This is a genomic window from Nonomuraea mangrovi, from assembly GCF_042681425.1.
Taxonomy (GTDB): Bacteria; Actinomycetota; Actinomycetes; order Streptosporangiales; family Streptosporangiaceae; genus Nonomuraea; species Nonomuraea mangrovi.
The window spans coordinates 1-48,167 of the sequence record NZ_JBHUFV010000011.1 but is presented as its reverse complement, the minus strand read 5'-3'; the positions used below and the strand labels follow the sequence as shown (position 1 = coordinate 48,167).

Here is a 48,167-nt window from a genome sequence, read left to right as displayed (position 1 = left end):
CCTCGACCTCCTCCGCCGACGAGTCCTGATCATCTGAAACGCAACAAGATCAGCGCCAGAGCCAGACACTGACAGTGGTCGGCGACAAGTTCTGTCAGTAGCTCACCCTGTGTTTTCCTGCTTCCGGTACTCCGGGGACCCCGTGATGATCGTCTCGTGGTGAGGGCCGCCGTCGAGGTTGTGGCTCTGGCCGCGACGAGAAACCAGGGCCCACGTCTATCCACGATCAGATCAACATCTGATGCGCCGGTAATGGACACGGTCGTGGAACGTGATCGACTGACTGCCGCGAAGGACCGAGAACACGTGCAGCCTCGTCTGAGTGCGGTAAAGCTGGCTACCGCCCGAGCACTTCCAGCGCACGTCTTGCTTGATGGTGAAGGCCGGCGTCGCGTTGCTGTCCTTGGCGGATCTGGTGGCCTTGGTTCGCCAGTAGCCAAAGCCCCGGTACTGCTGCAGCGTGGTCGTGATCGACATGTGCCGGCCCCAGCCGCCCCTGTTGCAGTGCAGTTGCCTGCTGGATTTGATGTACCGGCCGCTCCTGTAGGGCGGTATGTGGCGCTCCCAGCCACGACATTGGGGGTGGTAGGCGGTGGCGAACTTGTCCTTCCGCGTCCAACGCTGCACAGTCGACTGAGCGCTCACCGCGCTGGTGGCGCGGGGTCCGGCAGTGCGCTCCTCCGGAGCAGCGTTCGCCGACGCGGTCGCGAGTAGGACGCCCGCTAGTCCGGCTGCGGTGGTGAGTCTGATTACCTTGTTGATCATGACATCGCGGCGGACCTGCTTTGTCTGATTGCGTAGCCCGGTCCGGTGTTCCGCGGTTTGGGCGTTCGCCTTGACTCCAGCCTGTGGGTGTCTCTGCTGGCGGTCTGTGAAGAAGTGCGCAGAACACTCCACGGGTTTCGAGAGCACGCCCTGCACGATCAGAGTGTTGTCCGGTGGGTGGGGTGGTGTCTCGGCGATGAGCAGTACCTCCAGGAGCTGCTGTATGGCAGCGACGTGTTGAGCGCGGAGAAGATGTCAGTGGATCGCGCGGACCAAATGTCAGTGCTCGAAGATGTTGAGCGCCGGGGTGGATCTAGGTGGATGCGCGGATCCCACAGGTCAGCGTGACCATGCCAGTGCCGCCTCGGTTGTCGGCGCGAGGCTGTCGAGGGTGGTCACCGCCTGTTCCTGTGATGGGCTGTTGATCTCGACGAGTACGCCGTGCCGAACGCCGAACAAGACGACACCGCCCAGCCTGTGGACGCGGATCCACTGCTCCCCGGTCAGCTACCGGCAGGCGTAGGGCTGCTCGCCTGGATACGGCTTCTCGCATGCCGCCTGCGGGCTGCCCAACGAAACCGGGTGGAGGGTGACTGCGCTGGAGTTGAAGTCGAGAAAGACGAAGGTGTCGTTGGGGTCGTGCTCGATCTCGACCCACACGGGCGCCTGGCCGGGGAGGCCGAGCAGCGGGATGTCGACGGCTGCGAGAGCGCGCTCCTCATGCCAGTTGACAATCCACGTGCGGCTCTGCAGCACCATCGCGATGACCAGGTGGTACCGCATCCGCGGTGCCACCCGGTCGCCGCAGGGGCCGGGGGCGAGCCAAGGGACCATGCGCCACGGTGTTGCGCCATGGCCCGCCCCCCCGCCGTCGGGTCAGGCGTTGATGGCCTTGCTCTGGCCGCGGCTGATCTCCACCTTGCGTGGCTTGGCCTTCTCCACCACCGGGATGCGCACGGTCAGCACCCCGTTGGTGTAGTCGGCGTCGATCCTGTCGCTGTCGAGGTGCTCCGACAGGTAGACGCGGCGGGTGAAGGCTCCCATCACCCGCTCGCGGACGAAGACGCGCTCGTCCTGTCCGAACTCCTCCTCGCGGCGCGCGCTCACCGACAGCACCCCGCGGTCGACGGTGACCTCGATGGAGTCGGGGGCGATACCGGGCAGGTCGAATCGCAGCACCACGTCATCGGCGCGGCGGATTCCGTCCATCGGCATCACCGCGCCGACGCCCTCGGCGGCGGCCTGGCGGGTGAGCCGGTCGAACTGACGCTCGAACTCCTGCACGAACGGGTCGATCGACGTCAGCAGCATCTTGCTTCACCTCCGAAGACCCCCGGGGCGGCCTGGGCACCCCGGGATACCTGTTCTGCCACAAGAGGAAAACCTCTAGTCCACATTGTAGATAAGCTTGCGGTCGAATTGTCAACTAACTTCCGGGCGACCCTCTGCCGGATCGGCTGCCACGGCCTCGGACGCGGCGGCCTCGAGGCCACGCGCCAGATCCTGGAGTCGGCCGATGTGGGCGCGGGCGACTGCCAGTTCGTCCTCCAGCGACAGGATCCGCATCGTGGAGGCCAGGGAGTGGCCCTGGTCGAACAGTTCCCTGATGCGCGTCACAAAGAGAAGCTGTCGACGGCTGTAGCGGCGATGCCCGCCGGTCGATCGGCCCGGCCGTACGGCCCCGGCGGCGTCCAGGCCGCGCAGGAACGCCTGCTGCACGCCGAGCACCTGGGCGGCCTGACCGGTGGTGTAGGCGGGATAGTCCGGGTCGTCGAGCCGTTCGATCAACGTGATCACTTCCAGTCGTGGCCTGCCGCCAAGTCCACCGAGGAGGGGGTTGACAGATTCTTGCAGTAGTGGCTATAGAATAAGTGTATCGGTCGATGACCTGGCGGCGCTATCAATGGTTTCCGGGGAGAGATCGAGATGCGGGACCTGGATACGCGGCGCGTGGACGGTAAGTTCGCAGAGCTGATCTGTGCCGACGATCAGTGGTTGCGCGAGACGTTCGACGCCCTGATCGCGGCGAGCTATGGGCCTGTACCGCTTCAAAATCCATCGCGTAGGGCTTGAGCTGGGCGTTCTCCGGAGCGGCTACGGGGCTCGGTGGTACTCGTTGATCAGCCCGCCAAGCACCTTCCGGCGTTCGATCCGCCCTTCCAGCGGCCCGGTGACGGCGACGCTTACATCGACCCCGCCCACTTCCACCGCCTGTGCGCCCAGGATCTGCCGCACAGCACCACCGGCGTCATGGCCGCGACCCAGCGTCCCGGCGCCCTTGCCGCGCTCGTCACCCCGTCCGGGCCTCCGGCCTGGAAGACGGTGCCAAGCTGGTTCCTCGTTGCCAAGCAGGACCGCATCATCCCCCCGCAGGCCGAACGCGCCATGGCCAAGCGGGCCAAGGCCACCACCGTCGAGATCGACAGCTCGCACGTCGCGATGCTGAGCCACCCCGACGCGGTCACGCGGCTGATCCTGAAGGCCGCCCGCTAAGGGCTTGTGATCTACAGTTGGATCTTGTTGTGGCGGAGCCAACGTTTCCAGTAGTGGCTGCTGCGGGCGCGGGCCTGGTGAGCGCGTCGATGGTGTGACCAGGCCAGGGCGCGTTGCAGGATTTGGTCGATGGGGCGGGTGGCGGCGCTGGTCAGGTGTGCCAGGAGACGGCGGATCTCGGCGGCCACCAGAATGTACTGACGCTGCCCGTTCAGAGTGACGGTCTCGATGAAATCGCAAGCCAGCAGCGCGTCGGCTTGCGAGCGCAGGAAGTCCGCCCACGTGAGCGACGCTCGTTCAGGGGACGGGTCTATGCCTTCCTGCTTGAGGATCTCCCAGACGGTGGACGGCGCGATTTTGATGCCGAGGGTGGCGAGTTCGCCGTGCACTCGCCGGTAACCCCACGAGGGGTTCTCTCGGACCAGCCGTAGAACGAGCACGCGGATGGATCGCACGGTGGGCGGACGCCCCGGCCGCTTCCTCTGACAAGTGCGAGCGTGGCTCTGCTTGAGCAGATCGCGGTGCCAGCGCAGGACGGTATCCGGACGCACGAGGAGCCGCAGTCGGCGTAGGACCTCGCGCGGTAACGATGACAGGAGCGCGGCCAGGAAGGCTCGGTCCTCGGGAGCGAACGTCACCTTGGTGTCGGCGCCGAGCTGCCGTTCAAGAATGGTGATCTGGTGGCGCAAGGCGAGGATCTCGACGTCCTTGTCTCGATCTCCCAGCGGTAGCAATCGCAGCGCGGCAAAGGCGTTCGTGACGGTCAGGTAGGCCAGGCTAAGAAGCACAAGTGATCATCTTGCCGAGGCTCTGTCCCTTCCGAGAGCCAGAGCCGGCGCACGTCGGGATCAGTCAGGCAAGCCGGATGGCCTGCACGGATGACATTATCGGCAGTGACACATGCGCGGCCCCATCTACGACGCGAGCGTCGGCGGCCTGACCGCCTGGACGCTCGGTTCGTCCCTCGCGCTGATCGGCGGGCTGATCAGCATCCTGCTGATGATCAGGCACACCAGGGTCGAGGAAGAGACCGGCCGGCGCGAGCTGCTGGCCTCGGGTGTCGTCAGCCGCCACGCCCCGCTGGCCGCCGCGCTCGCGGTCGTGCTGGCCGCCAACCTGCTGCTGGGCCTGCTGTCGGTGCCCGCTCTGGTCGCGGACGGCCTGCCCGCGGGTTCCTCACTGCTGTTCGGGCTGTCCATCGCCGCGGGCGGCTGGGCGTTCGCGGCCGTGGCCGCCCTCACCGCGCAGCTCACCGCGTCATCCGGTACGGGACGCGGCTTCGCGATCGCCGTCGGCGGCCTGCTGTTCGCGCTGCGCTCGCTGGCCGACGTCGGCGGCATCGGCTGGCTCGCCTGGCTGTCACCGTTCAGCTGGGTCCGGCTGACCAAACCTTACGCCGGCGACCAGTGGTGGGTGCTGGGGCTGGTCGCGGTGTTCGTCACCGCCGTGGCGGCGGCCGCGTTCGAGCTGTCCACGCGGCGTGACGTGGCCGGCGGTCTGGTTGCCGCCCGTCCCGGACCCGCCACCGGGGCGCTGTCGGGCACGTTCGGCCTGGCCGCTCGCCTGCACCGGGGCACGCTCGCAGGCTTCGCGATCGGCTTCGGCCTGCTGGGCGCCCTGCTCGGCGTGTCAGCGCGGGGGCTGGACGCCCAGTTGGACACGCCGCAGCTCCAGGAGCTCGCCGCGACCGTCGGCGGCGCCGACGCCCGCGTCTCGGATGTGTTCTTCACGTTCGTGATGTACGTGCTCAGCCAGCTCGTCACGGGAGCGGCGCTGGTGTCGGCACTGCGCGCCCGTGGCGAGGAGGCGGCGGGCCGGGCCGAGCTGCTGCTGTCCACCCCTGTCGGCCGGCTGCGCTGGGCGCTGAGCCACCTGGTGTTCGCCATTGTGGGCCCGGTGCTGCTGCTGGCCGCGCTGGGCGCGGCGGCGGGGCTCGCCTACGACGGCGATGTGGCCCGCGTCGCCGGGGCCACGCTGGCCTACCTGCCCGCGGTCTGGACCGTGGTCGGTATCGCGACGCTGCTGTTCGGCATGCTGCCACGGCTGGCGGCGGCCGCGAGCTGGACCGTGCTCGGCCTCTTCCTGGTCGTGGATCTGCTGGCGGAGTTCAAGCTCGCCACCGGGATCGTCCTCAACCTGTCGCCGTTCGTGCACGTGCCGGCGATGTTGCTGGACGGCGTCTCATCACCGGTGGCACCGCTGCTGGGGCTGACTGTTGTGGCCGTCACCCTGGCCACGGCGGGGCTGGCGTTCCTGCGCCGCCGCGACCTGATGCCCTCTGTCTGAACGCTCCCGTAGAGGCGCTGCTGGCCGACATCGACAAGGACCACGATGCCGAGTTCACCGCCACGCTGACCGCCGCAGTGACGCTGTGGCGGTCGGGCTCAGGGGTGCACGGCACGCCGCCCGACCGCGCTGCTCGGCTAGCTTGGCGTGAACCGGGCAGGCCAGCTCTCCAGGGAGGCATTCCAGGCAGGTCAACCAGCATGCCGTACAAGTTCGTCTGATCGCACGGTTGCCCGTCTTCGATCTCGTCGATCCACTCCTCATCGGCGCCGCCGCGGATCAGCTCGCAGACGCTACCGAAGCGGGTCGTTCGACGGCGGGCTGGTCACCGCAGGCGCTGACGAGCATGAGCGCGATCAGACCTGCCGCGGTGACGCCTGGGCGCGGGAGCATATCGTTAATCATCTTGGGCGTCGGCATCCGGGTCAATGCCGTCCGCGAACCGGGAGGAAGGGCCGGCGCAGTCCACTGCGTGGCGGCGCCCGCCATCCCTGCAGGGCGAGCCTAGGGACTGGTGCCCCAGGCTTCGAACTCGTAGATGCGGGTCCGAAGGTGACGTGATGGAGCAGGATGCGCTGCTGGCCGCTGATCATCAGCACCTGCGCGGCGTAGAGGCGTCGCGGATCCTCAAACACTGCTTTGCCGCGGCGACAGGCACCCAGGACAATCCACGGCGGCGAAGAGTAGCTGATCGCTGTCGTGGTACCGTCGCCGCGGAAGCCCGTACGTGCTTGCCCCGGACGAGATGTGCGCCGTACCCGGCCCGCTAAGACGACGCACTCGAAGGAGACGTCATGGATGCGGGCATTCCCCTGGTCGATTTCACTGGAGTGACTCCCCAGCCTCGTGCGCTGGATGTCCGGTGGATTCACGGCTCACCGTCGGCCAAGCACAACACCGATCCGGACATCCAGGTCCATGCGTACGACGAGCACACGTTCATCCTGCGGCAGAACATGGCGATCGACTACGAGGCGCCGTTCTTGTTCCTGCTGTTCGGAAACGCGCGGGCGGTGTTGATCGACACCGGTGCCACGGCATCCGCCCAGTTCTTTCCCTTGCTCCAGGTGGTCGATGAGCTCGTCGCCGGCTGGCTCGCCCGCCACCCCCGGGAGGAGTACCACCTGCTGGTGCTGCACACCCACCCGCATGGCGACCACGTCGCGGGCGACGATCAGTTCACCGACCGCCCCGACACCACGGTGGTCGGCGCGGACCTGGTCACCGCCTGGGAGTACTTCGGGTTCGGCAAGGATCCCGACGCCGTGGCGCAGGTCGACCTGGGCGACCGCGTGTTGGAGTGCCTGGCCGCCCCGGGCCACCACGAGGCGGCGGTCACGTTCTACGACCGGTGGACCGGGTTCCTGCTCACTGGCGACACGGTCTACCCGGGTCGTCTCTACATCCAGGACTGGTCGGCCTTCGCCCAGACCATCGACCGCCTGATCGACTTTTCTGACCGCCGACCCGTCACCCACGTCCTCGGCTGCCACATCGAGATGACCAGGCAGCCAGGCGTGGACTACCCGATCCGCACCACCTACCAGCCCGACGAGCCCCCACTGCAGATGACCACCGGGCACCTGCACGAGATCCGTGCGGCGATCAAGGAGATCGGCGACCGGCCCAGCCGGCGTGCCTACCCCCTCTTCATCCTCTGGCCGAACGCATGAGCCGCAGGAACGCATCGGACCCCCTGCCCGATGCCACCTCGTCCCCGGCCGCGATGCCTGTGGGCCGGCCGGTGACGCTGCCGCACCGGACCTCCGTCGTGTTCGGCTCGGCCTTCGTCGACATCCGCGATCCGCACAGCGGGCTTGGCAACCCCTTCGCCGTCGTCATGGGCGCCGACGTCGGGACCTGGGACGTGGGACAGCGCCAGGCGCTGGCCCGCCGCACCGGTACTCCCGAAACCGTGTTCATCGACGCCGTCCGCGAACCGCGCGCGCCAGACGGCCCCTACGGGTACGAGCTCCACCTCACTGTCCTGACCCCGACCGGCAGAGCACTCGGCGCGTGCGCCCACGGCTTCATCGGCGCCGCACACACGCTCGCCGAGACCGGGCTCACCAAGCCAGGCCACGACCTCCTGATCACCACGTCGACCGGAGGCTCCGCACGCGCCTCGCTTCCCCGTGCCCGAAAGGTCATGCTGCACTTCGTCTCCCAGGAGCCCCGGATTGCGCACGGCCACGAACAGGCACTGGAGAAGATCTTCCACCTGCCACTGCCATCTCTGGCCGACGGCCTGCCGATCCTGTCCGTCGGATCACCCAAACTGACCATCGAAGTGACACCCGCCACCTTCGCGCGACTGCGCGGGAAACTGAACAGTGTGAACTACGACCGGTTGATGGCCCTGCAGCGCGAACTGGACATCAACGGAATCCACATGTTCTGCCGCAACAGCACCACATCGTTGCCCGAACACGTGATCCAGGTGAACGCGTACCTCGGCCGGAACCTCGTCGTGGACCGGGCCACCGGTGTCTCGAGCGCGGCCCAGGTCAGCGCCGACCCGCACGTCAGCGACGGCCAGGAGCTGCAGATCGCCCAGTACACCCGGGCCGGCCGCTCGGCGGTCCTCACCTTGACCAAAGGGAAGAGCCGCAACGTCTGCGTGGGTGGCGCCGCATTCCTAGTCGACCACCACACGCCGCAGTGAGGCATCCAGAACTTCCGCATGTGCGACCGCGGCGGCGCCGAGTTGCCGCCAATCCACGTCGGTACCTATCAGGCGGCCGCGGGCGAACTCGCGGGCAAAGGCGTCCGCCCCTATGGCGCGCTGGACGGCGGCCGCGATTCGGTCGACGTCACCCCGCTCGCCCGCTGGCAACGGAGCCCTCACTGAGTCACGGGCTGCTGAGCCGGCACCCAGGAGGCGGGCCGCCGTCCGGTGGTCGCCCTCGCCCACGTATGCTCCTGCCAGCCCTTCCAAGGCGAGCGCCACGGCGCGCTGGTCTCCAGTGGTTAGGGCGGCTTCCAGCCCTTCCCGGTGCAGGTCGAAGGCCATGCCGGGGTCTCCGCGGAGCTCGGCGACGAAGCCCAGTTCGGCCAGGATGAGCGCGGTGCCTGGATCGCCTCGCCACTGGCGGCACCAGTCCAGCCAGGCACGCAGATGCCGCTCTGCGGTGTCGAGGTCACCGCGTCGCCTGGCGGCGAGGCCCAAGCCCACCTCTGCGAACTGCTCCGTGCGGGTGTTCAGTTGGTCGGCGGCCAGCCGCCTGGCCCGCTCGTGGTACTGGTCGGCCTCGGCGTACGAGCCAGTGAGCAAGGCGATCCGGCCCAGCATGGCGAGGCTGTCGGCGACCTGGGGCCAGAGCCGGAGGTCTTCGGCGACGTCCAGGGCATCGCGGTGCAGGGCGCGGGCGCGCTCGTAGTCGCCGCTGATCTGGGCGAGGAAGCCGAGGAGGTGCGTGGCCTGCAGCAATCCCCAGCGGTCGCCTTGCTCGCGGAAGAGCGCCAGGCTCTGCTCGGCGTCGCGGCCGGCCGCGTCCAGGTCGTGCACAGCGGTATGGGAGGCGTGGACGCTCAGCGCCGCAGCAATTCCCCACTTGTCGTCCAGCGCGCGGAACGTCGTGAGCGCCCGGCTCGCCAGGCCCAGGCTGACGGACGGGTCGTCGAAGCCGGAGTGGGCCAGGCTGAGGAGCCATTGCGCCTCGGCACGGGCCCGCGGGTCGGCGATCCGAGCGCAGAGCTCGTCGAGGTGCCCCGGCGAGACCGCCGCGGGCTGATCGCGGATCAGCAGGCTCACGCCGGCGTGCCAAGCGGCGGCCACGGCCCGCGCTTCCTGGTCGCCGCCGAGCGTCAGCGCCAGCTCCAGTGAGCGGCGGGCCTCGCCGAGGCGGCCGCGCAGGAACCAGTACCAGGACAGCGCGGTCACGAGCCGAAGCGCCCGGTCCGCGGCGCGCCGCCGTACCGCATCGTCCAGCGCCGAGCGCAGGTTGGCGGCCTCGGCATCGAGGAGGCGCAGCCAGTGCCCCTGGTCGGGGCCGTGAAGGAACGGCCGGGCGCATACGGCCAGCGCGGTGTAGTACGCCCCGTGCCGCTCCCGCACGGCCTCCGGCTCTCCAGCCTCGTCGAGGCGCTCCAGGCAGTAGGCCTGTACGGACTCCAGCAGCCGGTACCGGCCGTGGCTCACGACCACCAGGGATCGGTCCACCAGCCGCGCCAGCAGGCCGAGCACCTCCCAGGAGCGGACGCCGTCTCCCGCGCAGACCGTCTCGGCCGCCTCCAGCGTGCAACCGTCGGCGTGGACGGCGAGCCGACGCAGGACGGCACGTTCGGAGCCGGTGAGCGGCTCCCAACTCCAGTCGATCATGGCGCGGAGCGTTTGTTGCCGCAGCGGGGCGCCGCGCCGGCCCGCGTCCAGCAGGTGGAAGCGGTCGTCGAGCCGGGCCGCCAGCTCGCGGGCGCTGAGCACGCGGGCCCGGATCGCGGCCAGCTCCAGCGCGAGCGGCAGGCCGTCCAGCCGCTTGGCGATGGCCTCCACGGCGGGCTCGTCCATGGCGAAACCCGGCGCCGCGGCGGCGGCACGCGCGGCGAACAGCCGGACGGCGCTGCCCATGTCCAGCGGCGGCACGGCGTGCACATGCTCGCCGGGAATGTCCAAAGGGACCCGGCTGGTCGCGAGAACCCGAAGCCCCGGCGCGCTCGTCAACAGCCGCTCGGCGAGCTCAGCGACCGCGCCCACCACGTGCTCACAGTTGTCGAGCAGCAGGAGCAGATGCTTGCTCCGCACGGCCGCGGCCAGGCGGTCCACCACGTCGTGGCTGACGCCCAGGGCGGCTGCCACCGCCTCGGCCACCCTGTCCATGCCACTGTGCCGGTCGAGCGCGCTCAGGTCGGCCAGCCACACGCCGTCGTCGTAGGCGGGGGCCAGCCGGGCGCCGGCCTCCAGCGCCAGCCTGGTCTTACCGACACCGCCTGGGCCGGTGAGGGTGACCATGCGGGCAGCGGCGAGCAGCTCGCGTACCTCCTCGACGGCCTTCTCCCTACCGACCAGCTCGGTGAGCGGGGCAGGCAGGTTGGTGCGGCGAGGACCGAGCGCGGGGTCCCGGCGCAGGATCGACTGGTGCAGCGCGCGGAGCTCCGGGCCCGGGTCCACACCCAGCTCCTCGGCCAGCCGGGTGCGGATCTCCTGGTAACCGTTCAGCGCCTCGCCCTGCCGACCGTCGTGGTAGAGGGCCCGCAGGTGAACAGCGCGCAGGCGTTCCCTGAGCGGGTGGCGGGCGACCAGGTCGGCCAGCTCGGCCGACAGCCCCCGCTCGCCGAGCGCCAGCCGGGCCTCCGCCTGCTCCTCGATCACGGCGAGCCGCTGCTCCTCCAGCCGGAGGGCGGCCGCGCGGGCGAACTCCTCGTCCGCGTACTCCACGAACGCGGGTCCGCGCCACAGCGCCAGCGCGTCACCGAGAAGGGTGGTCTTCTCCGCGGGATCCTCGGCCGCCCGGGCGCGCACGACCAGCGACCCGAAGCGGCCCGCGTCCACGTCCCCGGAGTCCAGGAGGTAGCCGGGAGCGCGCCAGACCACGAGCGCCGGATCGCCAAGGGCCTTGCGCAGCCTGGACACCTTCGCCCGCAACGCGGCCACAGGATGCTTCGGCAGCCGCTCGCCCCACAGGACGTCGATCAGCAGGTCGGCGGGCACCACGCGCCCGTGGTCGGCCAGCAGGACGGCAAGCACGGTGCGGACCTTCGCCTCGGGGATATCGACCTCGCCGTCTTCCCCCCGCACGGAAAGCGGGCCCAGCACCCCGAAACGCATGAGACCACGGTACGGCGGCATCCGACCGGCATCGAACCGGAACCCCCGCCCGGCAAGCTCGGTGCCATGAACACTCCTGTAACAGTCATCGGCCTGGGACTCATGGGCAAGGCCCTGGCCGCCGCGCTGGCTCACAACGGATATCCGACGACCGCCTGGAACAGATCGGACACTGCGGTCCCCGAGGCCGTGACCCAGCTGGCCTCGGCGGCCGAGTCAAGCCCGACGATGATCGTCTGCCTGTCAACATACGAGGTCATGTACGAAGTGCTGTCGACCGCCGACCTGCACGGCCGTACCGTGATCAACCTGACGTCCGGCACCCCGGCCGAGGCCAGGAAGGCGGCCGCGTGGGCGGCCGAGCGGGGCGCCGCCTACCTCGACGGGGCGATCATGGCCGTTCCGCAGATGATCGGCCTGCCCCAGGCACAGCTCTTCTACGGAGGGCCGAAGGATCTCTTCGAGTCCTGCGCGCCCATGCTGCGGGTCTTCGGCGGCGGCACCGTCCATCTGGCCGAGGATCCCGGCGTCCCGCTCCTGTACGACCTCGCGCTGCTGGCCATCCTGTACGCGGCGGGCCAGGGTCTGGCGCACGCGCAAGCGCTGGTCAGCACCGCCGGCGTCAGCGCGACAGAGTTCCAGCCGTACGCGAACGCGTGGCTCACCCACGTGATCGGGCCGATGGCCAGCCTCGAGAACGCGCGGGCCATCGACGAGGGCGAGCACGCCACGGACGTGTCCAACATCAACACCAACGCGCTCGCGATCGGCCACGTCGTACGGGCGAGCCGGGACGCGGCCCTGCCCGTCGACTGGCTCGTCGCCCAGCAGGCGCAGCTGGAGCAGGCTGTCGCCGACGGGTACGGCAGCGAGAGTGCGACGCGGTTGCTCGACTACCTCAGAAAGGAGATGCGATGAGCAGGTACGCAGGCAAGAAGGCAGTCGTGGTCGGCGGCACCCACGGCATCGGCCGAGCCGTGGTGGAAGCGCTGGCGGAGGCGGGCGCCGAGGTGCTGGCCACCGGGCGCAACGTGGCCGCGCTCCAGGAGATGTCGCCAGCCGTGCACGCGGTGCGCTCGGACGTCACGGACATGGCGGACATTGAGCGGCTGGGCCGGGCTGCGGCCGAGCGGCTGGGCCAGGTGGACTTCGTGTTCGTCAACGTCGGGACCGCGACGATCGAGCCGTTCGAGGCGGTGACGCAGGAGTCATACGACCGGGCTTTCTCCGTCAACGCCAAGGGACCGTTCTTCGTCGTGCAGCGTCTTGCCTGGCTGATCGCGGACGGCGGCTCGATCGTCTTCACGACCTCCGTGGCCGAGACGGGAGGCGGATCGGTCTTTACCGCGTACTCGGGCGCGAAGGCCGCCATCGGTGCCATGGCGAGGTGCGTCGCTGCGGCGCTCCTGCCGAGGGGGATCCGGGTCAACATGGTGAGCCCGGGCTTCGTCAAGACCCCCACTATGGGCATCGTGGCGTCGGACGAGGATCGTGCGGCCTTCGAGAAGCTGGGCGATGAGCTCACGCCGATGAAGCGGCATGGGCAGGTGGAGGAGGTTGCGGCCGCGGTCCTCTTCCTCGCCTTCGAAGCCACCTTCACCACCGGGGCCACGCTCACGGTGGACGGCGGCGCGCGATACCTGGGGGCGTCCTGACCGCTATGATCACGCCTTCCCGCATTCGCCCGGGAAGAAGATCATGCCCCATGGAGGGCTTGGCCGAGGGGGCGGTCGGTGAAGATGAAGCTCGGCGGCAGGCCTGTGTCCTCCTCCGGCTGAGTTGGGTGGGCATAGCCGAGCAGCACCAACCAGCCGAACACCCTGACCACCAGCAGATACAGAAGTCGAAACAGCACGAGAGCCGAGCCTAGAAGACCAGCTCAGACCCTCATTGCCAGTTTCTGGCACCGGACAGGGTTCCATGCCTTCAATGCGGTAAGGCTGAACTCCTCCTTCGCCCACCATAGGGTCGACGTCCGACTAGAGCTTTGGAACTCAAGCCCTCCAGATCCGACGTTCACCGGAGAGGCGCTCGCCAGCGAAACGTGGGTCGGAAATCTTCGGTCCACCTCTGGCACGGTCCGCGCAATCGAGATGATGGATGCTAGCGATCAGCACGCTGTCCTCGACCTTGGTCAGAAGGGTCAGGTGTGGCAACTACGCATCATCTTGCGCCAGCTGAACGAAGATCCAGACGAAGCGGACGTCTCGGATGAGGACTTGTTTATAGACGACAATCCTGGCCCTTACGAAGGACTCGAGGAGGCAGTGCTTCAGTTCTGGCCTCAGAGCTGAACGGCAAGCGCCATGCGGCCGCGCGGCCGGACGGCACCGCCCCACGTGTGCGGTCGGAACACGGGTCAGGACTGGCCGCGCTTCGGCTCATGGTGGCTCAGGAGCGGGGCTGGGGGTCGTGGCGAGGCCGGGTACCTGCATGTCGGTGAGGGTGTAGGACTCAAGTTGATGTGGGCTGCGTCGGTCAGGTCGGTGTGGCCCTGCCGGTCGAGTTGTTCGATCAGGGGAGACTTGCCGAGTTGTTCGATCAGGAGCGAGATGTCCATGGCCGTGGCGTCCGGTCTGAGCACTCCGGCAGTGTGCGCGGGCCACCAGGTCCCGCATCAGCTCGTCGGATCTGGTGAACTTGGCCGCCATCTCGTCGGTGACGGCGATCGTGCCGGCCAGCGGCCCGAGGGAGCCGCCGCTGAACTCGATGCAGGCGCTGATGTAGTGAGCGAGCCCTTCCCACGGGTCGTCGTGGTGCAGGCCGCGTTCAGCGGCCTGAATCCACTGGTCGAGTGAGCGCGCACAGATGCTGGAAGAGCTCGTCCTTGGAGCGGTAGCGGCGGTAGAGGCTGGCGATGCCGACTCCGGCGCGTGCGGCGATCGTCGCCACCGATGCATGTGCTCCGTCCACGGCCAGGACCTTCTTGGCGGCCTCCAGGAGGGCCTGGTCGTTGCGTTCGGCTTCTGCGTGCCGGGGAGCTCTGCGGGCCATGCGCACACTGTAGCCGCTTTGCGAAGCGATTCACTCCGTTATAGATTCCATCAAACGAAGCGAATCTATCCGTTTGGGGAAGTGTCATGCGGGCCGTGGTGATGGAAGAGTTCGGAGGGCCGGAGGTCCTGCGGATACGACAGGTCGACGATCCCGTGCCGGGGCCGGGGCAGGTGCTCGTCGCGGTGGCGTACGCGAGTATCACGTTCGTCGAGACGCAGGTGCGCTCGGGCGACGGGCCGTTCGGCAGGCCCGCGCTACCCCGCATTCCCGGCAATGGCGTGGGCGGTCGCATCGTCGCCGTCGGAGCAGACGTGGACCCGGCCCTGATGGGAACAGTTGTGGTCACCACCACCGGCGGCGAGGGCGGTTACGCGGAGCTGGCGCTGGCTCGGGCGCGCGACGCGGTTCCGGTTCCCGCGGGTCTGGAGCTCAAGGACGCGGTCGCGCTCCTGGCCGATGGGCGTACGGCTCTGCTGCTGTACCGGCAGGCGGAGATCAAGCCGTCGCAGCGGGTTCTCGTAGAGGCTGCGGGAGGGGGCGTCGGCAGCCTGCTAGTGCAACTCGCCGCCGCCGCAGATGCCCACGTGATCGGCGCCGCCCGAGGCGCCGGCAAGGCCGGGCTGGTCACCTCGCTGGGCGCGGCCGCCTATGTCGACTACTCCCGGCCTGACTGGCTGGATCGGGTAGCGGAGGCGACCGGCGGCGCCGGACTCGATCTCGTCTTCGACGGGGTCGGCGGCCGGATCGGCACCGAGGCGATCGGCGCGCTACGCGAAGGCGGACGCGTGAGCATCTACGGAATGGCCAGCGGCGCCGACGCCGAACTCGATGAAGGCGAACTCCGGGCACGCTCCATCGGCGTCATCGGCCTCACCGCCGCACCGAACCCCGCCCAGACCCGCGCTCTCATCGTCGACGCGCTGAACCTCGCGGCCGACGGGAAGCTGCGGCCGGTCATCGGCCAGACCTTCCCGCTCGAGGCGGCAGCCGCCGCGCACCGAGCGATCGAGTCCCGGACCACCACCGGCAAGACCCTGCTCATCCCCGACGGCCATGTCCATGGCTGAGAACAGAGCCAACAAGGCCCACGAACCCCCCGCCAGAGCCGGAATCCGGGAGTGGACCGCCCTGGCGGTCCTGGGCATGCCCGCCGTCCTGGTCATGATGAACATGTCGGTGCTCTATCTGGCACTACCGAGCCTGAGCGCCGGTCTGCAGCCCGACGGCTCCCAGCTGCTGTGGATCACCGACATCTACGGCTTCATGGTCGCCGGGTCACTGGTCACGATGGGCATGCTCGGCGACCGTTTCGGGCACCGCCGAATCCTGCTGCTCGGCGCCGTCGCGTTCACCTGCGCATCCGTTGTCGCCGCATACGCGCCCGACGCCGGCCTGCTCATCGCGGCACGGGCGGTCCAGGGAGTCGCCGCCGCCGCCCTGGCGCCGTCCTCGCTGGCGCTGATCCGCGCCCTGTTCGCCGACGTCCGGCAGCGCACCCTGGCCATCACGATCTGGATGATGGCCTTCATGGGCGGCGGTGCGCTCGGCCCGCTGGTCGGCGGTGTGCTGCTGCAGTACTTCTGGTGGGGGGCGGTGTTCCTGCTCGCCGTTCCGACCATGGCTCTGCTGCTGGTCACCGGCCCTTTCCTGGTCCCTGAATCCCGCGCTTCGGCTTCGGGGCGGCTGGATGCGGTCAGTGTGGTCTTGTCGCTGCTGACTCCTCTGACGATCGTGTTCGGCATCAAGGATCTCGCCGTCCACGGCTTCGCGCTGCCGTCCGTCGGTGTCCTGGTCGCGGGCCTGGTGATCGGCGTGGTATTCGTACGCCGCCAGCGGCGGCTGTCCAACCCGCTCCTGGACCTGGGATTGTTCCGTATCCCCGCCTTCGCCGTCTCCGTCACAGGCATGGTGCTGGTCGGGATCGTGTTGTTCGGGACCAGCCTGCTCACCTCGCAATATCTGCAACTGGTGCTCGGTTTCTCTCCGTTGGAGGCCGGCCTGTGGCAGCTGCCCACCGCGGTCACCGGGACCGTCGTGGCTCTGGTGGTCTCCAGCCTCACCGGCCGAATCCGCCCAGTCGTCCTCATGAGTGCCGGAGCCGCGTTCGCCGTCATCGGTCCCATCCTGCTCACACAGGTGGACCGAAACCCCGTCACCCTGGTGTCCGGCTCCGTTCTTCTCTTCGCCGGGCTGACCCCGTTCATGGCACTGGGAACCAACCTGGTCGTCGGCGCGGCACCACCCGAACGCGCCGGGGCCGCCTCAGCGATCTCCGAGACCGGCGCCGAACTCGGCGGCGCGCTCGGCATCGCCGTGCTCGGCAGCATCGCCACCGGTGTCTACGGCAGCTACATGATCGGCCATACACCCGACGGAGTCCCTGCCACGGTCGCCGAGGCGGCCAGCGAGACGTTGCCCGCCGCACTCCAGGCAGCCCAGCGACTCCCCGACAGTCTCGGCATCCCGTTTGCCCAGACCGCCCGGGACGCGTTCGCCCACAGCCTTCACGTGCACGCGCTCATTACGATCCCCCTGCTCATCGCGCTCGCCCTGCTGACCCTGACCCTGCGGCGCGCAACCCCGCCACAACCACCGAGCCAGCCTGAGCAGGCCACGACGCCCACCCCGGCGTTCGACTGAAAGGACCGAACGATCATGCAAGTCGAGGCCTACTTCGACGTACTGTGCCCCTGGTGCTACATCGGCAAGAGACGACTGGCCACCGCCCTGAAAGGCCGAAACGATGTGCACGTCGTCTGGCGCAGTTTCGAACTCGATCCGGACGGAAGCCCCATCCCCGGCCTGACGGCGGCGCAGGTGATCGCCACCTACCAAAACGACCCGGCCCGAGCGAGCGCCCGGGTGGCCCACATCCAAGCGCTTGGCGCAGCCGAGGGACTGGAACTCAACCTGCACCAGGCCCGGCCCGTCAACTCCTTCGACGCTCACCGCCTGATCCACCTGGCCGCCACCTGCGGCCTGGCCGACGCCGTTATGGAACGTCTCCTTCACGGCTACCACACCCAAGGCCGCAACATCGCCGACCCGGAGGTTCTCCAAGCGCTCAGCGTCGAGGCCGGACTTGATCGCGCCCAGGTAGGAGAACTCTTGACCGGCGACGCGTTCACCGCTGACGTCCGAGCCGATGAACGCCGCGCCACCCAGAGGGGAATCCGAGGCGTGCCTGCACTCGTCATCGACGGAGCCCCGCCGGTCTCGGCCGTTCAGGAACCTGCCGCTCTGGCACGCCTCCTCGACCGCGCGACCCGCTTCTGAGCCATCACCGCCTGCCGCCTTCGCCACTTCGACCTGGCCACCCTCAGACCATCGAGATCCGCATCTGGGTCATGGAGGGCCGCGACGACGCCTCTCCCGCGCCAAGCGCGTCGCCCGATAAAGCTTTCGAAGCGACACTCGATGCCGACGGTCCCGCCAATGTCGACCTCGACAGCCCCGCGAGCAGCAGTCGGCCAACATCCGCCGTATCCACGGCTCGGGAAAGGAGACCCTCGGCGTGCTGGCAATCGAGATCGAACTCACCGAACCTGCCAACCCGTGATGCACGAGCGCGCCGCACCACGACGATGGCCCGCGCACCGCGCAGGCCATCGCCACCTTCTGTGCCAAGACCGCTCAGGGCGTCAGCCCCAGCTCACTCAGCTGCGCGGCCCGCAACAGCCGCCATCCCCCGGTGTCAAGCTTGGCCATTCCGCTTCCACATCGACATTGATGACGCCCAAGAAGTTGATGTTGTTGCTGTGGCCGGGCGAGATGTGGATCGCCGCCCTCATCATCGCCGCGATCTCCGTCAAGGAGGGCCGCGACGCCTGGCAGGCCAAGGGTTGCTGCGCCACCCCGGCCGCCGCAGCGGGCCCCTCCGCCGACACCGAGGCAGACACCTGCGACTGTCGCCCCGGATGCGACTGCTGCAACTGACCCTCCGCGCCCGGAGCCAGGAAGATTCCACCAGCCGGGATGCTCGTCATGCCCCGACAGTATGAATTGGTCTTGTCCGTTACGGAAGACTTCCGGACACAAAGATCACCATCACCCGGCGTCACCCACCAGGCGATCCGCCCCGAAACCAAGATCCGAGACGAGCTGTATCGGACCGGAACGTACGCCAGTGACCCCGCGCCGACCCGTTCGTCACCCGTGCTGGCCTGCGGGAACTTACCGTACGAAACGGCTTCATTGCAGGTCCACCCCCGAAACGTCCGGCCTTCTGTCACCACCCGGGAGCCCGTCGCCGAGTTCGAGAGCCCCGGCTCCTTGCCTGAGATCAGGCGCAGCTCTTCTGCTCGACCGCGCAGACCTTGACCTCTGGATAGCTCGCCGAGGCTTGGTCGAGCAGGGGCTGTGGTGTGCCGCGAAGGTGCAGGTCGAGGAAGGCTGCCACATACGCGCGGGTGATCTCCATCGACCTGGCGGCGGGCAGCGTGGCGCCGGTATCCAAACCGGCCTGCTCGCCGAGCAGTGCGGTATCGGTGAAGGAGGCATGTTCGGTGCCGACGACCACAAGCCAGCGCTTCCACCCAGTCAGGTGCTGCCAGGCCGTCTCCCACGAAGCGGCCTCCTGGCTGCCCGGGGTGCGGGTGGCCTGCGCGCCGAGGAAGAGGAAGGGCTTACCCAGCCCGCTCGTCGGCACGGGCACGATGGCCAGGCCGTCGATGTTCATGCCGGCCTTGATTCTGGGATCCTTCAGCAGGGCCGCCACCGAGCTGGCGCCGCCCGCCGAGTGACCGACCATGGCGATCTTGGCCGGGTCGATAAGCCGGGACCCCTCCCATCTGGGGCGTGGGCCCGTCAGCTCGTCGAGGACGAAGGAGACGTCGTCGGCCCGGGTGGCGCCGACCTTGTCCCAGAAGCTCTGGTCGTGTGGCTCGACCTGGCAGGCCGTACAGGTGGCCACGCGGCCGTCGGGGAAGACGGTGGCGAGGTTTTCGTGCGTGTGGCTGATGGCGGCCACGACGTAGCCTCTGCTCGCCAGGTCCTCGGCGAGGCCGGTGAGCGAGCTGAGCGTCTTTTCGAAGCCGGGGGAAAGGACGACCAGGGGCAGCTCGCGCGCCTTGCCCGCCGGCGGGGCGTCACTGACGGCGTGGGTGCTCGTGCGGGCGAGCAGATCGGACGGGACGCCGGTGACGCCGGCGCCCTTCAAGGTGAGCTCCGACTCTTTGATGCTCATGTACGGCTCCGGCCGGCCGCTCGTCTTCGTGGCGGGGTACCACAGCGAGACCATGAGGTCCCTGGCCCTTGCCCCGGGATCCCAGGGATCGGGGCGGGCGGTGTCGGTGAGGTGCAGCGAGGTGATGCCGACGGGCTGGGAGCCGGACGGCTTCGGGAGCGAAAGCGCGACGGTACGCGCCGTCTTAGGCGGCTCCGCGGGGGCGTTCGGGGAGGGATTGCGGGACGGGCGGTCCACCGAGACGCTCCCCGTCTCCGGAGCGGACACCGACGCGCACGAGGTGGTGCTCGCCATGAGCAGCAAGCCGGTCGCGAAGGCCAGATGACGCATGAATTCGCCTTTCGAAGATGTACGGCGACGACGCTAGGCGCGGGCTGTGCCGTACCGCGTCGGCCGTCGTGCCGATATCTCGGGCCAGGTCATCCTTGCGATGTAGGCATGCCGACCGACGCGCCGCTTATCGGAGACAAGGTGGTTCTACGCGGCCTCGGCCAGGTCGGTGAAGTCGCCAAGCCGGAAGCTTCCGGCGGGCACGCCAGTCCAGGGTCCGCCTGCCGCCGTGTCAAGAATGGATCAAGCCTCTCGCCGTACAGAAGCCGCCGTTTCACGGATCTCGCCGCCTGCTCTGCTGATTCGAGCGAGCCTGCTCGTGCCGCCTTCGCCCCCTCGCCTGGCTGGGCGTTTCGGACGGCGGCTGGGGTCCACCGATCAAGCCAGACCTTCAAGACCAAGCGGGAAGACACGGCGGGCACTCCGGTCCGGGGTGCGCTTCTCGCCTGGCCAAGTGTTGATCAAGCCGCCTACCGCGCGGGTACCGCTGTTGCACAGTGGCTGCCGTTCTGACCTCCTCTACGGAACGGATCTGCGCATGATCGCTCGATTCACCCTTCTGGGCAGCACCGTCCTGGCCCTACTCGCCTGTACCGCGTCAAAACTCGCGCGTAGGGACTGAGCTGGTGTTTCTCCAGCCGACTATGCGGCTCGGCGGTACTCGTTGATCGCTCCTCCGAGGACCTTGTGGCGTTCGATCCGGCCTACCATTGGCACCATCACCGGTTCGTCGTGATCGGGTGGTCGTTGCCCACGAGCCTGATGCGGGCGATGCCCGTTGTAGTGATCGAGATATTCGTTCAGGACGGCGCGAGCGCAGAATGCGCCGCACGGTCACGTCGCTAACCTCGTAGCCGAGCCGCACCAACTCACCATGCACCCGTCGAAAGCCCCACGCGGGGTTCTCCATCGCCAGGCGAACGATCAGATTCCGGATCTCCCGACTCGTCCTTGGACGTCCGGGCCGATGCGGGTAGGTCCAGGCCCGTCGCAGCAGACGACGATGCAACGCCGGCAACGTCGCCGGGGTGACCAGCCGATGAGCGCGCAGCACCGCCGGCAACCACCGGGCCAGCGCCGCGAGCATCATCAAGCCCGCGACGTCCTCGGGGCTTGCTTGAGCCGTGGTGCGGGGAAAGCCCGCTCGCCCGGTTCTGAGGGGGCCCCGGCGCAGCAATGCGCCGGGGCTACCCGACGGCCGTGCTTCTCCTGGTCAGGGCGCGGCCGGAATGCGCCCGGAAAGGTGCCGCGGTCGCAGGGGTTCCGGCTCGAACATGCAGGGATAAGTCCGGCACGATAACGATCAATGCCGTGTTTCCCCAGGTCGCGGTGCTTGATATGTCTCTTTATGTCAACCCACACCCAGCCTGTCGGTTCCACTCAAGATCGTGAATATGGGTTCTGGGCTTATGTGGACTGACCCTCTTCTACGGACGTGTCGACTGACGGCACCGCCGTGGGAACACAGGTCACGGCCGCCATTCCGGCCGGGAAACTGGACGACGGCCGTGGACGGTGGTGACGCGGTGGTGTGAAAGCATCCGCACCGGCAGGCCGCGCTATCCGGTGGGCGGGTTCCCGGTTACCGGGCGGGCGGTGACCAGGCCTGATTCGTAGGCCGCGATGACCGCTTGGGCGCGGTCGCGCACGGAGAGCTTGTCGAAGATGCTGGTGATGTAGTTCTTGACGGTAGAGAGGCTGAGGCCGAGGGTGCGGGAGATCTCGGTGTTGTCGAGACCCGTGGCCATCAGCCGCCATACCTCGACCTCGCGGGGTGTGAGTTCGTCCAGGCCCGTGGGTGTCGGCCGGGTGCCGTGAGGCGCCCGTACGTAGGTGGAGATCAGCCGGGTGAGCAGGCGTGGCGCGACGGCGGCGTCGCCGGCGTGGACGGTGCGGATCGCGGCGCTCAGGTCCTCAGGTGAGCTGTCCTTGGGCAGAAACCCGTAGGCTCCGGCGCGCAGGGCGCCCACGAGGTACTCGTCCATGTCGAAGGTGCTGAGGGCCAGGACCCGGCTGCCGGGCACGGTGGAGGCGAGTTCCCTGGTCGCGCCGACTCCGTCGAGGACGGGCATCCTGATGTCCATCACCACGACGTCGGGGCGTAGTTGGCGGGCAAGGGTGACTGCCTGCGCGCCGTTCTCGGCTTCTCCCACGACCTCGAAGGACGGGTCGGGGGAAAGGATCAGCGACAGGCCGCGCCGTACCAGCAACTGATCGTCCACGATCAGCACACTGATCGGCGGCGCGGTCATCGGTGCGCCCCTTCGTGCTGGACGGCCTCGTCCGTGGTCAGCGGCAGGTCGGCCACCACGGCGAACCCCCCGTCGGCCTGCGGGCCCGCGGTGAGGGTGCCGCCGTGCAGGGCGACGCGTTCGCGCATGCCGATCAGGCCGTATCCGCCGGCGCGCGCCCCCTCCTGTGGCGGGCCGTCCCCGCCGTCGTCGCGTACTTCGACGATGACTCGATCCTGACGGTAGATCAGCTCCACGGACGCGCGGGCGGCCCCCGCGTGCTTGCGGGTGTTGGTGAGGGCCTCCTGAGCGATCCTGAACACCGTGAGGCCGACGGTCGGCGGCAACGGGCGCCGCTGCCCGTGGACGCTGAACTCGGTCGGCACTCCGGCGAAGCGGGATTCGGCCACCAGGCGGCCGAGGTCGTCGATACCAGGCTGGGGCTGGGACGGCGCGACCTCGGGTTCGTCGCTGTCCCGCAGTACGTCCAGGAGCTGGCGCATCTCGCGCAACGCGAGCCGCCCGGAGGACTCCAGGGTGACCAGGGCTTCCTTGACCACCTCCGGTTCTGCGAAGTTGGCCCGCGCTCCGCCGGCCATCAGCTGCATGGTGGTGATGTGGTGGGCCACGATGTCGTGCAACTCCCGTGCGATGCGGCGGCGTTCGTCGGCCACCGCACGGTCGGCGAGGAGCCTGCGGTTGGCGTTCACCTCCCGCTGCCAGCGGTTCATCGCCATGGCGGCGCCGACGACGATCAGGGTGGTGAGCGGCGGGGTGATCGCGTCCTGCCAGGGCGGAATGCGGCCGTTGCTCTGGCTCAGCAGCGTCACCGCTACCGTGACGACGGCCGCGAGCGCCGCCACGCGGCCGGGGCAGGCCCTGGCCGCCGAGTACAGAGCGACCACCAGCACGGCGCCGAAGTGCCGGGGCAGCGGCACGGTCAGGGTGGCCGTCGCGTCGAGTGCCAGGACGGCGGCGAGCGCCGCCACCGGGTGGCGGCGCCGGGCCAGCAGCGGCAGCGCTGTCAGCGCGACGAAGAGGAACCCGGTCACGCTCACGGTGTGCACGCCGTCGGAGGCGTTGAAGAACACGTAGCTGAGCAGGTTCATCACGCAGGCGCCGCCCGTCACGAGGGCGTCGTTACGGCTCCACGGCAGCTCCCGGGCATCGCCGGACCCGACGTATCGGCTCCTGGACATGTCTGACTTCCCCCTGTATCAGGCCTCTTGGCCCCCGAACCAGGGTTGCACAGCAGTCGCGATGCTCTCACCGCGCGGACCTGGACTAGGACCAGGGTCCTGGTCGCGGCCTTGGGGAAGGCCTCAGGGCCCCGGTCAGGATCATCCGCTGCCAGGAGGTTTGCCGCTCTTCTGACTGATGGTCTGGATACCGGCCGGGAACCCCCGGCACCAGATGCATCTGCCAGGAGGCAAAAATGAGTGTTGGCCAGCGTCGATTCCATGCGGTCGTGGCGACAGCGGCCGTGGCCGTGTCGGCCGGTGTGCTGGCGGTGAGCCCGGCGCACGCGTCTTCCCCCGGTTACGACCGGGCGGCCCTGCAAGCGGACCTGGACGCGATCCGCGACGCCGGCACGCTGGGCGTGCAGGCTCGGGTGCGCTCGCCCCGCGCCGATCTGGCCGCATCCAGTGGTACGGCGGTGCTGGGCCGTCAGGTGCCGGTCCCGAGTGGCGGGCATTTCCGGATGGGCAGCAACACCAAGACCTTTGTCGCCGCCGTGATCCTGCAGCTCGAAGCGGAAGGGCGGCTCTCGGTCAACGACAGCGTCGAGCGGTGGCTTCCCGGGCTGGTGCGCGGCAACGGCAACGACGGGCGCGCGATCACCGTCAAGCACCTGCTCCAGCACACCAGCGGCCTGCACGACTCCGTGGGCGACATCGAGAAGAAGATGCACACGGAGCGGGGTTACCGCACCTACCGGTTCCTGCGCATGAGCCCGCGGCGGCTGGTGGCGCTCAGCGTCGGCCATCGACCGCTGTTCGCCCCCGGCTCCCGCTGGAGCTATTCCAACATCAACTACACCTTGGCCGGGATGATCATCGAGAGGGCCGCCAGGAACTCCTGGCGCGAGGAGGTGACGCGCCGGATCATCAAGCCGCTGAAGCTGCGGAACACGACCCTGCCCGGCGACTCCCCGCTCCTGCCCAAGCCGCACGTGCAGTCCTACACCGAGGACGCCAAAACCGCGCGCCCGTTCCGCTCCACCTTGCTCAGCCTCGGCTGGGCCGGCGCGGCGGGCGAGGCCGTCACCACCACAGAAGACCTGGTCAGGTTCTGGCGTGCACTGCTGGGCGGGCAGGTGCTGTCGCAGCAACAGCTGAAGAAGATGATGACCACGGTCCCCGTCGGCGTGCCCGGCAGGGAGTTCGGGCTGGGTATGGCCAAGCAGCGACTGAGCTGCGGAGTCACGGCCTGGACGCACCCCGGCGGCACCCCCGGGTTCATCACCGACAACGCCGTCACCCAGGACGGCCGTACCAGCGTGATCGTCTCCCGGACCACCTACCCCGGCACGCGAGAGCAGGGCCAGGCCACGGCCCGCCTGATCGACAACGCACTCTGCGCCGCTTCCGTCCGCCGGAGCACGTCGTGATCCGCGCCTTGACCGGATACTCCACCAGACACCCATGGAAGGTCATCGCCCTCTGGGCGGTGCTGGGCGTCGCGTTGAGCGCCCTGATCCCGACCCTGTTCGACCGGGTCACCCAGAACCAGACCGGGGACTTCCTGCCCCGTAGCTACGACTCGGCCGCCGCCCTGAACATCGCCGAGGAGCGGTTCGGGGTGAATCCCGACGCGACCACGGTGACGGTGCTGGTCGCCCGCTCCGACGGCAAGGCCCTCAGCGCCGCTGACCAGGAGCGGATCGAGGCCGAGGCGGCGAAGCTGGCCAAGCGCCGGGTGATCATGCCGAGGGAGGACGACGGCCCGCAGCAGTACCTGGTCCCCGACCGCTCCCAGACCCCCACGATCGCCCCGGCGATGACGGCGCCCGACCGGAGTTTCGAGCTGCTCTCCGTCGAGCTGATCGGCAATCGTGCAGATAGGGGCGTCCAGGGCGTCTACCGGACCTTCAGGGACGCCGCCCGGACGCAGTTCTCAGAGGCGGGGATGCGTACCGGTTTCACCGGGCCTCTCGCCGACGCCGTCGACACCGTCGATTCCCGCAAGATCACCACGACGGTCGGGGGCGGGCTCATCATGGGGCTCATCATCCTGCTCAACGTGCTGGTGTTTCGCAGCGTGCTGGCGGCCCTGCTGCCGTTGCTCGCGGTCGCCCTGATCGGCTTCGTGGCCGCGGGTGCCGTCGCGGGCGCCGCGATGATCACCGGGCTCAAGCTCGACGCGAGCACCCCCGGACTGATCAACGTGGTCTTGTTCGGCATTGGCATCGACTACCTGTTGTTCCTGCTGTTCCGCTTCCGCGAGGCACTGCGGGCCAGGCCCGAGCAGTCAGCCCGTGAGGTGGCCGGGCAGGTCTCCGGCCGGGTGGGCACCGCGATCACCTCGGCGGCGCTGACCATCGTGGCCGCCTTCGCCACGCTGGGACTGGCGACCTTCGGGCAGTTTCGCTCGATGGGCCCCGCGATCGCCGTCGCGATCCTGGTGATGCTGCTCGGCAGCCTCACCCTGCTGCCGGCGCTGCTCGCGGCCACCGGCCGCAAGATGTTCTGGCCCTCCAGCACGGCCTTGCACCGCGAGACGCGCGAGGGCCGTGCCGCCCGCTTGGGTGAGCTGGTCACGCGACGCCCGCTGATGATGCTGACCGCCTCTGTCGCCCTGCTCGCCGCACTGGCCGCCGGGCTGATCGGCATCCGCATGGACTACGGCCAGGGCAGCCCCGGCACCCAGACCCCCGCCGCAGCCACCGCGGCCGAGATCTCCCGTACGCTGCCGGCCGGCGTGTCGGACCCGACGAGCGTCTTTGTCACCTCCAAGGACGACGGCGCCCTCACCGCAGACCGGCTGGACGGTCTATCGCGAGCGCTCACCCGGGTTAAGGGTGTGGGCCAGGTCGCGAAGACCGTCCTGAACAAGGACCACCGCGCCGCCAGGATCGACCTCTATCCGACCGCGGACCCGCAGAGCCAGCAGGCCCGCGACCTGGCCTCCGGACCGATCAGGGCCGCGGTCGCCCAGCACACGCCCGCCGGGACGACGGCACACGTGGGCGGGACCCCGGCGATCATCGCCGACATCTCGACGGCCGTCGAGCACGACCTCACGATCGTGTTCCCGGTCGCGGCCGCGCTGATCGCGCTGATCCTCCTGCTGCTCCTGCGCAGCCTGCTCGCGCCGGTGATCCTGATGCTCTCCGTCGGGCTCGGCTTCGCCGCCACCCTCGGCGCCGCCACCCTGTTGTTCCAGCACATACTCGGCAAGCCGGGCGTCAGCTTCACCCTCCCGCTCGTGTTGTTCCTGTTCGTCGTCGCCCTGGGCACCGACTACAACATCCTGATCACCGACCGGATCCGGGAGGAGATGCGGCGACCAGGTCCGGCCCGCGCCGCCGTGGCCCGTGCCGTACGGCACACGACACCGGCCATCACGACGGCCGGCGTGGTGCTAGCCGCTTCCTTCGCCAGCCTCGCCACATCCTCAGGCAACGAACAGATCGCCTTCGCGATGACGCTGGGCATCATGGTTTCCGCGCTTGTGGTGTCGCTGGTGCTGGTCCCCGCACTCGCCGCACTGCTCGGTCGGGCCGTCTGGTGGCCGGTACGCCCTCGACCTACCACGAACCCGCAGGACCGTGCGCCCGAACCCGCCCCGGCACCCGACCGGGCCCCAGCCTCTTGGGGCTCGCCATAGCCGCCTGTACCGCGTCAAAACCCATCGCATAGGGCTTGAACTGCGCGTTCCCCGAAACGGCTACGCTGCTCGGTGATACTCGTTGATCAGCCCACCGAGCACCTTCCGGCGCTTGATCCGGCCTGCCAACGGCACGATGGTCCGCTCGCCATGATCGGGCGGGTGCTGTCGGCGGGACTGGTGTGGCCGATGACCGTTGTAATGATCGGCATACTCACCCAGCACCAACCGTAAGTGCCGTTCGTCGTAGATCAGGCCCGTACCGTACGCACCCACCGCTCGGCATAGCAGTTCGCCTGCGGCGTTCGCGGTGGCTTCTTCACCACCCTCATGTCCTCACCTGCGAAGACCTCATCGAATGCCGTAGTGAACTTGGCGTCCCGGTCGCGGATGAGGAAGCGGAATGACGCCGCTCGCTCATTGAGATCGATCAGGAGGTTGCGGACCTGCTGAGCGGTCCAGGCGCCGGTGGGGTGGGAGGTCACGCCCGAGATGTGCACGCGCCGCGTGTTGATTTCCATCACGCACAACACGTACAGGCGCTTCAGAAAGATCGTGTCAACATAGAAGAAATCGCAGGCCAGAAGCCCTTCGGCCTGCGCCCGCAGGAAGCTTCGCCAGGAGGTATCGAGATGTCGGGGTGCCGGGCGGAAGCGGCGCGAGCGCAGGATGCGCCGCACGGTCGCCTCGCTGACCTGGTAGCCGAGCCGCACCAGCTCACCGTGCACCCGTCGATGGCCCCATGCCGGGTTCTCCCGCGCCAGGCGGACGATCACGGCCCGGACCTCCTGGCTCGTGCTCGGCCGTCCGCCACGATGCGGGTAGATCCATGCCCGTCGGCGCAGGCGACGATGCCACGCCGGCAACGTCGCCGGAGTGACCAGCCGATGAGCGCGCAGCCCCGCCGGCAGCGACCGGGCCAACGCCGCGAGAACGGCCCGATCGGCCCAGTCCGGCTTCGGGCGCCCAACCTGACGCCGCAACACCGCCGCCTCATGCCGCAACACCATGATCTCCACGTCTTTCGACGCCTGGCGACGGCCCAGCAACATCAGCCAGCCGAACACCCGGACCGCGATCAGATAGAGCAGGCGAGGAGGCACACGACGTGATCTTGTCGGCGTGGGTAGCCTCGGTCAAACCGCAGCTCGATGCGGTAGCGACGGTGTTTTGACGCGGTACAGGCGCAGCGGGTCGCCGGCGCCGTCGAAGAAGGTGAACGTCTCGCGATAGGTGCGCTCGTCGCCGACGCCGGCGAAGGGATCGCGATCGAGGATCGCCGCCAGTTGGTCGATAGGACGCACGCACGCGGCGTCGTCGTAGCCACTGACCGTCAGCAGGCGCGGCGCCGCCCGATGCACAACCTCGCGGGGCGCGGCGTCGCCGGCCTCGATCAGGACCGTCCCGTTCGTTTGGAACGACCGTGCCGACGACGCCCCCGCCTGACGCAGCGCGCTCTCGAGCATCGCCCGGGTAGGGCTGTTCAGATGGCCCAGGTTCATGTTCCGGTAGAAGATGACGAACGCTGTCGACATGCGCAAACTGCTCCAGATCTTGTGGTGACCAACGGTACGCCGCCGATGCGAGCGCTCCCCCGTGGCGTCATCGGCGGCCGGCGAAGAACGTGCGAATGTCGTCGGCGAGGAGGTGCGGTTCCTCCTGCGCGGCATGGTGTCCGCCTGTGCCGTACTCGTTCCAGTGCACGATGGCGCCGTGGTCGCGTTCGGCGAGCGGGCGGATGGAGGGGAAGAAGTCGTCGGCGAAGCAGGCCAGGCCCAAGGGGAAGGATGACGGCTCGGTTGGCGGCCGGTTGCCGTGATAGCCGATCAGGGCTGAGCTGCCGGCGGTGTCGGTCAGCCAGTAGATGGCGGCGTTGGTGAGGATGTAGTCGTCGCTCACCGAATCGCCGAAAAGCTGCAGGTTCCAGGCCAGCTGCCCGGCAGGGGAGTCGGCGAGCGCGTGCGCCAGGGTCTGCGGCTGGGTGGACTGGAGGGCGAGGTAGGCGCTCCTGTCGGTCATGAAGCGTTCCAGCGCGGCCAGTTGCGCCAGGTCATCCGGTCCCAGCCTGGCCCGCTCCGCCGGATCGCCGGAGGGCAGCGAGAAGATCTGCGTGACGTGCACCCCGACGATGCGGTGCGGATCCAGGCGTCCGAGCTCGATGGAGATCAGAGAGCCGACGTCGTTGCCGTGGGCGCCGTAGCGCTCATAGCCGAGCCGCCGCATCAGCTCCGCCCACGCTGCGGCGACGCGGCGGCGGTTCCAGCCCGGCTCGCGCGGCACGGCGGAGAACCCGAAGCCGGGCACCGAGGGGATGACGAGGTGGAAGGCGTCGCTCAGTCGCTCGATCAGCGGCAGATACTCCACGACCGACATGGGCCAGCCGTGTGTGAGGATGAGCGGCAAGGCGTCCGGCCGGGTCGAACGGATGTGGAGGAAGTGCACGTCGAGTCCGTCGATCTTGTCCGTGAACTGCGGATGGGCGTTGATCCGCCGCTCCCAGGCGCGCCAGTCGTATCCGTCGCGCCAGTACTGCACCAGCTGCCGTACCCGGTCGACGGGCACGCCGAGCCCGCGGCCGGGCAGCGGGCGGGTGAAGCGGGTCGCGGCCAGCCGGGCTGTCAGGTCGTCCAGGCTCTCCTGCGGAATCTCCACGCGGTACGGCCGCATCATGACCGGGCCACCTCATCCAGCACCCGGGCCAGCTCTACCGGTTCGGTGATCATCGACCAGTGTCCGGCATCCAACGTGATCACGTTGAGGCCCGGCAGGCGCGGTGGGCCGCCGGGGTCGCCCGCGCAGGCGATGTAGGTGCGTGGCAGTCTCTGCACGGCGCCGAGGTCGGCCGGTGCCGGATCCTGGTAGGTGCCGATCGGCTGGCCGACGCCACGCGCTCGCAGCCATGCCCGGTCCTGAGGGGTGAGTCCATGCGCGCCGAAGTTGGCGTCGATGATCTCGTCGCTCATCACGGGGATCCGCCCGTCCTGGACGGTTTCCATGATCGCTTCGACGACGGGCGCGGGAGTGATGTCGAACAGGCTCTTGCCCGGCTCGGGCAGGAGCGCGGCGAGGTAGACCACCTCGGCGATCCGTTCGGGAATCGTGTTGGCGGCGATCGTGGCCGGGGCTCCACCGTAGGAGTGCGCCACGAGCACCACCTCGCTCAGTCCGGCGTACTCGATCGCGGCCGTGATGTCACGGGCATGCGTGGTGAGCGTCGTGGCCGGCGAGCCCAGATGCGCGCGATCACCGAAACCGGTGAGCGTCAGCGGATGCACCTGGTGGCCGTACGCGGTCAGCAGCGGCGTGACCCGCTCCCATGCCCACGCGCCAAGAAACGAACCGCCGACAAGAACAATGGCCGACACCAGCCGACTCCTTCCGATCGATGTGCTGCGGCGCCAGGCTAGGGAGGATTGTGGACGCTTTTCGCCCTCATTAGAATCGCGATCGTGTCCCGTCCGGCAACCCGCGTCCTGGCGCTGTTGGAGATCCTCCAAGACCGCGGCCTGGTGCCCGCCGACGAACTGGCCCGGCGGCTGGACGTCGACGCCCGCGCCGTGCGCCGCTACATCACCGCCCTGCGCGACATGGACATCCCCGTCGAGTCCGTCCGCGGACGCTACGGCGGCTACCGGCTCGCCCTCGGCGTACGCCTGCCTCCCCTGATGCTCGCCGACGACGAAGCGGTCGCCGTCGCGGTCGCGCTGGCCACCGGCAAGCACGAGCCAGTGGCAGAGCCCGGCCCGACCGACCGGGCGCTGGTCAAACTCAACCGCGTCCTGCCCACAGCGCTGCGCCAACGCGTCACCGCGCTCATCGCCGCCACCTCCGCCACAACCGGTCCGCTGACCCCAGAACCGCACCTGGCCCTGACCCTGGCCGCAGCCGTCCATTCACGGCACACCGTCCGGATCGAGCACACCCGCGGCGCACGCGAGGTGAACCCCTACGGGCTCGTCGTGCACGCACGCCGCTGGTACCTGGTCGGACACGACCACCTCCGCGACGCCATCCGCATGTACCGCCTGGACAAGATCAGCGGCGCCGCCGAGCTACCCGGCAGATTCACCCCGCCCGAGGGGTTCGACCCCGTGACCCACGTCCTGCACGCGTTGACGCTCGGCGCCTGGACCCATCGCACCGAGGTGTGGCTCGACACCGACCTGCAGACCGCCCGCGACCACCTGCCGGTCACCTTCGGCGACCTGCATCCCTGTTCCGACGGCGGCGTGCTCCTGATCAGCGGAGCAGAAGACCTGCCGGCCATGGCATGCATCCTCACCGGCCTGCCCTGGCCTTTCACCGTCAAGAACCCACCCGCGCTGGTCACGGCGCTCGCCGAGCACGTCACCGCTCTCACCCAAGCCGTCGCCCGCTCCCAACCCGCACCGTAGCCGCGGTGTCTCTTGCTCAGCGCGTCATGCTTGGGTCCTACGCGGTGTTTCAGTACCTTTCGGGGAGTTGCCATCCCAGCCACCCATCGCGAGGTGCACCTGGCCGCTCGCCCACAAGGGGCACTTCGCGTTAACCGCTTCCACGTGGTGGAGGCCCCGGTGCCCGAGCCCGCCTCCGGCCAAGTGCTCGTGCGCAACCGCTCATGAGCGTCGTCGCCGTGATGCGCACCCTGATGCGGGGCGACGCCGATCTGCCCATGCCGCCGTACAAGACGGGCCCACCCCTGTGGGGTCCGGCCATCGGCGAAGTGATCTCCGCGCCGGGCACCGGCCTGAGCCCGGGCGATCTCGTCACGCACAATCATGGCTGGCGCGAGTACGCAGCCGTCGACGCGGCCGAGGCGCAGCTATCGACCCTGAGGCGATGCCCGATGTGGCCGCCTACCTCTCACAAGGACTGACTGCCTGGTTGGGCATCGTGCGGGCTGCCGAGGTACGGAGGGGGATACCGTGTTCGTTACCGGCGCGGCGGGCGGCGTCGGCTCTCTGGCCGGGCAGTTGGCCCGCCTGCGTGGAGCGACACGGGTGATCGGCAGCACCGGCTCCCAGTGCAAGGGCCAGCATCTGATCAAGGAGTTGGGTTACGACGCCGTTGTCATCCGCGGGGCGGGCCCGATCGAGGACCAATTGCGCGCGGCAGCCCCGGACGGGATCGACGCCGTATTCGACCATGTTGGCGGCGAACAACTGTCGGCCGTGCTGGCGGTGGCCCGCCGCGGTGCCCGCGTCGCTCTTGTCGGCACTCTGTCCAGCCAGATCTCCGGGGACTTCACCGCCCCGATCGAGATCGACACCGGCTCCCTCATCCTACGAGGGATCACACTGCGCGGCATGTCGGGCAGCGATCATCTGGACGCGATCCCACAAGCGATGCAGGAGTTCGGCCGTGCACTGCGCGAGGGCACCCTCACCTTCCCGCACACCTGTCTGGCCTGTACTACGCGCCGTTCGCCGAGTACGTACGCGCCGAGCACGGCCTGCACGCCGACGTGCACCCGCACCTGGCCGCCGCCGACATCCTCGGCCGGCTCGCCGACGGGAACCCGGTCATGGCCTCGGTCCACAAAGAGATCCGCCGCCCGCCTACCCGCCCTCGGCCACGGCGGACACCTGGTCCTGCTCACCGGCCACGACCACGGCCTGATCCACTTCCACAACCCCTGCGGCCACACCCCCGACACACGCCAGGCCAGCCTGCCCCTCGACACCTTCGAGGCATTCTTCGGCGGCCGCGGCATCGCCCTGCGCATGCACCAGGCCCGGTGACGCCCATGGCTGCCATCAAGGTCCTGATCTCCGTCGACATGGAGGGCATCGCCGGAAGGCACATGAGCGCCTGCGCCAAGGCGCCAGTCAGGCGGTACGCCAGCACGACGACCAGCCACCCATATCGGTTCCGCGCTCGCTCGACATCGAGGTCGACCTGCATCAGCCGCGCTCGGCAGACATCGCCGCCTTCATACCGGGCCTCGCCCGAACCGGCCGCACCGTGGCGTTCCACGCCGAGAACATGGCCTTCGCCTACGGCGTGCTCCAGCTCCTGGCCCTGCTGACCTGCATCAGCCCCTGAGCGGTCACATCAGACTCGCGTCCGCCGCCGTCGGGCGCAGCGGCCGCCAGCCGCCGCCTCCACGTCCACGGTGATCACGCCGAAGAAGTTGATGTTCTCGCTGTGTGCCGGGGAGATGTGGGCCAGCAGCTCGTCGGGAATGTCCCGGCCGGCAGCGCGGTGGCCTGCCCGTATTTCAGCGACCCGACCATGCGCAGCAGGTCCGGCCAGCACTCGGCGATGAGGTCTTCGTTCCAGCGGGCGCTCAGCAGAGGGCCGGCGTGCGGGTAGCGCTTGACCGTGTCCGTGGACGTCTCGTTCCGGATCAGGGTGATCTTGCCGAGGTCGCGGATGCGCGGGGAGAGCAGCTTGCCCACCAGGTCGAACAGGGCAAAGTTGACTAAGGGTGACGCCGTGGTTATCTGTCGCGTGTTCGAACAGCGGTAGGTCGGTGGCATTGCCCAGGAAGTCAGCCAGCACGAAGTGCGCCTCGCGGGCGTTCGGCACGATGATTTTCGTGCCGAAGGTGGAGTGCTGGTCGGACACGTGCGTGTAGGAAGACAGCACCTGGCCGCCGTGGATGGTCATGTCCCGGGCGGTCGTGCTCTTGCCCCGCACCGGGAAACGCTGCCCGTCCGAGCTTGACATGGTGGCCGAACACCTTCGACAGATCCAGCCCGTGGTGGTTGACGATGCAGGTGTTGGCCTCGCGCAGCGTCTCCTCCCGCACGTACCACTCCTGCGTCCAGCGCAGCACGTCATACGGGATGCCGCAGGCCTCCACATCCTGGACAACCCCGAATTCGTGGCGTTGGCGATGAGCACGCTGAGGATGTTGCGCTTGAGATCAACCGACCGGGCCTGCTTACGGCCGCCGGTGCCCGCGCCTCCACCGTGCGCCAGTCACTCGACACCCAGACCGACGCGCTCAAGGCCGCAGGCATCACCCGCATTTTCGCCGAGAAGATCTCCACCCGCGCCCCACCGTCCGCCCCGAACTTGAGCGGGCCCTCACCCTCGCCCGGAACTGCGCTCCTCTGGCGTCGCCGTTACCCTCGTGGTGCACGAGCACAAGCGGCTCGGCCGCGGCATCGGCCTGGAGTTCCTCACCGGCGAGCTGCAGGGCAGCCACGACCCCTCCGGTGTGGTGTTCACCGTGCTGGCCGCGCTGTCGGGGATGGAACGCGAATGCGTACGCGACCGCACCCTGGAATGCCACGAGTCGCCTGCACCCGCGGCAAGCGCATCGGCGGCGCGGCCGTCACCGATGAGGCCATGCTCTCCATGGCCCTGCACCTGCGCGACCGTGGCGTCAGTCTGCGCGACATCGCCGCCCAGCTCGTCATCACCAAGGGCAAGAAGAACGGCCGGCACCACTCACCCGCCACCGTCCTGCACATGCTGCGTGACCACGACGAGGCCGCCGCGGCGCCGGCCCAGCCCGTGAGCTGATCGGATCGCTAGCCGTCCTGCGGCTTACACCGTCTCCGCTTGATTGCCTATCGGGACGTTCCTCAACCTGCTCGGCCCGGCGTCCGCGCCTGTGGACCGGCCACGCCGAGCTCAGCGAGCTCGGCGTGGCCCGGGTTCGCGCTCTACCGGGCGCACAACCGGAAGGAGTCCACCCTCAAGGCGTACGGTCCGGGGTGCCCGGCCCCGTCTACTGAGCTGGCTTGGCCTCGTCAGCCGAACCGGCCTACCCGTCGCAGAACACCTGCTTGACGAGCGTGTCCGTGAGCTTCTGGAAGTCCTTGGCCGGGCCTCTGGTCGCCTCGTCGACCCAGGTCACTGAGGCGGTCAGGGTCGTCTTGCCGTCGGGCGAGCTGTACATCAGCGTGCCGTAGCCGTGCGGGGGACTGCCGTTGTGCTGGTAGACGGTGCCGCAGTTCGGGCCCAGGTCCTGCACGAACAGCCCGAGGCCGTAGCCCATCTTCGAGTGCGGCTTGCGCATCTCGGTCAGCAGCGGGGCCGGCAGGAGCTTGCCGCTGTTCAGCGCGGAGATGAACGTGTGGAGATCCTGCGTGGTGGAGATCAGGTCCCCGGCGCCAGCCAGCAGGGACAGGTTCTGGCGGGAGATGTCGACCGTCTTCCACTTACCGGCGGCGTCCTTGATGCGGTAGTAGCCGTGGGCGTGCGGCCCGGGGAGCTGCGTCCGGTCGCCCGGCACCACGGTGGCCGTCATCCCGAGCGGCCTCAGGATCCGCCGCTTCATCTCCTCGGCGTAGGAGCGGCCGCTGACCTTCTCGATCAGCAGCAGGGCCAGTGTGTAGTTGGTGTTGGTGTACTTCTGGTCCGTGCCCGGCTCGAACCGCGGCGTCTTGGACAGCGCCAGCCGGATCAGTTCCTCGGGCTGGTAGCTGCGGAAGCGGTCGGCCAGCCAGGCGTCGCCGTTGGCGGTGATGCCCGGCACCCACTTTCCGTCAGGGTCGGAATCGCCGGTGTAGTTGAACAGCCCGCTGGTGTGCTGCAGCAGCATCCGCACCGTGATGCGCCGGTCCAGCCCGAACTCGGGCAGGTAGTCGGCCACTGGAACGTCCAGGCCGATCTTGCCCTCGGCCACCAGTTGCAGCACCAGGGTCGCGGTGAAGGGCTTGATGACGCTGCCCGTCCAGAACCGCCCGTTCGTCGGCGGCTTGGCGCTCTGGCCCAGCTTGCGCACCCCGGCGCTGCCGGCCCAGTCGCCCTGCTCATCGTGCACCCGCAGCTGCATCCCGGAGAAACCGGCATCGACGAACGCCTGCATGGCCTTCTGCAACTCCGGACGATCCGGCCCGGCAGCCGATGCCGCGGGGGCGACTGCTCCGGTCAGCAGCGCGGCTGCCAGCGTCGGCACAGCCACGCGCCGCAGGACCTTGATCGCGGATGGGGGTTGGGTTGTCACGCTTCCTCTTCTCTAGTGTCACGCTCAGGGGCAAAGGGGTTTGCGGTCAAGCGGCGTCCAGGGCCTCGGTGATCTTGCGGATCATCTCGGCCATGGTGGGGCTGGGCTGGCCCTGGTGGGTGCGGGCGGCGGCTTCGATGGCGACGGTGACGGTGCCGCGGAAGTTGTCGGCCTCGGCCGAGTCCTGCTGCTTGAGCAGGCTCACGCTCGCGGTCAGGGCGGGCAGCACCTGGTCGGCGAGTTCGGCGACGGTCTTGCCATACTTCACGCCCTTGGGCGCCTTGCTGAGCACGTGCCCGACCGGGCCGGTGGCGGAGGTCAGCGCGATGGAGCCGTGGGTGGCGACCTTGTGGGCCGACGTGGCGATGCCGGCGGCGGACATCAGCGAGACGGCGCCCCACGCGGCGAGGCGGAGGGTGAGCTTGTCCTGGTCGGCAAGGGTGATGGACATGATGGTGAGCTCCCATACATCTGTTACGAAATTCAAATTGAACGGACGGATGGTGGACTGCGGTCCTATTGGTGACCGAGGTATCTGGATTGCTTAGGTCGGGTCGCCCGAATGGATCTCACCCAGCCTTGAGGCCGCAATCGCTGAACCGTTCATGGCATCCACGATCGCCGACCGCTCTGACACGGGGCGGTTGCCGTCCTGACGCGGCCGCTGACAGGACACCGCATGGTCGACGGCGAGCGCGAGGGCCGGTCAGCTAGGTCGAGGACGTCCGTGAGGGTTCGGCGGGATGAGCGGCAGGATTGGATGCTGCGGCTGGAACATGAGCCAGCTCCTCAGCCACGTCTGTGGCGACCTGGTCTGCTCGGCCGAGCATCGGCACCAGGTCTACTCCGGCGATCTGCTCCAGTGAGGGCCTCAGTGAGCGGCTTCAGTGAGTGACACTGACCGGGGTCTGCTGCTGGATCAAGGAGGCGGCGTGGGCGCCGATCTTGCGGCCGCGCAACAGGAGCAGAGCCAGTACGGCGGCGCCGAGCACCCCGGCCGCAGCGCCGAGGAAGGCGGTGGACATGGCGGCGTCGTAGGCCTGGCGTGCGGCTGCGGCCAGGGACGGGTCGGCCACGGCGGCGGCTACGGAGCGGCGGGCCTGATCCGGTGCGGTGGCCGGCATGGCGGAGGTGTAGCTGCTGGTGGCCAGGCTGCCCAGGATGGCCACGCCGAGGGCGGCGCCGGCCTGCTGGATGGTGTCGTTCAACGCCGAACCGACACCGGCCTGCTCGGTCGGGACGGCGCTCATCAGCGCGGCGATCGCCGTGGGCCCAGCCAGGCCGCTGCCGGCGCCCAGCACGACCTGCGCGAAAGCCAGCATCGTGAAGCTGTCGGAGGAGGAGAAGCCGAGCACGGCGAAGCCGGCGGCCATCACGATCATGCCGAGGACCGCGGTGGCGCGGTTGCCGAGCTTGCTGCCCAGGCCGGCGCCGATGCCGTTGAAGACGATCGAGGCGATGAACATGGGGATGAAGGCGAGCCCGGCCTGGGTGGGGGTGTAGCCGAGGACGAACTGCATGTACTGGGTCAGCACCAGCAGCATGCCGCCGCTGCCGATCTGGACGAGGGTGAGCGACAGGCTGCCGCCGGCGAAGTCGCGGTCGCGGAAGAGCTGGAGCGGCACCATCGGGTGCTCGGTGCGCAGCTCCCAGCCGATGAAGGCGGCCAGGGCGACGACGGCGACGATCAGCGGGGTCCAGGCGATGCCGTGCGCGAGTTCGTTGATCGTCCACACGAGGGCGGACATGCCGATCATGGACAGGACGGCGCCGATGGGGTCGGGCTTGGTCGCCGAGCCCTTGGATTCGGGCATGAGGGTCAGGGCGGCCAGGATGGCCAGGAGCGCGATCGGGACGTTGATCCAGAAGACCGATTCCCAGCCGAGGGAGGCGACCAGGGCGCCGCCGGCGACGGGGCCGCCGATCAGGCCGAGCACGGCGAAGGCGGCCCCTGCGGCCATGGCCTTGCGCCGTTCGGCCTCGTCGGGGAAGACGACCATCAGGATCGACAGGGTGTTGGGCATGATCATCGCGCCGCCGACGCCCATCGCGACGCGGGCGGCGATCAGCTGGCCGGGGTCAGTGGCGAGGGTGGCGGCCGCGGAGGCGGCGCCGAACAGCGTCAGGCCGATGACCATGAGCTTGCGCCGGCCGTACCGGTCGGACAGCGATCCGGCGGTGAGCAGCAGGCCGGCGAAGACCAGCATGTAGGACTCCAGGATCCACTGGATGTCCTGCGAGGTGGCGCCCAGATCGGCGGCCAGGGCGGGCACGGCGACGGTGAGTGCCATGTTGTCGATGACCAGCACCAGGGTGCTCAGACAGAGCACGATCAGGATCAGCCATCGACGAGGATGCGATTGCATACGTTTAGCTTCCATTCACATACAGAAAGTGATCGACTGAGGGATGGCGCGCTCCACGCGCCTTCCGTTGGGGGTGGATCAGGCGCCGCCGGGCGCGATCCATTCGGTCAGCTCGACGACGATGCCGTTGGGGTCGGTCAGGCGCATCAGCCGCTCACCCCACGGGTTGCGCCACAACCGCGTGGTGATGGGTGCGCCCTCGGCGTGCAGGCGCGTGGATTCCTTGGCCAGATCGGTGACCGCGAACGTCACCACCGGCTGGGCGATCCGCTCTCGCGGCCGTTCGAGGTCGCGCTGGTGCAGCAGGATGTCGGCGGCCGCATCGTCGCGGCTCAGCCAGGTGAAATCCGGGGTGTCCAGCACCTCGCGGAAGCCCAGATAGGTGGTGAAGAAGTGGCGGGAGCCTGCCAGATCGTCGACGGCGAAGACGACGGTTGAGGAGACTATGTTCATGTTTCTGCCCGTATGCGGTTGTTTGCCATGATTTCCCTTCTATGTGGCGTTTCGTCCTGGATCAAGGTTGCCGGTACGGCCTAGCCGGGGCAATGCTGGATCGTGCAACGCTGCGTTAACCGCAGACTTCACGCCGGGCAGGACACGCTAGAGATTCGCGACATCGGGATCTTCCTGACGCCGGCCGAGGATCTGCATGTCGGCCGTACGGCGGAGCGGCTGCACGTGTCGGCCGCGCGCGCCAGCCAGGCGATCAAGAAGAGGGTACGCAACGTCGGCGCCCCTCTTCGAGTGCACCAGCCGCGCCGTACGGCTCACACCGGTCGGCGAACACCTTCGCCGCGACCTCCGGCCGGTCTACGAAGGGCTTCCCATCAGCATGAGTCGGGCCCGATCAGCCGCTCAGGGGAAGACCGACGTGCTGCGCATCGGCATGGTCGACAACAACACGACAGTTGACGAGGGCTGTGGACGGTTGCTTCTGGATCGCCTGGGTGACACGGGCGGCGATACGGCCGGACTGCAGCTCTTCGGCCAGGGTCAGGAAGATCTCGATGTCACGGATTCCACAGAGGTCTCCCAAGGTGGAGCGGGCCGAGGGCGCGCACGGCGTCGGTCTCGGCTTCGGTACACCACACCAGCGCGTAGGTGAGGGCTTCGAAGTCGTGGAAGGGCAGCCAGGCGATGTCGGGCCGGTTCCAGTAGCGGGCGGAGTGAGCGGGCAGAGAGTTGACGACCTCTCCGACGCTGACCAGCGCGAGCAGCTCCTCCATGTGGGTGACCCGCGGGCCGCGCACGATCCGGTGCCCGCGCGGCGTGTGCGGGGGGATGAAACCGTCGGCCCAGTAGCCGGGGGCCAGCGGCGCGTCGGTGTGGAGGAAGTCTGCGAGCATCTCGATCGAGGCGATGGGCCGGGTGGCCAGCTCGTGGTCAGTGGCGACGGCCAGGACTCGCGGGTCGGTGAACAGGACAGGTCCCACGGTGAGGTCGGGCTCCTCGACGGGTAGCCAGGTGACCAGGACGTCGACCGTTCCCTCTCGCGCGTGCACATTGCCGGGGATCATGCCGAGGCACAAGGTGCCGGTAACGCCGCGTGCGGCCTGCCGTGCCCGCTCCAGGCTCTGCGTCAGGCCCTGGTGCAGATGGCGCAGGTCATCGCGGAGCTGCTCACCCAGCCGCGTGAGCCGGACGCTGTGGCTGTTCCTCGCGAAAAGCTCGGCACCGATGGCGCGTTCCTGCTTCTTGATCGCCTGGCTGACCCGGGCCACAGAGACGTGCAGCCGCTCGGCGGCACGGCCGAAGTGTGGGCTTCCCATCAGCATGGATCGGGCCCGATCAGCCGCTCAGGGGAAGACCGACGTGCTGCGCATCGGCATGGTCGGCAACAACACGACAGTTGACGAGGGCTGTGGACGGTCTCAGCCGGGCAGCGGTCCCAGGTCGCGGACGACGCGGGCGAAGGCGCGGATCATGTCGTTCTCCGCGGCGCTGAGCCACACCGGCCCGTACGGCAGCGCATCCATGTCCTTGACGGGCAGGTAGGCGATGTCGGGGCGGGGGAAGTACCGGGTCACGTGGACCGGGAAGAGGGTGACGGTCTCTCCCAGGACCGTTTGCATGAAGATGTCCTCGAGGTTGCAAAAGGTGGCGGTGCGGTCGATCGACCGGCCCTTGGGGGTGAGCTCCGGGACGTAGTGGTCTGTCCAGTAGCCGGGCGCAGGATCGATGGCCACGTGCTGGAAGTCGCTGACCGCCTCCAGGGAGACCGACGACCATCGGGCGAGCGCATGGTCACCGGCCACGGCCAGCACCCTCGGTTCGGCGAACAGCAGCGGACCCACAGTGAGGTCGGGCTCCTCGATGGGCAGCCAGGTGACCAGGATGTCGGCCTCTCCGTTTCGGAGCTGGGCGAACGGGTCCTGGAGGACCGACATCCGCAGGCGCAGCTCCCACTGCGGGTGCCGGGCGCGGAAGGTCTCCCAGTAGCGGCGCAGCTCCTGGACGTTGAGGGGGAACAGGCTCACCCGGAGCGTGCCGGTCTTGCCGCGTGCGGCCAGCCGTGCCCGCTCCAAGGTCTGCGTCAGGCCCTGGTGCAGCTGGCGCAGGTCATCGCGGAGCTGCTCACCCAGCCGCGTGAGCCGGACGCTGTGGCTGTTCCTCGCGAAAAGCTCGGCACCGATGGCGCGTTCCTGCTTCTTGATCGCCTGGCTGACCCGGGCCACAGAGACGTGCAGCCGCTCGGCGGCACGGCCGAAGTGCAGCTCCTCAGCCAAGGTCAGGAAGATCTCGATGTCCCGTAGCTCCACAATTCCCATTTCGCCTATCTGTGCCATATATGGGTGGAAGTCTGGCATATCGGGCCAAGAGGGACGCAGGCGAGTAACTGGACCTCTCTTGCGGTCGCCCCTCATCTGCGTGGAGTCCTCATCGTCCGTTGAAGGAATACCGAAACGCGGCTTGACCTGGCCGGACGATTAATCGGCACCCGCACGGTCGGCGGCTCATCGGTGGGCGCTCGAAGATCTCTGACCGGCGTGCGGCACGTGCGCTGCGGCGGTCTCTTTCGGTGCCGTCGGCAGGGCGTGCAGCCTGCTGACCGGGGAGACGATGAGTCCGATCACGACGCTGGCGGAGCCGATCGCGGCCGCGGTCAGTGCGCCCTTGGCTCCGAGTTGGCCGGCGAGGAGGCCTGTGGACAGGCCGCCGAGGGCGCCGCCGCCGAACAGCAGCGTGCGGAACACCGCGGTCATCCGCCCCATCATCGACTGCGGAGTGCTGGTCTGGCGCAGGCTGACGATGATGACCCCGGCGACGCCCAGGCCCAGGGAGGTCGTGAAGAAGGACAGGACGAACATGCCGATCATCACCGGCTGGGGTCCGGCGGCCGTGACGATCAGTGTCGGGCCCAGGAGCAGCGCCGACTGGGCCACCAGGTAGACGCGTCCGAGCGGGAACCGTTTGATGACCCGTCTGGAGATCACCGCGCCGATCAGGCCGCCCACGGAGGCCGTCGCGAAAATGCCGCCGAGGGTTGCCGAGGGGAGGTGGAGATCTTGCGTGCCGTACAGCAGGAACATGGTCCATACGGTGACCATGGAGAAGTTGCAGCAGAACCCGATCAGTGCCAGTGCCCGGAGAATTCTGTCCCGCAGCACCCAGCGAAGCCCGTCGCGCAGCTCCGTCAGGGCATGCCGCTTCGCGGCGGGTTGAGGGCGTGGCTCGGGCGTGCGGATTAGCAGCAACGAGGTCACGGACACCGCATAGGAGACGGCGTCTACGATCAACGCCACCGGCGCGGTCAACGCCGCCACCAGCACACCCGCGGCCCCCGGGCCGGGCCACCTCCGCGGCGGAGGTGCTGATGCCCATCTTGGCGCTGGCTTCGACGTAGTGAGCTGGGCTCTTCACCACGGTGGGCACGTAGGACATCCAGCTCAGGTCGAACAGGACCGACGCAACGCCGACGACGCACGCGATGATCAGCAGCATGACCAGATTCAGCGCGTCCCACCAGTACAGGGCCGGAATGAGAGCGAGCAGAGACATCCTGATGAGGTTGGCGGTGAGCATGACAGGTTTGCGCCGGGCCCGGTCGGTCCATACTCCGATCAGCAGTGCGAGCCCGAGATAGGGAGCGAGCTGCAGGAACCGCAGCACCCCGACCTGCTCGTCGGTGGCGTTGAAGGCGTGGATGGCGGTCAGGGGCAGCGCCAGGTGGGTCACCTGGGCTCCGAGCAGTGACATGCTCTCGCCGAACCAGAACTTGAGGAAGTCGCCGTTACGCCACAGGCTTTTCTCCGGCAGTACGGCCGGCGTGTCCGATAGGGGTGTGCGGCCGGCCGCGACCTCGAGAAGCGGTTCTGGGCTGCTCTCAGAAGCGCTATTCTCATCTCTCACAAATGAGAGTAGCAGTGCTGAACTGCTTCTCGCCTTCCGTCGACTTTCCGATAGCCCTCAGGGGCGACCGAAGAGAGGTCCGGTTACTCGCCTGCGTCCCTCTTGGCCCGATATGCCAGACTTCCACCCATATGTGGCACAGACCGGCCGGAGGTCCTGGCGAAGGTGTTCGCCGACCGGTGTGAGCCGTACGGCGCGGCTGGTGCACTCGAAGAGGGGCGCCGACGTTACGTACCCTCTTCTTGATCGCCTGGCTGGCGCTGCGGGTGCCGATTAATCATCCGTCCAGGTCAGGCCGTATGTCGGTATTCCTTCAGGACACCTCCGAGCCGATCACGTCGGCGGATATCCAACGAGGCGATCGAGGCCGAGTCGATGCCGGGATCAACGAGTGGTCGAAGCGGAGCAGCCTGCCGGAGAGCCCGATGAGGCCGGTGTTCGTTATAGAAGGTCTCGAACTCGCGCAGCGCATACAGAAGGTGGCGCTGGTTCCAGATCAAGGTCCGGTTCAGCAGCTCGCGCCGGCAGGTCTGGATCCAGCGCTCCATGAAGGAGTTCATTTGCGGCATACGTACGCCGCTTTTGATGATGCGTACTCCCGCGTCGGCCAGCACAGTGTCGAAAGCCGCGGTGAACTTGGCGTCTCGGTCACGGATGAGGAATCTCGCTGCGGTGCCCGCGCCCTGCAGGTCCATGACGAGGTTGCGGCCGAGCTGAGTGACCCACTCCCCCGTCGGGTGCGCAGTGACACCGAGGATCCGCACCCGGCGGGCGGCGTGCTCGATGACCGCCAAGACGTACAGTCGCACCCCAGTCAGCGTGCGGACCTCGAAGAAGTCACAGGCCAGCAGCACATCGGCCTGACTGCGTAAGAAATCGGACCAGGCGGTGTGCTCCCGTTCCGGAGACGGATCGATGCCGTGGTCTTTGAGGATCTCCCAGACCGTGGAAGCCGCGACCTTGATACCGAGCCGCAGCCAGCTCGCCGTGGATACGCCGGTAGCCCCACGAGGAGTTCTCCCGGGCCAGCCGCAGCACCAGGACGCGGACGGATCGGACAGTGCGCGGGCGTCCCCGCCGCCGATAGGCACTGGCTGCGGCGTGCCGATGCCGCAGCAGATCACGATGCCAGCGCAGGATCGTGTCAGGTCGGATCAACAACGTCAGGCGCCGCAGCGTGTCCAGCGGCAGACGATGCAGCAGCCCTGCGAGAAGGAACCGATCTTCCCGAGTGAACGCGGGCTTGTTCACCTGCCGTTGCAGCACGGTCAGCTGATGCCGGAGCACCAAGATCTCGATGTCCTTGGCGCGATCGCTGGTCGACAGCAATCGCAGGAGCGAGAAGGTGGTCGTCACCATGAGATAGGCCAAGCGCAGCACGACCGATCATCCTGCCGATATCTGGCGCAGCGCTCGGGGGGCTCGCCCGAAAGGATGGATCGTCCACCACGTCTCTAGCCTGCACGGATGAATATTCGGCACCCGCACCCCTGACCGTGTCCGTGGTCAGCTCGGGTTGGCCAGCGCGTGCTTCCTGGCCGTTTCCGCAATGCGGATCAGGTCGGCCTCCGGCGCCGTCCCGCCGATCACCACGAAGCTGTCCCCGGCCGTCGCCGCGATCGCGACTCTGCCGTTTGCGCGCGCTATGTGCGCGGGCCCGGCGGCGCTCTCGACCGTGCCGACGGCGCCGCATTCGGCGTGGAAGCGCTTGAACGCGTCCATCGCCTCGATCCCGGTGGCCACCAGTTGTGACACGGACGAGCCGTCGTCCGCCCCGAACGAGCGCACCAGCGTGTGCGCCCCCTCCGGCGCGATGACGCGCCGCCCGCAGGGGACGAGCTCGGGGGCGAGCTCCACCCACCTCATCTCCTTGGTCTCGGTCGCGGTCCACGTCCGCCCGCCGCCGAGCTGCTCCGGACTCAGCAGCGGCGAGGCCGCCTCCCGGGACTGGGCGGACGTCGCGGACTGGGCGGACGAGGCGCCGCACCCCCCTGTCAGCAGGGCGGCCACCGCCACGCACACCAAGGTCGAAAGCTTCATGAAATCCTCCTCCCTACTCATACCGAGCCTCGCCCCCAGAGGTTCCGGACACGTCGAAGACCCGATCGGTCACCACCATGGCCACCGCGACGAACGCGCCGAGCGCCAGGTCGACGGCTCGGAGCAGCGGTTCTGCCGCGGGCACCGCCAGCCCGGACGCCACGACGGTGCCCGCCGCAGCGATCATGGCCGCGCGGCCGATCTTCACCGCCGACACGGGGCTGGTGTCGTCCAGGCATCCGCAGGGCACCGGCCCGCGCTTGCGCATGAGCACCCACAGGTAGCCGGCCAGCCCCGCGAACCACGCGGCCACGATGCCGGAGGCGACGCTGAGGAGCACGCCGCGCCCGGCCAGCCAGCCGGCGACCAGGGCGAGGCCTGCGATCGGCTCGACCGCCTCGGCCACCACGACGAGCCCGGCCACGCGGCGCGGGAGCAGCCCGTGCCCGGTGACGACCCGCCTCAGGCTGCTGCCCGTGGCGACGCGCTGCCACGTCGCCACGAGCAGCAGCAGCGCTCCCGCCAGGACGAAACTGCCCACGACCGAACTCAGTCCCGGCACGCGGATCCCTTCCTCATGGCAGGAGCATCCCTCGAGGCAGGAGCATCACGATGGCCGCGACGAACGCCACGGCGCAGGCCCGCCCGACCCAGGGCATCGAGGCCAGCATCCTGGTGTCCCAGGCTGCGGGATCCCCGCTCAGCGTCCTGGTCAGCGGCATGAGCGCCCTGCCCAGGCCGAATCCCAGCCCCGCCAGCAGGCCGGGCCCGAGACCTCCGACGAGGACGACGCTGAGCACCAGCGCATGCGGGAGCGCCGTCGGTGTGAACGTGCGCACCCCGGTGCCCATCTCGAAGCCGAACTGCAGCGGCCCGCCGAACTCGCTGCGCGGGATGACGTCCTGCGGCACGAGCCTGCGGTTTTGCGGCAGCGACAGCGGCCGCCCGGCCAGCTCGAAAGCCAGGACCACCACCAGGGGCGGGATCAGCACCCACCACCTGACGACCGGATCCACGATCGAGACCAGCCCGCCGACCGCGCCCACGACGACGCCGGAGAACAGCGCGCCGAGGATCAGCCCGGTGCTGAACACCCACAACTTGCCCCGCCAGACCGACGAGGTCAGCAGATCCGCTGAGTTGAGGCTTCAAACCGAGCCGGACAGCGAGTATCCCGCGGTCACGCCGAGCAGCGTCCAGGCCAGCGGCTCCAGCGAGACGCTCCACGCTCGCTGCGTGCCGAACACCGCGACCGTGAGCGCCGCCAGCCCGAACGCGACGTGCCTGGCGTCGAAGGCCCGCGTCATCAGGGGTTCGACCAGGAGCAGATGTAGAAGTACGTGCCGCCGCAGGTGGCGACGTTCCCGTCGGCGCACCGGTACGGCGTGCCGCTGTGCGTCCAGCGCCAGGCGTTCTTCTTGCCGTAGCTGCCCGTTCCGCAGGCCACGACCGCGTAGCTGTTGTAACAAGTGCCGGAGCTCCGCTTGAACCAGCCGTCAGCGCCGCAGTAGCTCCTGGAGTAGGTACCGCCCACGCAGAGCTTGGAGTTGTTGTCGTATCCGGACCAGTTGTTGTATCCGGCACAGTGCAGCCACTCCGAGCCCACGGCCGCGTTCGCTTCCCGCGTCTTGAACGGCGGGAGGACCGACAGCACGTTGAGCGCGAGCGCGCCACCGAGCACGCCCACCCCCTTGAGCACCGTCCTGCGCGAGGGGGCGGTGCTGGTGAGCATGCCCCGCCTGGTCTTCGTGTCGCCGGGCTCGTCGTCGACCGAGGGCACGTCGGCCCAGTAGCGGTCGGTGTCGATGTTCGTCTCGTGGCTCATCGGATGGTCACCCTCTCATCAGCGGTCACGGGCGCGGCCTCGAGGAAGGCGTCGAGATCGGCATTGGAGCCGACCACGCGCCGCCACTGCTCCTCGCCCGAAGGGGAGTATTTGATCAGCGTCGGGGTGGCCCCGACCGCGATGGTGCCCAGAAGTGTGGCGTCCACGATCGCTGTCACCGCCTCGCCTTCCACCCACTCGGCGCACCGCTCGGCGGCCGACAGCAGGACCAGGTTCCCGGCGGCGGCGCCCGACACCTCCATCAGCCTGCTCGCGCGTTCCCGGCACATGGGACAGGTCTCGGTCACGACCAGCACGAAGGTCGGGCGCTCGTCGCCGGAGGCGAAGCGCGGGACGCTCCTCGTCGCGGGGGTCGTGCCCGCGGGCGCCGGTCCCTTCGCCGCCGCCTGTTGCAGGTCCCTGACCATGCGCAGCAGCGCGGCGAAGGCGAACAGCAGCAGGACGGTCCCCAAGAACGACAGGACCGCCAGGGAGTTGACGACGTTCTGCATAGCGGCTAGTTCAGCTCGCAGGTGATGGACTCGACCACGGAGACGAACTGCGGGTCGTCGCTGCGCGCCGCCATCACCGTGGTCGCCGTGCTCCGGTTGACCAGGAGCGCCGACCGGGACCGCAGCTGGCCCGACTCGTCGTGGTCGTCCACGCGCCACATGGAGCCGCCGCGCACCTGCTTGCCCCTGGTGCGCGGCACATCGGAAGCAACGTCGGCCAGCGGCTTGACCTGAACCGAGCAGACCTGGTCGATGGTGTTGACCGCCAGCAGGTTGGCCAGGCTCATCCCGGAGCCCGCCCGCGGGAGCATGGTGAGTCCCTCCGGCGCGTCCTGCACATCGAACGCGGCGAGCTTGTCCATGAACACCTCGAACGGCACGCCGACGCCGTTGACGTAGGTGGAGATCTCGTGATGCGGGCCGATCCACATCATCGTGGTCCCACCCGCCTCGGGATCCTCAAGGGAGCGCAGCGTGCCGCCGTTCCACCCGGCCTCGCGCACGGTGTACTTGCCCCACTCGCCGAGCTGCTTGCCGATCACCTCGGCCGATCCCGCAGGAGTGACGTAGAAGCGCAGGCCGCCTTCCGGGCCGAACGCCCACACGATGTAGGCCCATCCACCGATGAACGGCTTGGCATTGCCGCTGACGGATAACGAACGTCCGTCGGGCGTACGTACTTTCACCTCGTACACCTTCCCTTTCGAGCGATCTTGGAATGAGTGCAGCACGAAGCAGGCAGGAAACGTTTTCCCTACCGCTGGACTGCACGAATTGCTCGGGAGACGCAAGGCTTGGCACAGGCGTCTCAGCCGTTACGACCGGGCTCTGCGAACGTGATCTTCATATCAGCTCACATATAGGAGGCGTAAGCCCCTTTCGATCACGACTTTTCCGCCGAGACCGCAGGTCGTCGTAGGGAACGGTCCAAGATCCATCTCGGGCCAAGTTGTGTCGTCGCGGCGGGAAACGCGCGCGGCCGGGGACCGTCCCCCTGGACGACTTTGTTGGTTGATTCATTGGGTGATCTTTTGGGGTGGGGTGGGTGGAGGATGGGGTCATGCCTCTTCGTCCTCGGCCCACTCGTGAGGTTCCGGATGCCACGGTGATGGTGGCGCGGGCGGCTTTTCCCAAGGGTTCGCTGGCCATCCGGTTACGGGATGAGCTGGGTGAGGTGTTCTGCGATGAGCAGTTCGCGTCGGCGTTTGCGGTGCGGGGTGGTCCGGGCATCTCTGCGCCTGCCGAAATGAGGTGCCAAACAGATTCCGGACAGTCGGCTACATAAGCTGACAGAAGTCTGGAAGAGGTA

General features: G+C 68.5%; 51 protein-coding genes, 4 pseudogenes and 1 riboswitch. Of the genes and pseudogenes, 20 read left to right on the top strand and 35 right to left on the bottom strand.

The annotated features are described in order from the left end of the window. Positions 1 to 231: 231 nt before the first annotated feature. The 4 genes from ACFSKW_RS06920 to ACFSKW_RS06905 all read right to left on the bottom strand — a co-directional run bounded on the left by ACFSKW_RS06920 (position 232) and on the right by ACFSKW_RS06905 (position 2,562). Positions 232 to 921, bottom strand: coding sequence for a hypothetical protein (locus tag ACFSKW_RS06920; protein ID WP_379570347.1), 690 nt, complete (start codon positions 919 to 921; stop codon positions 232 to 234). A 351-nt stretch (positions 922 to 1,272) separates the two neighbouring features. Beyond that, a complete protein-coding gene (locus tag ACFSKW_RS06915; protein ID WP_379570345.1) occupies positions 1,273 to 1,599 on the bottom strand; it encodes a hypothetical protein in 327 nt (108 codons plus the stop codon). A gap of 42 nt (positions 1,600 to 1,641) precedes the next feature. After that, positions 1,642 to 2,076 (bottom strand): Hsp20/alpha crystallin family protein, encoded by a 435-nt coding sequence (locus ACFSKW_RS06910; protein ID WP_379570343.1) that lies wholly within the window; start codon positions 2,074 to 2,076, stop codon positions 1,642 to 1,644. Between the two features lie 111 nt (positions 2,077 to 2,187). Next, positions 2,188 to 2,562: a MerR family transcriptional regulator gene (locus tag ACFSKW_RS06905; RefSeq protein ID WP_379570341.1), complete on the bottom strand. Its 375-nt coding sequence runs from the start codon at positions 2,560 to 2,562 to the stop codon at positions 2,188 to 2,190. Positions 2,563 to 2,871: 309 nt separating this feature from the next. Between ACFSKW_RS06905 and ACFSKW_RS06900 the strand changes: the two genes are divergently transcribed. Next, positions 2,872 to 3,258 carry an alpha/beta fold hydrolase gene (locus ACFSKW_RS06900; RefSeq protein WP_379570339.1) on the top strand — a complete coding sequence of 129 codons (387 nt, stop codon included), beginning with the start codon at positions 2,872 to 2,874 and terminating at the stop codon, positions 3,256 to 3,258. 11 nt (positions 3,259 to 3,269) lie between these two features. On the opposite strand, the gene ACFSKW_RS06895 is transcribed toward ACFSKW_RS06900, so the two are convergent. Continuing rightward, positions 3,270 to 4,046, bottom strand: a complete 777-nt coding sequence (locus ACFSKW_RS06895; RefSeq protein WP_379570337.1) for a hypothetical protein — start codon at positions 4,044 to 4,046, stop codon at positions 3,270 to 3,272. A gap of 112 nt (positions 4,047 to 4,158) precedes the next feature. Between ACFSKW_RS06895 and ACFSKW_RS06890 the strand changes: the two genes are divergently transcribed. The 3 genes from ACFSKW_RS06890 to ACFSKW_RS06880 all read left to right on the top strand — a co-directional run bounded on the left by ACFSKW_RS06890 (position 4,159) and on the right by ACFSKW_RS06880 (position 8,209). Next, positions 4,159 to 5,544: an ABC transporter permease gene (locus tag ACFSKW_RS06890; RefSeq protein ID WP_379570335.1), complete on the top strand. Its 1,386-nt coding sequence runs from the start codon at positions 4,159 to 4,161 to the stop codon at positions 5,542 to 5,544. Positions 5,545 to 6,257: 713 nt separating this feature from the next. Then, positions 6,258 to 6,325: riboswitch (guanidine-III (ykkC-III) riboswitch) on the top strand. 13 nt (positions 6,326 to 6,338) lie between these two features. Beyond that, positions 6,339 to 7,217 (top strand): MBL fold metallo-hydrolase, encoded by an 879-nt coding sequence (locus ACFSKW_RS06885; RefSeq protein ID WP_379570333.1) that lies wholly within the window; start codon positions 6,339 to 6,341, stop codon positions 7,215 to 7,217. Between the two features lie 71 nt (positions 7,218 to 7,288). After that, positions 7,289 to 8,209 (top strand): PhzF family phenazine biosynthesis protein, encoded by a 921-nt coding sequence (locus ACFSKW_RS06880; protein WP_379570331.1) that lies wholly within the window; start codon positions 7,289 to 7,291, stop codon positions 8,207 to 8,209. Here ACFSKW_RS06880 and ACFSKW_RS06875 read toward each other — a convergent pair. Continuing rightward, complete coding sequence (locus tag ACFSKW_RS06875; protein ID WP_379570329.1) at positions 8,183 to 11,308, bottom strand: AfsR/SARP family transcriptional regulator; 3,126 nt, start codon at positions 11,306 to 11,308, stop codon at positions 8,183 to 8,185. The genes ACFSKW_RS06880 and ACFSKW_RS06875 overlap by 27 nt on opposite strands. Positions 11,309 to 11,374: 66 nt before the next feature. On the opposite strand from ACFSKW_RS06875, the gene ACFSKW_RS06870 reads away from it, so the two are divergent. Then, a complete protein-coding gene (locus ACFSKW_RS06870) occupies positions 11,375 to 12,226 on the top strand; it encodes an imine reductase family protein (RefSeq protein ID WP_379570327.1) in 852 nt (283 codons plus the stop codon). A 26-nt stretch (positions 12,227 to 12,252) separates the two neighbouring features. Further along, positions 12,253 to 12,963 carry an SDR family NAD(P)-dependent oxidoreductase gene (locus tag ACFSKW_RS06865; protein WP_379570325.1) on the top strand — a complete coding sequence of 237 codons (711 nt, stop codon included), beginning with the start codon at positions 12,253 to 12,255 and terminating at the stop codon, positions 12,961 to 12,963. 41 nt (positions 12,964 to 13,004) lie between these two features. Here ACFSKW_RS06865 and ACFSKW_RS06860 read toward each other — a convergent pair whose 3' ends face one another. Further along, positions 13,005 to 13,163: a hypothetical protein gene (locus ACFSKW_RS06860; protein WP_379570323.1), complete on the bottom strand. Its 159-nt coding sequence runs from the start codon at positions 13,161 to 13,163 to the stop codon at positions 13,005 to 13,007. 914 nt (positions 13,164 to 14,077) lie between these two features. Continuing rightward, positions 14,078 to 14,302: a helix-turn-helix domain-containing protein gene (locus ACFSKW_RS06855; protein WP_379570321.1), complete on the bottom strand. Its 225-nt coding sequence runs from the start codon at positions 14,300 to 14,302 to the stop codon at positions 14,078 to 14,080. Positions 14,303 to 14,388: 86 nt separating this feature from the next. Here ACFSKW_RS06855 and ACFSKW_RS06850 point away from each other — a divergent pair, with 86 nt between their 5' ends. From ACFSKW_RS06850 to ACFSKW_RS06835, 4 genes are all read left to right on the top strand, one after another. After that, a complete protein-coding gene (locus ACFSKW_RS06850; protein WP_379570319.1) occupies positions 14,389 to 15,372 on the top strand; it encodes a zinc-binding dehydrogenase in 984 nt (327 codons plus the stop codon). Beyond that, positions 15,365 to 16,945 (top strand): MFS transporter, encoded by a 1,581-nt coding sequence (locus ACFSKW_RS06845; protein WP_379570317.1) that lies wholly within the window; start codon positions 15,365 to 15,367, stop codon positions 16,943 to 16,945. Before ACFSKW_RS06850 ends, ACFSKW_RS06845 begins: the two co-directional genes overlap by 8 nt. A gap of 15 nt (positions 16,946 to 16,960) precedes the next feature. Next, on the top strand, positions 16,961 to 17,581 hold the full coding sequence (locus tag ACFSKW_RS06840) for a DsbA family oxidoreductase (RefSeq protein WP_379570315.1): 621 nt from the start codon (positions 16,961 to 16,963) through the stop codon (positions 17,579 to 17,581). Positions 17,582 to 18,034: 453 nt separating this feature from the next. Continuing rightward, positions 18,035 to 18,241: a hypothetical protein gene (locus tag ACFSKW_RS06835; RefSeq protein ID WP_379570313.1), complete on the top strand. Its 207-nt coding sequence runs from the start codon at positions 18,035 to 18,037 to the stop codon at positions 18,239 to 18,241. Positions 18,242 to 18,587: 346 nt separating this feature from the next. Here the strand turns inward: ACFSKW_RS06835 and ACFSKW_RS06830 are convergent, their stop codons facing one another. From ACFSKW_RS06830 to ACFSKW_RS06815, 5 genes and pseudogenes are all read right to left on the bottom strand, one after another. Then, on the bottom strand, positions 18,588 to 19,820 hold the full coding sequence (locus ACFSKW_RS06830; protein WP_379570311.1) for an alpha/beta hydrolase family protein: 1,233 nt from the start codon (positions 19,818 to 19,820) through the stop codon (positions 18,588 to 18,590). A gap of 642 nt (positions 19,821 to 20,462) precedes the next feature. Beyond that, on the bottom strand, positions 20,463 to 20,624 hold the full coding sequence (locus ACFSKW_RS54985) for a hypothetical protein (protein ID WP_465264723.1): 162 nt from the start codon (positions 20,622 to 20,624) through the stop codon (positions 20,463 to 20,465). Between the two features lie 25 nt (positions 20,625 to 20,649). After that, positions 20,650 to 20,907, bottom strand: a pseudogene (locus tag ACFSKW_RS54980) (hypothetical protein); the annotation flags it as partial. A gap of 472 nt (positions 20,908 to 21,379) precedes the next feature. Then, positions 21,380 to 22,072: a response regulator gene (locus ACFSKW_RS06820; RefSeq protein ID WP_379570309.1), complete on the bottom strand. Its 693-nt coding sequence runs from the start codon at positions 22,070 to 22,072 to the stop codon at positions 21,380 to 21,382. After that, on the bottom strand, positions 22,069 to 23,250 hold the full coding sequence (locus ACFSKW_RS06815) for a sensor histidine kinase (RefSeq protein WP_379570307.1): 1,182 nt from the start codon (positions 23,248 to 23,250) through the stop codon (positions 22,069 to 22,071). Before ACFSKW_RS06815 ends, ACFSKW_RS06820 begins: the two co-directional genes overlap by 4 nt. 269 nt (positions 23,251 to 23,519) lie before the next feature. Here ACFSKW_RS06815 and ACFSKW_RS06810 point away from each other — a divergent pair, with 269 nt between their 5' ends. Beyond that, positions 23,520 to 24,662, top strand: coding sequence for a serine hydrolase domain-containing protein (locus ACFSKW_RS06810; RefSeq protein ID WP_379570305.1), 1,143 nt, complete (start codon positions 23,520 to 23,522; stop codon positions 24,660 to 24,662). Further along, on the top strand, positions 24,659 to 26,881 hold the full coding sequence (locus tag ACFSKW_RS06805) for an MMPL family transporter (protein WP_379570303.1): 2,223 nt from the start codon (positions 24,659 to 24,661) through the stop codon (positions 26,879 to 26,881). Before ACFSKW_RS06810 ends, ACFSKW_RS06805 begins: the two co-directional genes overlap by 4 nt. A 251-nt stretch (positions 26,882 to 27,132) precedes the next feature. On the opposite strand, the gene ACFSKW_RS06800 is transcribed toward ACFSKW_RS06805, so the two are convergent. The 4 genes from ACFSKW_RS06800 to ACFSKW_RS06785 form a co-directional block, all read right to left on the bottom strand. Continuing rightward, a complete protein-coding gene (locus tag ACFSKW_RS06800; protein ID WP_379570301.1) occupies positions 27,133 to 27,984 on the bottom strand; it encodes a helix-turn-helix domain-containing protein in 852 nt (283 codons plus the stop codon). Between the two features lie 33 nt (positions 27,985 to 28,017). After that, the gene (locus ACFSKW_RS06795; protein WP_379570299.1) at positions 28,018 to 28,416 is read right to left on the bottom strand and encodes a DUF1697 domain-containing protein; all 399 of its coding nucleotides are present in this window, start codon (positions 28,414 to 28,416) and stop codon (positions 28,018 to 28,020) included. 67 nt (positions 28,417 to 28,483) lie between these two features. Next, positions 28,484 to 29,551 carry an epoxide hydrolase family protein gene (locus ACFSKW_RS06790; RefSeq protein ID WP_379570297.1) on the bottom strand — a complete coding sequence of 356 codons (1,068 nt, stop codon included), beginning with the start codon at positions 29,549 to 29,551 and terminating at the stop codon, positions 28,484 to 28,486. Then, complete coding sequence (locus tag ACFSKW_RS06785) at positions 29,548 to 30,246, bottom strand: alpha/beta fold hydrolase (RefSeq protein WP_379570295.1); 699 nt, start codon at positions 30,244 to 30,246, stop codon at positions 29,548 to 29,550. Before ACFSKW_RS06785 ends, ACFSKW_RS06790 begins: the two co-directional genes overlap by 4 nt. 84 nt (positions 30,247 to 30,330) lie before the next feature. Here ACFSKW_RS06785 and ACFSKW_RS06780 point away from each other — a divergent pair, with 84 nt between their 5' ends. From ACFSKW_RS06780 to ACFSKW_RS06765, 4 genes and pseudogenes are all read left to right on the top strand, one after another. Then, the gene (locus tag ACFSKW_RS06780; protein ID WP_379570293.1) at positions 30,331 to 31,275 is read left to right on the top strand and encodes a helix-turn-helix transcriptional regulator; all 945 of its coding nucleotides are present in this window, start codon (positions 30,331 to 30,333) and stop codon (positions 31,273 to 31,275) included. Positions 31,276 to 31,478: 203 nt separating this feature from the next. Next, positions 31,479 to 31,736 carry an MDR/zinc-dependent alcohol dehydrogenase-like family protein gene (locus ACFSKW_RS06775; RefSeq protein ID WP_379570291.1) on the top strand — a complete coding sequence of 86 codons (258 nt, stop codon included), beginning with the start codon at positions 31,479 to 31,481 and terminating at the stop codon, positions 31,734 to 31,736. Positions 31,737 to 31,785: 49 nt separating this feature from the next. Continuing rightward, complete coding sequence (locus tag ACFSKW_RS06770) at positions 31,786 to 32,601, top strand: zinc-binding dehydrogenase (protein WP_379570289.1); 816 nt, start codon at positions 31,786 to 31,788, stop codon at positions 32,599 to 32,601. A gap of 61 nt (positions 32,602 to 32,662) precedes the next feature. Then, positions 32,663 to 32,905: pseudogene (locus ACFSKW_RS06765) on the top strand (M55 family metallopeptidase); the annotation flags it as partial. Between the two features lie 74 nt (positions 32,906 to 32,979). Here the strand turns inward: ACFSKW_RS06765 and ACFSKW_RS06760 are convergent. After that, complete coding sequence (locus ACFSKW_RS06760) at positions 32,980 to 33,342, bottom strand: Tn3 family transposase (RefSeq protein ID WP_379570349.1); 363 nt, start codon at positions 33,340 to 33,342, stop codon at positions 32,980 to 32,982. 7 nt (positions 33,343 to 33,349) lie between these two features. Beyond that, a pseudogene (locus ACFSKW_RS06755) lies at positions 33,350 to 33,614 on the bottom strand (Tn3 family transposase); the annotation flags it as partial. A 458-nt stretch (positions 33,615 to 34,072) separates the two neighbouring features. Between ACFSKW_RS06755 and ACFSKW_RS06750 the strand changes: the two are divergent. Beyond that, a complete protein-coding gene (locus ACFSKW_RS06750) occupies positions 34,073 to 34,336 on the top strand; it encodes a hypothetical protein (protein ID WP_379570287.1) in 264 nt (87 codons plus the stop codon). Positions 34,337 to 34,580: 244 nt separating this feature from the next. Here the strand turns inward: ACFSKW_RS06750 and ACFSKW_RS06745 are convergent, their stop codons facing one another. Both ACFSKW_RS06745 and ACFSKW_RS06740 read right to left on the bottom strand, forming a co-directional pair. Next, positions 34,581 to 35,765, bottom strand: coding sequence for a serine hydrolase domain-containing protein (locus ACFSKW_RS06745; protein WP_379570285.1), 1,185 nt, complete (start codon positions 35,763 to 35,765; stop codon positions 34,581 to 34,583). A 46-nt stretch (positions 35,766 to 35,811) separates the two neighbouring features. Beyond that, a complete protein-coding gene (locus tag ACFSKW_RS06740) occupies positions 35,812 to 36,216 on the bottom strand; it encodes a hypothetical protein (RefSeq protein ID WP_379570283.1) in 405 nt (134 codons plus the stop codon). A gap of 292 nt (positions 36,217 to 36,508) precedes the next feature. Between ACFSKW_RS06740 and ACFSKW_RS06735 the strand changes: the two genes are divergently transcribed. Further along, positions 36,509 to 36,631, top strand: a complete 123-nt coding sequence (locus ACFSKW_RS06735; protein WP_379570281.1) for a hypothetical protein — start codon at positions 36,509 to 36,511, stop codon at positions 36,629 to 36,631. Between the two features lie 18 nt (positions 36,632 to 36,649). Here ACFSKW_RS06735 and ACFSKW_RS06730 read toward each other — a convergent pair whose 3' ends face one another. Further along, the gene (locus ACFSKW_RS06730) at positions 36,650 to 38,095 is read right to left on the bottom strand and encodes an MFS transporter (RefSeq protein ID WP_379570279.1); all 1,446 of its coding nucleotides are present in this window, start codon (positions 38,093 to 38,095) and stop codon (positions 36,650 to 36,652) included. Positions 38,096 to 38,209: 114 nt separating this feature from the next. Beyond that, positions 38,210 to 38,584: a VOC family protein gene (locus tag ACFSKW_RS06725; protein WP_379570277.1), complete on the bottom strand. Its 375-nt coding sequence runs from the start codon at positions 38,582 to 38,584 to the stop codon at positions 38,210 to 38,212. Between the two features lie 102 nt (positions 38,585 to 38,686). Here ACFSKW_RS06725 and ACFSKW_RS06720 point away from each other — a divergent pair, with 102 nt between their 5' ends. Beyond that, entirely contained in the window at positions 38,687 to 39,043 is a 357-nt protein-coding gene (locus tag ACFSKW_RS06720) for a LysR family transcriptional regulator (RefSeq protein WP_379570275.1), read from the top strand. 98 nt (positions 39,044 to 39,141) lie between these two features. Here ACFSKW_RS06720 and ACFSKW_RS06715 read toward each other — a convergent pair whose 3' ends face one another. The 12 genes from ACFSKW_RS06715 to ACFSKW_RS06660 all read right to left on the bottom strand — a co-directional run bounded on the left by ACFSKW_RS06715 (position 39,142) and on the right by ACFSKW_RS06660 (position 47,544). Then, complete coding sequence (locus ACFSKW_RS06715; RefSeq protein WP_379570273.1) at positions 39,142 to 39,900, bottom strand: LysR family transcriptional regulator; 759 nt, start codon at positions 39,898 to 39,900, stop codon at positions 39,142 to 39,144. A gap of 102 nt (positions 39,901 to 40,002) precedes the next feature. Then, positions 40,003 to 40,890 carry a LysR family transcriptional regulator gene (locus ACFSKW_RS06710; protein ID WP_379570271.1) on the bottom strand — a complete coding sequence of 296 codons (888 nt, stop codon included), beginning with the start codon at positions 40,888 to 40,890 and terminating at the stop codon, positions 40,003 to 40,005. A gap of 195 nt (positions 40,891 to 41,085) precedes the next feature. Continuing rightward, a complete protein-coding gene (locus ACFSKW_RS06705) occupies positions 41,086 to 41,895 on the bottom strand; it encodes an MFS transporter (protein WP_379570269.1) in 810 nt (269 codons plus the stop codon). An 876-nt stretch (positions 41,896 to 42,771) separates the two neighbouring features. Then, positions 42,772 to 43,335 (bottom strand): integrase core domain-containing protein, encoded by a 564-nt coding sequence (locus ACFSKW_RS06700; RefSeq protein ID WP_379570267.1) that lies wholly within the window; start codon positions 43,333 to 43,335, stop codon positions 42,772 to 42,774. Beyond that, complete coding sequence (locus tag ACFSKW_RS06695; protein WP_379570265.1) at positions 43,319 to 43,861, bottom strand: hypothetical protein; 543 nt, start codon at positions 43,859 to 43,861, stop codon at positions 43,319 to 43,321. Before ACFSKW_RS06695 ends, ACFSKW_RS06700 begins: the two co-directional genes overlap by 17 nt. 126 nt (positions 43,862 to 43,987) lie before the next feature. Further along, positions 43,988 to 44,521: a hypothetical protein gene (locus ACFSKW_RS06690; RefSeq protein WP_379570263.1), complete on the bottom strand. Its 534-nt coding sequence runs from the start codon at positions 44,519 to 44,521 to the stop codon at positions 43,988 to 43,990. 13 nt (positions 44,522 to 44,534) lie between these two features. Continuing rightward, the gene (locus tag ACFSKW_RS06685; RefSeq protein WP_379570261.1) at positions 44,535 to 45,083 is read right to left on the bottom strand and encodes a MauE/DoxX family redox-associated membrane protein; all 549 of its coding nucleotides are present in this window, start codon (positions 45,081 to 45,083) and stop codon (positions 44,535 to 44,537) included. 13 nt (positions 45,084 to 45,096) lie between these two features. Next, complete coding sequence (locus tag ACFSKW_RS06680) at positions 45,097 to 45,615, bottom strand: hypothetical protein (RefSeq protein WP_379570259.1); 519 nt, start codon at positions 45,613 to 45,615, stop codon at positions 45,097 to 45,099. 54 nt (positions 45,616 to 45,669) lie between these two features. Further along, on the bottom strand, positions 45,670 to 45,828 hold the full coding sequence (locus ACFSKW_RS06675) for a hypothetical protein (RefSeq protein ID WP_358130098.1): 159 nt from the start codon (positions 45,826 to 45,828) through the stop codon (positions 45,670 to 45,672). After that, positions 45,828 to 46,346, bottom strand: a complete 519-nt coding sequence (locus ACFSKW_RS06670; protein WP_379570257.1) for a twin-arginine translocation signal domain-containing protein — start codon at positions 46,344 to 46,346, stop codon at positions 45,828 to 45,830. The genes ACFSKW_RS06675 and ACFSKW_RS06670 overlap by 1 nt, the downstream gene beginning before the upstream one ends. Further along, the gene (locus ACFSKW_RS06665) at positions 46,343 to 46,858 is read right to left on the bottom strand and encodes a hypothetical protein (RefSeq protein WP_379570255.1); all 516 of its coding nucleotides are present in this window, start codon (positions 46,856 to 46,858) and stop codon (positions 46,343 to 46,345) included. Before ACFSKW_RS06665 ends, ACFSKW_RS06670 begins: the two co-directional genes overlap by 4 nt. Positions 46,859 to 46,863: 5 nt before the next feature. After that, on the bottom strand, positions 46,864 to 47,544 hold the full coding sequence (locus ACFSKW_RS06660) for a hypothetical protein (RefSeq protein WP_358130090.1): 681 nt from the start codon (positions 47,542 to 47,544) through the stop codon (positions 46,864 to 46,866). Between the two features lie 374 nt (positions 47,545 to 47,918). On the opposite strand from ACFSKW_RS06660, the pseudogene ACFSKW_RS06655 reads away from it, so the two are divergent. After that, a pseudogene (locus ACFSKW_RS06655) lies at positions 47,919 to 48,092 on the top strand (IS5/IS1182 family transposase); the annotation flags it as partial. Between the last annotated feature and the right edge of the window lie 75 nt (positions 48,093 to 48,167).

Coding starts and splice junctions, on each gene's coding strand:
- ACFSKW_RS06815 (WP_379570307.1), bottom strand. CDS start 23,250: ATGTCCAGGAGCCGATACGTCGGGTCCGGCGATGCCCGGGAGCTGCCG.
- ACFSKW_RS06725 (WP_379570277.1), bottom strand. CDS start 38,584: ATGAACATAGTCTCCTCAACCGTCGTCTTCGCCGTCGACGATCTGGCA.
- ACFSKW_RS06830 (WP_379570311.1), bottom strand. CDS start 19,820: ATGCGTCATCTGGCCTTCGCGACCGGCTTGCTGCTCATGGCGAGCACC.
- ACFSKW_RS06775 (WP_379570291.1), top strand. CDS start 31,479: ATGAGCGTCGTCGCCGTGATGCGCACCCTGATGCGGGGCGACGCCGAT.
- ACFSKW_RS06735 (WP_379570281.1), top strand. CDS start 36,509: ATGAGCGGCAGGATTGGATGCTGCGGCTGGAACATGAGCCAGCTCCTC.
- ACFSKW_RS06915 (WP_379570345.1), bottom strand. CDS start 1,599: ATGGTCCCTTGGCTCGCCCCCGGCCCCTGCGGCGACCGGGTGGCACCG.
- ACFSKW_RS06750 (WP_379570287.1), top strand. CDS start 34,073: ATGCGTACGCGACCGCACCCTGGAATGCCACGAGTCGCCTGCACCCGC.
- ACFSKW_RS06715 (WP_379570273.1), bottom strand. CDS start 39,900: ATGGGAAGCCCACACTTCGGCCGTGCCGCCGAGCGGCTGCACGTCTCT.
- ACFSKW_RS06665 (WP_379570255.1), bottom strand. CDS start 46,858: ATGCAGAACGTCGTCAACTCCCTGGCGGTCCTGTCGTTCTTGGGGACC.
- ACFSKW_RS06820 (WP_379570309.1), bottom strand. CDS start 22,072: ATGACCGCGCCGCCGATCAGTGTGCTGATCGTGGACGATCAGTTGCTG.
- ACFSKW_RS06795 (WP_379570299.1), bottom strand. CDS start 28,416: ATGTCGACAGCGTTCGTCATCTTCTACCGGAACATGAACCTGGGCCAT.
- ACFSKW_RS06910 (WP_379570343.1), bottom strand. CDS start 2,076: ATGCTGCTGACGTCGATCGACCCGTTCGTGCAGGAGTTCGAGCGTCAG.
- ACFSKW_RS06790 (WP_379570297.1), bottom strand. CDS start 29,551: ATGATGCGGCCGTACCGCGTGGAGATTCCGCAGGAGAGCCTGGACGAC.
- ACFSKW_RS06845 (WP_379570317.1), top strand. CDS start 15,365: ATGGCTGAGAACAGAGCCAACAAGGCCCACGAACCCCCCGCCAGAGCC.
- ACFSKW_RS06855 (WP_379570321.1), bottom strand. CDS start 14,302: ATGGCCCGCAGAGCTCCCCGGCACGCAGAAGCCGAACGCAACGACCAG.
- ACFSKW_RS06670 (WP_379570257.1), bottom strand. CDS start 46,346: ATGAGCCACGAGACGAACATCGACACCGACCGCTACTGGGCCGACGTG.
- ACFSKW_RS06885 (WP_379570333.1), top strand. CDS start 6,339: ATGGATGCGGGCATTCCCCTGGTCGATTTCACTGGAGTGACTCCCCAG.
- ACFSKW_RS06740 (WP_379570283.1), bottom strand. CDS start 36,216: ATGTCCATCACCCTTGCCGACCAGGACAAGCTCACCCTCCGCCTCGCC.
- ACFSKW_RS06835 (WP_379570313.1), top strand. CDS start 18,035: ATGACGCCCAAGAAGTTGATGTTGTTGCTGTGGCCGGGCGAGATGTGG.
- ACFSKW_RS06890 (WP_379570335.1), top strand. CDS start 4,159: ATGCGCGGCCCCATCTACGACGCGAGCGTCGGCGGCCTGACCGCCTGG.
- ACFSKW_RS06870 (WP_379570327.1), top strand. CDS start 11,375: ATGAACACTCCTGTAACAGTCATCGGCCTGGGACTCATGGGCAAGGCC.
- ACFSKW_RS06875 (WP_379570329.1), bottom strand. CDS start 11,308: ATGCGTTTCGGGGTGCTGGGCCCGCTTTCCGTGCGGGGGGAAGACGGC.
- ACFSKW_RS06690 (WP_379570263.1), bottom strand. CDS start 44,521: ATGAAGCTTTCGACCTTGGTGTGCGTGGCGGTGGCCGCCCTGCTGACA.
- ACFSKW_RS06840 (WP_379570315.1), top strand. CDS start 16,961: ATGCAAGTCGAGGCCTACTTCGACGTACTGTGCCCCTGGTGCTACATC.
- ACFSKW_RS06760 (WP_379570349.1), bottom strand. CDS start 33,342: ATGCCACCGACCTACCGCTGTTCGAACACGCGACAGATAACCACGGCG.
- ACFSKW_RS06675 (WP_358130098.1), bottom strand. CDS start 45,828: ATGACGCGGGCCTTCGACGCCAGGCACGTCGCGTTCGGGCTGGCGGCG.
- ACFSKW_RS06850 (WP_379570319.1), top strand. CDS start 14,389: ATGCGGGCCGTGGTGATGGAAGAGTTCGGAGGGCCGGAGGTCCTGCGG.